The 49075-nt window shown below is 61.0% G+C and carries 43 protein-coding genes and 3 pseudogenes; 24 read left to right on the top strand and 22 right to left on the bottom strand.

Going from position 1 to position 49075, the window contains the following annotated elements; translation table 11 throughout:
- From sucC to GGQ88_RS09460, 6 genes and pseudogenes are all read left to right on the top strand, one after another.
- Window positions 1-207 (top strand): annotated as a pseudogene (gene sucC, locus GGQ88_RS09480) (succinate--CoA ligase subunit beta); the annotation flags it as partial.
- A gap of 1 nt (window position 208) precedes the next feature.
- A complete protein-coding gene (gene sucD, locus GGQ88_RS09475; RefSeq protein ID WP_183612893.1) occupies window positions 209-1093 on the top strand; it encodes a succinate--CoA ligase subunit alpha in 885 nt (294 codons plus the stop codon).
- Between the two features lie 61 nt (window positions 1094-1154).
- Entirely contained in the window at window positions 1155-1940 is a 786-nt protein-coding gene (gloB, locus tag GGQ88_RS09470) for a hydroxyacylglutathione hydrolase (protein WP_221214583.1), read from the top strand.
- A gap of 98 nt (window positions 1941-2038) precedes the next feature.
- Window positions 2039-3214 (top strand): epoxide hydrolase family protein, encoded by a 1176-nt coding sequence (locus GGQ88_RS09465; protein ID WP_246385712.1) that lies wholly within the window; start codon window positions 2039-2041, stop codon window positions 3212-3214.
- Window positions 3215-3316: 102 nt separating this feature from the next.
- The gene (locus GGQ88_RS21540) at window positions 3317-3445 is read left to right on the top strand and encodes a hypothetical protein (RefSeq protein ID WP_281372436.1); all 129 of its coding nucleotides are present in this window, start codon (window positions 3317-3319) and stop codon (window positions 3443-3445) included.
- Between the two features lie 2065 nt (window positions 3446-5510).
- Window positions 5511-8471: a TonB-dependent receptor domain-containing protein gene (locus tag GGQ88_RS09460; RefSeq protein ID WP_183612892.1), complete on the top strand. Its 2961-nt coding sequence runs from the start codon at window positions 5511-5513 to the stop codon at window positions 8469-8471.
- Between the two features lie 189 nt (window positions 8472-8660).
- Here GGQ88_RS09460 and GGQ88_RS09455 read toward each other — a convergent pair whose 3' ends face one another.
- From GGQ88_RS09455 to GGQ88_RS09425, 7 genes are all read right to left on the bottom strand, one after another.
- Window positions 8661-9713: an NAD(P)H-dependent flavin oxidoreductase gene (locus GGQ88_RS09455; protein ID WP_183612891.1), complete on the bottom strand. Its 1053-nt coding sequence runs from the start codon at window positions 9711-9713 to the stop codon at window positions 8661-8663.
- A 508-nt stretch (window positions 9714-10221) separates the two neighbouring features.
- On the bottom strand, window positions 10222-11553 hold the full coding sequence (locus GGQ88_RS09450; protein WP_183612890.1) for a PQQ-dependent sugar dehydrogenase: 1332 nt from the start codon (window positions 11551-11553) through the stop codon (window positions 10222-10224).
- A complete protein-coding gene (locus GGQ88_RS09445) occupies window positions 11550-11987 on the bottom strand; it encodes a DUF2231 domain-containing protein (protein ID WP_183612889.1) in 438 nt (145 codons plus the stop codon). The genes GGQ88_RS09450 and GGQ88_RS09445 overlap by 4 nt, the downstream gene beginning before the upstream one ends.
- A 68-nt stretch (window positions 11988-12055) precedes the next feature.
- Entirely contained in the window at window positions 12056-12337 is a 282-nt protein-coding gene (locus tag GGQ88_RS09440; protein WP_183612888.1) for a hypothetical protein, read from the bottom strand.
- Between the two features lie 3 nt (window positions 12338-12340).
- Window positions 12341-14881 (bottom strand): cbb3-type cytochrome c oxidase subunit I, encoded by a 2541-nt coding sequence (locus GGQ88_RS09435; protein ID WP_183612887.1) that lies wholly within the window; start codon window positions 14879-14881, stop codon window positions 12341-12343.
- Window positions 14878-15915 (bottom strand): cytochrome c oxidase subunit II, encoded by a 1038-nt coding sequence (locus tag GGQ88_RS09430; protein WP_221214582.1) that lies wholly within the window; start codon window positions 15913-15915, stop codon window positions 14878-14880. The genes GGQ88_RS09435 and GGQ88_RS09430 overlap by 4 nt, the downstream gene beginning before the upstream one ends.
- Window positions 15908-16243: a c-type cytochrome gene (locus GGQ88_RS09425; RefSeq protein WP_183612885.1), complete on the bottom strand. Its 336-nt coding sequence runs from the start codon at window positions 16241-16243 to the stop codon at window positions 15908-15910. Before GGQ88_RS09425 ends, GGQ88_RS09430 begins: the two co-directional genes overlap by 8 nt.
- 75 nt (window positions 16244-16318) lie before the next feature.
- Between GGQ88_RS09425 and GGQ88_RS21780 the strand changes: the two are divergent.
- Window positions 16319-16879: pseudogene (locus GGQ88_RS21780) on the top strand (c-type cytochrome); the annotation flags it as partial.
- Window positions 16880-16892: 13 nt separating this feature from the next.
- On the opposite strand, the gene GGQ88_RS09415 reads toward GGQ88_RS21780, so the two are convergent.
- Together GGQ88_RS09415 and GGQ88_RS09410 are read right to left on the bottom strand one after the other, a co-directional pair.
- Complete coding sequence (locus GGQ88_RS09415) at window positions 16893-17564, bottom strand: cytochrome b (RefSeq protein WP_246385706.1); 672 nt, start codon at window positions 17562-17564, stop codon at window positions 16893-16895.
- Window positions 17561-18286: a cytochrome c oxidase assembly protein gene (locus tag GGQ88_RS09410; RefSeq protein ID WP_183612883.1), complete on the bottom strand. Its 726-nt coding sequence runs from the start codon at window positions 18284-18286 to the stop codon at window positions 17561-17563. The genes GGQ88_RS09415 and GGQ88_RS09410 overlap by 4 nt, the downstream gene beginning before the upstream one ends.
- Before the next feature lie 340 nt (window positions 18287-18626).
- Here GGQ88_RS09410 and GGQ88_RS21775 point away from each other — a divergent pair.
- A pseudogene (locus GGQ88_RS21775) lies at window positions 18627-18750 on the top strand (IS3 family transposase); the annotation flags it as partial.
- Between the two features lie 290 nt (window positions 18751-19040).
- On the opposite strand, the gene GGQ88_RS09405 reads toward GGQ88_RS21775, so the two are convergent.
- From GGQ88_RS09405 to GGQ88_RS09385, 5 genes are all read right to left on the bottom strand, one after another.
- Window positions 19041-19184, bottom strand: coding sequence for a hypothetical protein (locus GGQ88_RS09405; protein WP_183612882.1), 144 nt, complete (start codon window positions 19182-19184; stop codon window positions 19041-19043).
- A gap of 24 nt (window positions 19185-19208) precedes the next feature.
- Window positions 19209-19481, bottom strand: coding sequence for a PqqD family peptide modification chaperone (locus GGQ88_RS09400; RefSeq protein ID WP_183612881.1), 273 nt, complete (start codon window positions 19479-19481; stop codon window positions 19209-19211).
- Window positions 19478-20362 (bottom strand): hypothetical protein, encoded by an 885-nt coding sequence (locus tag GGQ88_RS09395; RefSeq protein ID WP_183612880.1) that lies wholly within the window; start codon window positions 20360-20362, stop codon window positions 19478-19480. Before GGQ88_RS09395 ends, GGQ88_RS09400 begins: the two co-directional genes overlap by 4 nt.
- A gap of 106 nt (window positions 20363-20468) precedes the next feature.
- Window positions 20469-21482 (bottom strand): 50S ribosomal protein L11 methyltransferase, encoded by a 1014-nt coding sequence (locus GGQ88_RS09390; RefSeq protein ID WP_183612879.1) that lies wholly within the window; start codon window positions 21480-21482, stop codon window positions 20469-20471.
- Between the two features lie 910 nt (window positions 21483-22392).
- Window positions 22393-24294: an asparagine synthetase B family protein gene (locus GGQ88_RS09385; RefSeq protein WP_183612878.1), complete on the bottom strand. Its 1902-nt coding sequence runs from the start codon at window positions 24292-24294 to the stop codon at window positions 22393-22395.
- A 66-nt stretch (window positions 24295-24360) separates the two neighbouring features.
- Here GGQ88_RS09385 and GGQ88_RS09380 point away from each other — a divergent pair, with 66 nt between their 5' ends.
- The 8 genes from GGQ88_RS09380 (at window position 24361) to GGQ88_RS09345 (ending at window position 32445) form a co-directional block, all read left to right on the top strand.
- Window positions 24361-24930, top strand: a complete 570-nt coding sequence (locus GGQ88_RS09380; RefSeq protein ID WP_183612877.1) for a lasso peptide biosynthesis B2 protein — start codon at window positions 24361-24363, stop codon at window positions 24928-24930.
- A complete protein-coding gene (locus tag GGQ88_RS09375) occupies window positions 24900-26612 on the top strand; it encodes an ABC transporter ATP-binding protein (RefSeq protein WP_343057152.1) in 1713 nt (570 codons plus the stop codon). The genes GGQ88_RS09380 and GGQ88_RS09375 overlap by 31 nt, the downstream gene beginning before the upstream one ends.
- 105 nt (window positions 26613-26717) lie before the next feature.
- Window positions 26718-27920, top strand: a complete 1203-nt coding sequence (locus GGQ88_RS09370) for a nucleotidyltransferase domain-containing protein (RefSeq protein WP_183612875.1) — start codon at window positions 26718-26720, stop codon at window positions 27918-27920.
- Between the two features lie 932 nt (window positions 27921-28852).
- Window positions 28853-29773, top strand: a complete 921-nt coding sequence (locus GGQ88_RS09365) for an NAD(P)/FAD-dependent oxidoreductase (RefSeq protein WP_183612874.1) — start codon at window positions 28853-28855, stop codon at window positions 29771-29773.
- 46 nt (window positions 29774-29819) lie between these two features.
- The gene (gene rsgA / locus GGQ88_RS09360) at window positions 29820-30842 is read left to right on the top strand and encodes a ribosome small subunit-dependent GTPase A (RefSeq protein ID WP_183612873.1); all 1023 of its coding nucleotides are present in this window, start codon (window positions 29820-29822) and stop codon (window positions 30840-30842) included.
- A 3-nt stretch (window positions 30843-30845) separates the two neighbouring features.
- Window positions 30846-31001: a hypothetical protein gene (locus tag GGQ88_RS09355; RefSeq protein WP_183612872.1), complete on the top strand. Its 156-nt coding sequence runs from the start codon at window positions 30846-30848 to the stop codon at window positions 30999-31001.
- A 49-nt stretch (window positions 31002-31050) separates the two neighbouring features.
- Window positions 31051-31944 carry an iron-containing redox enzyme family protein gene (locus tag GGQ88_RS09350; protein WP_183612871.1) on the top strand — a complete coding sequence of 298 codons (894 nt, stop codon included), beginning with the start codon at window positions 31051-31053 and terminating at the stop codon, window positions 31942-31944.
- Between the two features lie 39 nt (window positions 31945-31983).
- Window positions 31984-32445 (top strand): YaiI/YqxD family protein, encoded by a 462-nt coding sequence (locus GGQ88_RS09345; protein ID WP_183612870.1) that lies wholly within the window; start codon window positions 31984-31986, stop codon window positions 32443-32445.
- On the opposite strand, the gene GGQ88_RS09340 is transcribed toward GGQ88_RS09345, so the two are convergent.
- Entirely contained in the window at window positions 32438-32812 is a 375-nt protein-coding gene (locus tag GGQ88_RS09340; protein ID WP_246385703.1) for a hypothetical protein, read from the bottom strand. The two genes, GGQ88_RS09345 and GGQ88_RS09340, sit on opposite strands and share 8 nt — an antisense overlap.
- 274 nt (window positions 32813-33086) lie before the next feature.
- Between GGQ88_RS09340 and GGQ88_RS09335 the strand changes: the two genes are divergently transcribed.
- From GGQ88_RS09335 to GGQ88_RS09320, 4 genes are all read left to right on the top strand, one after another.
- Window positions 33087-34637 (top strand): hypothetical protein, encoded by a 1551-nt coding sequence (locus tag GGQ88_RS09335; protein ID WP_183612869.1) that lies wholly within the window; start codon window positions 33087-33089, stop codon window positions 34635-34637.
- A 94-nt stretch (window positions 34638-34731) separates the two neighbouring features.
- Window positions 34732-37443, top strand: a complete 2712-nt coding sequence (locus GGQ88_RS09330) for a TonB-dependent receptor domain-containing protein (RefSeq protein WP_183612868.1) — start codon at window positions 34732-34734, stop codon at window positions 37441-37443.
- A gap of 99 nt (window positions 37444-37542) precedes the next feature.
- A complete protein-coding gene (locus GGQ88_RS09325) occupies window positions 37543-37890 on the top strand; it encodes an ArsR/SmtB family transcription factor (protein WP_183612867.1) in 348 nt (115 codons plus the stop codon).
- The gene (locus GGQ88_RS09320; RefSeq protein WP_183612866.1) at window positions 37887-38369 is read left to right on the top strand and encodes an SRPBCC domain-containing protein; all 483 of its coding nucleotides are present in this window, start codon (window positions 37887-37889) and stop codon (window positions 38367-38369) included. Before GGQ88_RS09325 ends, GGQ88_RS09320 begins: the two co-directional genes overlap by 4 nt.
- Here the strand turns inward: GGQ88_RS09320 and asd are convergent.
- The 3 genes from asd to pobA all read right to left on the bottom strand — a co-directional run bounded on the left by asd (window position 38366) and on the right by pobA (window position 41250).
- Window positions 38366-39217: an archaetidylserine decarboxylase gene (gene asd / locus GGQ88_RS09315; protein WP_183612865.1), complete on the bottom strand. Its 852-nt coding sequence runs from the start codon at window positions 39215-39217 to the stop codon at window positions 38366-38368. The two genes, GGQ88_RS09320 and asd, sit on opposite strands and share 4 nt — an antisense overlap.
- A 40-nt stretch (window positions 39218-39257) precedes the next feature.
- A complete protein-coding gene (locus tag GGQ88_RS09310) occupies window positions 39258-39932 on the bottom strand; it encodes a response regulator transcription factor (protein ID WP_183612864.1) in 675 nt (224 codons plus the stop codon).
- Window positions 39933-40080: 148 nt separating this feature from the next.
- On the bottom strand, window positions 40081-41250 hold the full coding sequence (gene pobA / locus GGQ88_RS09305; protein WP_183612863.1) for a 4-hydroxybenzoate 3-monooxygenase: 1170 nt from the start codon (window positions 41248-41250) through the stop codon (window positions 40081-40083).
- Window positions 41251-41364: 114 nt separating this feature from the next.
- Here pobA and GGQ88_RS09300 point away from each other — a divergent pair, with 114 nt between their 5' ends.
- Window positions 41365-42213: a helix-turn-helix domain-containing protein gene (locus GGQ88_RS09300; protein ID WP_183612862.1), complete on the top strand. Its 849-nt coding sequence runs from the start codon at window positions 41365-41367 to the stop codon at window positions 42211-42213.
- Here the strand turns inward: GGQ88_RS09300 and GGQ88_RS09295 are convergent.
- On the bottom strand, window positions 42206-42751 hold the full coding sequence (locus tag GGQ88_RS09295; RefSeq protein ID WP_183612861.1) for a pseudouridine synthase: 546 nt from the start codon (window positions 42749-42751) through the stop codon (window positions 42206-42208). The two genes, GGQ88_RS09300 and GGQ88_RS09295, sit on opposite strands and share 8 nt — an antisense overlap.
- 5 nt (window positions 42752-42756) lie before the next feature.
- Window positions 42757-43908: a cupin domain-containing protein gene (locus GGQ88_RS09290; RefSeq protein ID WP_183612860.1), complete on the bottom strand. Its 1152-nt coding sequence runs from the start codon at window positions 43906-43908 to the stop codon at window positions 42757-42759.
- A gap of 105 nt (window positions 43909-44013) precedes the next feature.
- Between GGQ88_RS09290 and GGQ88_RS09285 the strand changes: the two genes are divergently transcribed.
- The 3 genes from GGQ88_RS09285 to GGQ88_RS09275 are packed head-to-tail and all read left to right on the top strand — an operon-like array spanning window position 44014 to window position 46282.
- Window positions 44014-45147 carry a cobalamin-independent methionine synthase II family protein gene (locus tag GGQ88_RS09285; protein WP_183612859.1) on the top strand — a complete coding sequence of 378 codons (1134 nt, stop codon included), beginning with the start codon at window positions 44014-44016 and terminating at the stop codon, window positions 45145-45147.
- A complete protein-coding gene (locus tag GGQ88_RS09280; protein WP_183612858.1) occupies window positions 45144-45536 on the top strand; it encodes a nuclear transport factor 2 family protein in 393 nt (130 codons plus the stop codon). The genes GGQ88_RS09285 and GGQ88_RS09280 overlap by 4 nt, the downstream gene beginning before the upstream one ends.
- Window positions 45533-46282 carry an IclR family transcriptional regulator domain-containing protein gene (locus GGQ88_RS09275; RefSeq protein WP_183612857.1) on the top strand — a complete coding sequence of 250 codons (750 nt, stop codon included), beginning with the start codon at window positions 45533-45535 and terminating at the stop codon, window positions 46280-46282. Before GGQ88_RS09280 ends, GGQ88_RS09275 begins: the two co-directional genes overlap by 4 nt.
- 35 nt (window positions 46283-46317) lie before the next feature.
- Here GGQ88_RS09275 and GGQ88_RS09270 read toward each other — a convergent pair whose 3' ends face one another.
- Together GGQ88_RS09270 and desA are read right to left on the bottom strand one after the other, a co-directional pair.
- The gene (locus GGQ88_RS09270; protein ID WP_183612856.1) at window positions 46318-47157 is read right to left on the bottom strand and encodes a beta-etherase; all 840 of its coding nucleotides are present in this window, start codon (window positions 47155-47157) and stop codon (window positions 46318-46320) included.
- Between the two features lie 276 nt (window positions 47158-47433).
- Window positions 47434-48822: a syringate O-demethylase gene (gene desA, locus GGQ88_RS09265; protein ID WP_183612855.1), complete on the bottom strand. Its 1389-nt coding sequence runs from the start codon at window positions 48820-48822 to the stop codon at window positions 47434-47436.
- Window positions 48823-49075: the final 253 nt, after the last annotated feature.

Below are 49075 nucleotides of genomic sequence, written 5' to 3'. Positions count from 1 at the left end.
ATCATGAAGTGCGACATCATCGCTGAGGGCATCGTCGCCGCAGCCAAGGAAGTGAACCTGCAGGTTCCCCTCGTCGTCCGCCTCGAAGGCACCAATGTCCAGCAGGGCAAGGACATCCTGGCCAACTCCGGCCTGCCGATCGTCGCCGCCAACGACCTGGGCGATGCCGCCAAGAAGATCGTTTCAGAAGTCAGAAAGGTAGCCTGAAATGTCCATTCTCATCGACAAGAATACCAAGGTCATCACGCAGGGCATGACCGGCGCGACCGGCACGTTCCATACCGAACAGGCGCTGGCATACGGCACGCAGATGGTCGGCGGCGTGACCCCCGGCAAGGGCGGCACGACGCATATCGGCCTGCCCAACTTCAACACCGTGCACGAAGCCAAGGCTGCGACCGGCGCGACCGCATCGTGCATCTACGTTCCGCCGCCGTTCGCCGCCGACTCGATCCTTGAGGCGATCGACGCCGAGATGGAACTGATCGTGGCGATCACCGAGGGTATTCCGGTGCTCGACATGGTCAAGGTCAAGCGCGCGCTGGTCGGCTCCAAGAGCCGTCTGATCGGTCCGAACTGCCCCGGCGTACTGACGCCGAACCAGTGCAAGATCGGCATCATGCCGGGTTCGATCTTCAAGGAAGGCACCGTGGGCGTGGTCTCGCGCTCCGGCACGCTGACTTATGAAGCGGTGTTCCAGACGACCAACATCGGCCTTGGCCAGACGACGGCTGTCGGCATCGGTGGTGACCCGGTCAACGGCACCAACTTCATCGACATCCTCGAGCTGTTCCTGGCTGATGACGCGACCAAGTCGATCATCATGATCGGCGAAATCGGTGGCGACGCCGAAGAGCAGGCTGCGCAGTTCCTGATCGACGAAGCCAAGCGCGGGCGCAAGAAGCCGATGGCGGGCTTTATCGCAGGCCGCACCGCGCCTCCGGGCCGCCGCATGGGCCACGCCGGCGCGATCGTTTCGGGCGGCAAGGGCGACGCGGACAGCAAGATCGCGGCGATGGAAGCCGCCGGCATCAAGGTCTCGTCCTCGCCTTCGCTGCTGGGCGAAACGCTGGCCGAAGTGCTCAAGGGTTGAGCTTTCAAGGGTTCCTGAGAGATTCACGCGCGCGTCTCCTGTCAACCAGAGGACTGTGACATTGAAAACGGCATTTCAAAGTCAGGGCGGCATTCAGATCCACCAGTTTGAATGTCTGAGCGACAACTACGGGTTCCTGGCTCGCGATGAGGCAAGTGGCGAGGTTGTTTGCATCGATACGCCGGATGCGGACGCCTGCCTTGGCGAGGCACGGCGTCTGGGGTGGACCATAACCCAAGTCTGGAACACACACTGGCACCCCGACCATGCAGGAGGCAACTACGCTATCAAGGCGGCGACAGATTGCAGAATTTATGCGCCCCTGCTTGAATTAGATCGGATCGAATGCGTTGATTACCCCGTCTCAGCAGGCAGCCCGCTCTTGGTGGGAGACAATCTGGTCGATATCATTGATGTCGGGGGTCACACCTTGGGGCACCTTGCATTTCATATTCCGGCAGCGAAAGCAGTCTTCGTCGGAGATGCGCTGTTTCCACTCGGCTGTGGCCGGATGTTCGAAGGTGATCCGGACCAATTCTGGGCAAGTCTCAAGCGTTTGCGCCAACTACCCCCTGAATCGCTGATGTATAGCTCACACGAATACACGTTATCGAATGCGCTTTTTGCCATACACGTCGACCCTGACAATGCCGAACTGTGCCGTTACGTGCATGATGTGCAGACATTGCGTGAACGTGGATCGTGGACCGTTCCAGCGGTGCTATGTCGCGAACTTGTCTGCAATCCTTTCTTGAGAGCCGACGATCCGATAATCTCTGCGCATTGGGGGGCAGGCAATGATGTTGCTGCGTTCGCCGCTCTGCGCAAGGCAAAGGATATCTTCTGAATTCGGTGTGGTGTCTCTGTGCTAAGTTTCATAGCAGCTCACGCTTTCTACCAATCGGCACGAACTGATAATAGTGCGCTTTGGTCGTCGTGTAGTAATTGAGCGCACAATGTCCCAAAAAAATGGAGAGAGAAACGTTGATAAGGCCGTTCAATCTGTCTATTGCGGATGAAGATCTCGAAGTGCTGCGATATCGGCTATCCCAGACACGCTGGCCCGAAAAAGAAACCGTCGAGGACTGGTCGCAAGGCGTTCCACTCGACCGAGCCAAGGCATTGTGTTCCTATTGGCATGCCTCATATGACTGGCGTCGTTGTGAGCGCGTGCTCAATGGCGTTGGGCAGTTCAAAACCGAAATCGACGGGCTGGACATTCACTTCCTGCATATAAAATCGCCCGAAGCGAATGCTCTGCCCTTGCTACTGACTCATGGTTGGCCGGGCTCGATCATTGAATTCTTGAATGTGATCGGGCCGCTGACCAATCCTTGCGCATATGAAGGTCAAGCTCAAGACGCCTTCGATCTGGTGATCCCTTCAATTCCTGGCTACGGGTTTTCAGACAAACCAAGCGATCAGAATTGGGGTGTGCGCCATATTGCCGAGGCTTGGATCAAGTTGATGCGACGATTAGGTTATGCCCGTTTCGTGGCGCAAGGCGGCGATTGGGGGGCTGCGATTACCACCGAGTTGGCGATACAGCAGCCACCTGAATGCGTCGCCATTCACCTCAATATGCCAATTGCCTTTCCACCGCCACCCGACACGCCCGGCCTTACTCCGGCGGAACGTCAGGCGGCACAGGATCACGTAGACTTCGTGACGACTGGCACTGGCTATTCCTTGCTGCAAGGCACCTGTCCGCAAACAATCGGCTATGCGCTGACGGATTCGCCGATCGGGCAGGCCATGTGGATATATGAGAAATTGAAGGCTTGGGCTGATTGCCCCAATGCGCCAGAGACCAGTTTTGGCTGGGATACAGTGCTGGACAACATTATGCTGTACTGGCTTACGCAGACAGGTGCTTCATCCGCCCGGCTCTATTGGCGTAGCGCGGCAACCGCCTTCACAGATCAGCGCAAAGTCACCATGCCAACCGGCTGCAGCATTTTCCCGAAGGAAATTTTGCGGCCCTCGCGCAGAATGGTGGCGGAACGCTACACCAACCTTGTCTATTGGAATGAATTGCAAAACGGAGGGCATTTCGCAGCGATGGAGCAACCCGGGGTATTTAGCGAGGAAATGCGTCAATTCTTCCGGCCGTTTCGCTGAGTATGGTGTCCCGGGGAGTGGTGTTAGCTGCGGGTTGAGGTAGTCACCGTGATTTCAGGATAGGTTTGGGTTGCAAGACTCATGTCTGACGGAAGGAATTAAATGACCGACCCGATGATGCACCTAGGCTCGTTATGGGAACAGGGTCAGGATGCCGATTTTTTGCGTGACATGATCTCATTTGCCGCTGAACGGGCGGTAACGGCAGTGACCCAGGGGGCTTGTTTTTAGCGCATCCGGGGCAAAAAATGCCGGAAAATCCTCAATTCGCAGTTCCAGTCAGAATCCACCCGCTTACAACCGTTCGCGCGGATAACTATACGTGTATGAATTTTCACGCTTGGCGACCGGGATCAACGTGATACTTGGATCATGTTAGACCCAGATTGTCTCGGCGGACAAGATTGAGCAATTGGCTCAGCGCAACCGTCTTCAAAACGGCTTCGCGAAGCCTGACCGCACCGGAAAGGTATTTCAACCTTGACCATTCTTGCCTGATAGGCTGCGAAAGGTTTGGCCTTCACGCAGTCGTTTGTCCCGAGGCCGCCGCAAGATGTGTAACACTGCGGCCGTTCTAAAAGCTTGGCGCGCAGCTTTAGCCTTCAGGAGCGGAATTCGCTTCACTTTGTGGCCGGCGGCATGCTTGAACCACCAGCCGACATAGAGCTGGACGCTGTCCTGCCCCGAAGAACTCCCCTATGACATCCGATGTCGAAAAGCCCACAGATTGCAGAGTCGACCATCAAAGCAATCCCGTCGCACCGCCGGTGCGGCCCGCCGCAAAGATCCCATTTTGGAGGTATCAATGGGGGTATTCTGCGCCGTCATAGACAAGAAATTGTTGAAAAACAGCTAGGTGTGGGATGGAAAAGGATCCCTCCTCCTCTACCATCCCCTAGCGGAAAGCGCCACGGAGATACTGTTGGCCGGTTCCAGGTGGCTTCAACGGATCACTTAGTTATAAATCGTTTGAGCGGGCTGCACGCTGTCGATGCGCTAGGCCATCGGAGGTGATCGAGAATCAAGACGATGATCCGCAATTCGCTTATCATTCACGCGCAGAACCTTTTAAGAAAGAGGAAGAAAGCCTCGATCTGCCGCACCTTATATCCGACAGCCAGATCAGATTACACGTGGCAGTACCGCCTCGCGCCGCCGTTGAGATTTACTAACCAAGCATGCCGCAGGCACGTCGATAGTTTCGGGGCCAGACTATCACATACTTGATGTGGGGAAATGTGTGGGGAAAGTTTAAGCTGCTCATAGAAATAATGTTATAGATCAGCACAATAGCGGTGAACTGTGGATCCCACCCGCTCCGCCAAGTCCCCTACTTGAAGCCTCCATAGACGCCGGAAAACCCTGATATCGTGCGTTTTGCGCTGTATAGTGTTTTGATCTCAATTCTTCCATGCGCCTCCAGAGTAGGGTGAGGGCATCGATGCTCAGTGCCATGGCGGTCGGTAACGCCAAGGCAAGGTGAGTTTGCCCTCGTAGTGGCAGTTGAGGACCAGTGACCGCCGACAGACCAGTGGCCGGGATTGGTGACGACAGACCGCACGGCTGCTTCCGGCGATCCACCACAGAACGGGTGCCGCCACAAAGCCGATCAGGCACGTCGCAGCTACTCGCCGATCCGCGGCGCTTCGCTCTTGAAGGTGTCCCGAAATCCAACCCGATGCTCGCGATCTTGGTCAGTGCGACATCGAGATCTGAGATACGCGAAACCCGGACGAAGGACCAATAAGGCAATGCTTTCTCTTGCCAATGTTCGCACCGCCGGAGACGCTGCAAGGTACTTGCCGCGGACAATTTACACGGGCACACGCGGATCGGTCCGGCGAGTGATCGAGTGACATGCCGCTTCGGCTACTCCGCTCTCAGTTTGGCGGCCGTTATTGACCGGGGTTGCGGACTTTCAGGAACGGCAGGTTCCGGGCCACAGATTGGCTGAAGCCGACCATTGTTCATCGGCTCACATGTCGGCTCACCACCGTTCGGGGCTGCGGACGATCCCGAGAGTTTCGTCTGGAGAGCACAAGAGCGGTTAGCTGCCCTTTGGCTGACCGCACCAGTGAGTAGTCCGTTCTTTCTCTCGCCAACTTGGCGTCCTGCGGCGCTTAATCCAAGTCAGCCGTGCCACAGAAACCGTGCCTTATAGTGTGGCACGGAAACATCTTAATGAAACTTAATCTGACAAACGCGTCGCAACTCACCTCAGGGCGATTGACCTGTGAGGTGAGATTAAGGATTCTCTGCGCCAACGCAAAGAATGCGAACAGGTCAGGGACTTATTATGAAGATCAGATCCGTCACTCGTACCGCCATGCTGTTGTCGGCCAGCACGCTTGCAGTGGTGGCGCTTCCCGCATCTGCACAGGAGGCGCAGACGACCGAGCCGCAGACCGCCGAAACGAGCTCAGAGTCCGAAGCCGTGATCATTGTCACCGGCAGCCGCATCCAGCAGCGCAGCGATTATAACCTTGCTAACCCACTGGTGACTGTGACGCCCGAAGCGATCGAGCAGGCGGGCAACACCCAGCTCGTCGATACGCTCGCGCAGAACCCGGCGTTGATCAACTCGCTGACAGGCTCGCGCACGTCAGGCTCGAATGCCGATTTCGGCGCAGTTGGCGTGCAACTGCTCGATTTGCGCGGGCTGGGCGAGAACCGCACGCTGACACTGGTCAATGGTCGCCGTCATGTGTCGAGCCTTGCCGGCACTGCAGCCGTAGATATCAACACGATCCCGACGGACCTGATCGACGGCATCGATGTTCTGACTGGCGGTGCATCGGCCATCTATGGTGCCGATGGCGTGTCGGGCGTGGTCAACTTCAGGCTCAAGCGCAATTTCGAAGGGCTGATTGCGAGCGGGCAGATGGGCATTTCCAGCCGGGGCGATGCCGGGCAACGGCAGGGTTCGGTTACTGTTGGCCGCAATTTCTCCGACGGACGTGGTAATGTCGCGCTGTCATACGAATTCCTCGAAACTGACCGCGTTAGCGGAGACCGCCGCGATTATGTCGGCAATCCGCTGAAGAGCTTCGGCCTCGTTCGCGATCCGACGGATATTCCCGACAATCCTAACAAGCCCGACCGCGTACCGACCAATGACCTGCGTTATGCGGACAGTTCCATCGACGGTGCGATCGACTTAGATTTCGACGGTATTCCCGACTATACCGGGTCGGGAACAGTCTATCGCCGGGGCCGTCTGCTGCCTTCATCGGGTGGCCTGACGCAAGGCGGTGACTCCACACCGCTGGCTGGCTATCAGGGTGACCTCCAAGCCTACAACCGCGTTCACAACGTCAACCTGCTGGCGCATTACGATTTCAGCGATGCAGTTTCGGTGTTCTTCGAAGGCAAGTACGTCCGCAACAAGACGTCCACGCTGGCGCAGCCGTCGTTCGATTTCTTCACGTACCTGACGCCTGAGAATCCGTATCTGGAGCGGCGCTTCGCAGGCATCGCCGACACGTCGAATGGCGCGTTGATCTCGCGCGACAACTTCGATCTCGGCGTGCGCGGGGAAGACAACGACCGTGAGACGGTCCGCCTTGTCGGCGGTTTCGAAGGGCGGATTTCGGATCATGCCCGTTATGAGCTGTCCTACGTCTACGGTCAGACCAAGTCGAAGATCCTGCTGACAAACTACCGTATCGCCGATCGCTACTTTGCGGCGGTCGATGCGGTGACCGATCCGGGGACAGGCAACGTGGTTTGCCGCTCGAACCTTGACCCTTCGGCCAATATCGATCCTAACAACTATGACGCGCCACCGACCACATTCACGCCGGGGGCGAACAGCGGGTGTCTGCCGCTCAACCTGCTAGGCAACGGCGTGCGCAGCCAGGCCGCGCTCGACTGGGTCAATGCCGACATCCTGAACCGAGCGACGATCCGGCAGCATGTTGTTTCAGGTTCTATCTCGGGCGATTTTGGCCAGTTCTTCGAATTGCCGGGCGGGCCGGTGGGCTTTGCCATCGGCGGCGAATATCGCAAGGAATCCAGCGCGTTCCTGCCTGACCAACTGCTCCAGCAGGGCGCACTGGCGGACTTTTCGTTGCAACTGCCTGAACAGGGCTCGTTCGATGTGAAGGAGGCCTTTGCTGAACTGTCCGTGCCGGTGCTGCGCGATATGCCGTTTGCGCACAATCTTTCGTTCGGCGCGGCGGTCCGCCTGTCGGATTATTCGACGGTGGGCAAGACAACCACCTGGAAGATCGACGGCACTTATGCGCCGATTTCGGACATCACCTTCCGCGGAACTCTGTCCGAAGCGGTGCGTGCGCCGAACATCACCGAGCTGTTCGCGCCGCGCAATGGCGGGTTCTCGCTCATCAGCGATCCGTGCGATCCGATCAACATCAGTGAAGGGACTTCATCCCGCTCTGGCAACTGTACCGCGCAACTGACGGCAGCGGGATTGACCCCGGCGGAGATCGCTGCGTTCAATCCCGAGAACGATCCCCAGGCAACAGTCAGCCTCCCAGGTTTCTCGGGCGGTAATCGCAACCTGCGGGAGGAAACCGCACGCACATGGACGGCGGGCGTCGTGCTGCGTCCGAGTTTCATTCCCGGCCTGATCGCGTCGTTTGACTGGTACGACATCAAGCTCAAGAACGCGGTCAACACGCCGACTGCCCAGGAACTGGCCGAGCTTTGCGTCGACCAGCCGAGCATCGACAACGTATTCTGCGATAATGTCACGCGTGCACCGGGCACGGGCTACATCTCGAGCTATTTCGTCCAGCCGCAGAACGTGGCGAATTTTCGCACGGCTGGAGCGGACTTCAAGCTGAACTACACCTTCCGCACCGATAATGCGGGAACTTTCAGCCTCGGCGTCGCGGGCGGCTATCTCGACCGGCTCGAATTCATACCGACGCCGGGCGCAACGGTCGATGTTGACCGGCTGGAAGCCTATAACCCGAAGTGGAACGCGACCGGCGACATCACTTGGAAGATGGACGACCTGACGATCAACTACGGCATCAGCTGGTTCAGCAAGACCCGCCGCTACACGGTGGAAACGCTCGCTGCAAACCCGGACATCGCCGCACCTGAGTACCTGTGGTACAAGGAAAAATGGCAGCATGACGTCTATGTTGCATTCGACGTGAGCGACAAGTTCCGCTTCTACGTCGGCGGTAACAACATTTTCGACCAGCAGCCGGACATTGCGTCGAGCAACTATCCCATCAGTTATGTGGGACGTTATCTCTACGCCGGTGCCAAGATCACGATGTAATCGCTGTAAGGTTGGGAGAAGAGAAGGGCGGGCTCTCCGCATTGGAGGGTCGGCCCTTTCCCTTGGACGATTCTAGGGACGGCCCCCTTCGTCCGCGAGACTATGGGTGAAGCTCGGCTTCCGACGATCGCGCACGTCTTTGGAAATGACCGGAGTCGCGGCGGCCCTTGCCACGGTCTGCAGCATCTCTCAGTTCACGAGACGCAATTCTTCCGCCAGAAGCGCGACGAGCTCTGCAGCAGGCAGGGGGCGTGACAGCGGCGCGCCCTGTCCTGCCCATTGCGCGCCAAATCCGGTTTCGCCGGCCGCCTTCGCCGCGGCGATCAACGCCTTGCCCGCGTCGTAGGTCATCGGATAGCCGGGATGAGGCAGGCCGACACTCTCGCCCCATTGGGTGAAGCGGTTCGGCAAACCACGAGCAGGTCGTCCCGAAATGGCGGACGTCATGACCGTGCTCATGGCGGCAGGACCGGCCAGCGCCTCGCGGTATGCCGCATCGGCGCTGCTTTCTGGACAGGCGACAAAGGCTGTGCCCAACTGGGCAGCGATGGCGCCGAGATCGAGCGCGGCCCTGATGCCGTGGCCATCCATGATTCCGCCCGCCGCGATGACCGGCAGGCCACCGCGTTGCGCCAGCAATCGGGTAAGCGCCAATGTGCCAAGGCGAGTATCGAGAGCCTCGGGATCGAACACCCCGCGATGCCCACCCGCTTCCCAGCCCTGAGCAACGACCGCATCGATTCCTGCAGCCTTGGCGGCCCACGCCTCTTCGGGACTGGTAACGGTGGCCAGCAGCGCGCAGCCGGCGCCTTTAAGCGCTGCGATCCGACCGGCATCCGGTAAACCGAAGTGGAAGCTCACAACAGCGGGCGCGGTCTCCACAAGGAGCGCCAGCATCTCGTCGTCCTCAAGCAAGCCCTTATAGATCGGACGAAGTGCTGCCGGAGGCTGCGCACCATATTTGCGAAACAGCGGCTTCATTGCCGTAAGCCAAGCAGCCTCTCGCGCGGCATCCTGCGCCATTGGCTGATGGACAAATACGTTGACGTTGAACGGGCGATTGCTCAGGGTTCGCAGGTTGGCAATCATCTCCCGCGCACCGACGGCGTCTGTAGCAGCAACGCTGATCGAACCGAGCGCGCCAGCTTTACTGACGGCAGCGGCCAGTTCAGGAGTGGACACACCCGCCATTGGTGCCTGCACGACAGGTAGCGGTATCCCGAGTCTTTCTAGCAGCGACATCCATTCACCATAGCAAAAGGATCGAAAAGTGCGATGCATGTGACAGCGTGGCTGAAGCGGATGCGAAAGCCTGCGTGAACCAACGGCAGGTATCCACTGCGGACACCCAAGGCCGGAACGTCCGCTAGGCGGGTGGCATTTTCCGCGATTCGGATTGCCATCAAAGGGGCAACATCTGGCGAAAACCGGTAAGCACCGCTAGTGATCCGTCTGATCTAATGTCAAAAAGTCGCAATCCGCGCGCGCGCCCGTCACCGGCATACCTGCCGGGATTATAGGTTCACGCGGGTCATAGACGCAGAAATCGCAGACTTGGAACGCCGAATGATCGCAGCCGCGGAAGAGGGTTTCGAGGAGGCTTGCCGAACACGTGATCACATCAACCTGGGACGGGGCGGAGCGAAGCTGCCAAATCGGTGCCAGTGCAGATCGTTGCGTCGCTGGCACTGGCACTGGCAGGCGATAGAACGGCAGCAATGTGGCAAGAGGTGAATTCCGCTTTCCGGCGTCAGAGCACCGGGTTTTCGGGGTTGCTGGTGCGCGTGGGCTGGCCGGTTCTGGTGATCCGCCACACGGTGTTCGCGACGTCGTCAGCGACCAATAGTGCGCCGCGCGGAGCGTCGTAGAACACGCCGACCGGGCGGCCGCGGGCCTTGCCATCGGCGAGAAAGCCGGTGACGAAATCGACCGGCTTGCCCGCGGGGCGTCCACCTTTGAACGGCACGAAAACGACCTTGTAACCTGATCGGTCGCTGCGGTTCCAACTGCCATGCTCGCCCACGAAAGCACCTTCGGCGAACGCGCCGCCCATACCACCGTTGCTTGCAAAGGTGAGGCCGAGCGCGGCAACGTGGCTGCCGAGCGCGTAGTCGGGCTTGATCGCCTTGGCGACCATATCGGGCTTTTGCGGATGCACGCGCGGATCGACGGTTTGGCCATAGTAGCTATAGGGCCAGCCATAGAACCCGCCCTCGCGAACCGATGTGAGGTAATCGGGCACCAGTTCTGGGCCGAGTTCGTCACGCTCGTTGGCGACGGCCCAGAGTTGCCGCTGCCAAGGATCGAAAGCCAGCGCGGTGGGGTTGCGGATGCCCGAGGCAAAGACGCGGTTGGTGCCCGTCGCGGGATCGATCTCCCAGATGACGGCGCGATCTTCCTCTGCATCCATCCCGCGTTCGCCGATGTTGCTGTTCGATCCGATGCCGACATAGAGCTTGGAGCCGTCGGCACTGGCGGCCAGCGACTTCGTCCAGTGATGATTGATGACTGCGGGAAGCGCGGTAACCTTCTGGCCCGGGGCAGCGATGTTGGTCGCGCCGTCTGCATAAGGGAAGCGCAGCAGATCGCCTTGGTTGGCAACGTAAATCGCGCCGTTGACGAAGGCGAGGCCATAGGGGGCGTCCAGTCCCGAGATGAACGTCGTCTGCAGATCGGTCTGGCCGTCGCCATTCGCGTCGCGAAGGAGGGTGATCCGGTCGCCGCCTGTCACCGGGCTCTTGCCCTGCGCCTTGATCAGGCCCGCGATCAGGTCCTTCGGGCGCAGCGTGGGCGCGTGGCCGCCCGATCCTTCAGCCACCAATATGTCGCCATTGGGCAGGACGAGCATCTGGCGCGGGATCTTGAGGTCCTTGGCGATGGCCGTGATGGTGTAGCCTGCGGGTACTGTGGGCAGGTCATTGCCCCACGCTTCCGGAGGAGCAATGGCGATCGCAGGCAGCAGCGCGCTGGCCTGCTCGGGGAGCGTTGGCGACTGACCCGTCTGGTCGACGCCCTTCGAACTCGGCGAACAGGCTGCGACGAAGGCCAGGCACGGTAGCGCGGCGATGGTCAGGCGCTTCATGGGCGAACCTCCCGGACGATGGTTCTGGAATGGACGAGGAACGCTGCGACGATCGCCAGGATTGTGCAGGCAATCGACAGGATCAAACCCGTCGTGCCGACCGAAGCCCACCCGTCCTTGGAATGCTGCAGGGCGTTGATGATGCCAAGCACGAACATGACCGCAACGACGATCAGGGTCGCCTTGCCGCGCCCGCGCGCATGGCGCGCGCGGCCGAACAGGAGCGAGGCAATCGTCCATGCCAGGAGCAGACCTGCGAAAAGGTCGGCCCCGGCGATCAACCACTGCGAAAAGTTGGTCCATTGGACCACGGACGTCTGCAGGTAGGTGATGTCGCTGATCAGCGCGGAAGGGTAGAGCGCCACCGGGAACGCCAGGAGGATGGCGTGCAACGGGCTTGCGGGGGCTGCGGCGTGAACGCCGGATTCTGGCATGGTCGGGCTCCGGCATTTGACCTGTGTTGCAGTTCAAACCCTTTGGCGCGCGATTGGGTCCGGACAGTTCAGCCGATAACTGCGGGCATGGCTCCGAAAAGCACCGCTGCCGCCGCAAGCGCGCAGGCAAGCGGTAGGACCGCGCCGCTTGATTCGGGCGACCGCCTGCGCCAGACAAGCACGAGCGCAGCCATGGCGAGCACTGTGGCGATAAGCGCGATCCAACGCGCGGGCGACGCGTCGGGAAAGATGCTGCTCGCGCCCCACAGCACGCCGAAATGCGCCATCCAGATCGTGAAGGCGAGCGCCGCACCTCTCCAGTCGACCGGCTCGGTAAACGCATCGTGCATCGCTCAGGCTCCCGTGAAGAGCCGTGGGAGCAGCCCAGTGACAAGTCCCTGCACCGCAACGTACCCGATGAAGCGGGTGACCACGTCTAGCGTAACGTTGACAGGCCCCGAAAGCAGACCGCGTCCGCTGCGATAGCCCAGATAGAGCGCCATGATGACTGCGATCCCCGCCGTGGCCGATTGGAACGCGATCAACGCAAAGACGGTCGCGCCCTGACCGGTCGCCGCTGGATCCAGTCCGGCTGCGCGCCAGCCCGTCCAGTCGATTGAGGACGAGGCGACGAGGGCCGCTGCGCTCGCCGCTGCCAGCAGCCATGGTCCCTGGCCCGGAAATACGCCCGGCTCGGAACGCGACAGCATGCGTCGCGACGACCAAGCGAGGGCGAAGGCGGTGGCTGCAAGCGTTGCGACCAGCGCCGTTTCTCCCAGCGGAGGCGGCGCAATCCAGACCTCGGGATGAATGCCGTAGAGGTAGAGATAGGAGAACATCGTCATCAATGCGATCATGCCCATGACCACCATCAGCGTGTTGAGCGCCCACCAGCTATGGCTCGAGGGGCCGGTGACCGCGATGGGCAGAATGATGCCGCCGCCCACGTCAGCCTCGCGAAGCCTGTGCGGCCGATCGGTTTCCCACAGCCAGCGCAGGACGCACACCACTGCTACAATTCCACAAGCCAGCGAGAACGAATAGGCCTGCACGGTGAGCGCAAGGAAATGGAGCGCAGTTCCCACTGCCGCCGCCAACGGCCAGGGCGAAGGGCCGGGCATTATCTGGAGATACTGCGGTTCGGCGTTGAGCAGGCTGGTGATCAAGGTCTCGCGCAGGCCCGTCGCGCTGCCGGGCAGGAAGTAGCGGCCTTCCTCGACGTCTTTCGCAAGGTTCGGATCGTCCCACAGCGGATCGCGGCTGCGCACCAGCGGGATCGAGCGCGTCGAATAGAGGCCTGTGGGTAGCCATTCGAGCGTGCCACCGCCGTAGAGGTTGCCTGCGCCCTCGTCCGGCTCGAAGCGGAACTTGCGGACCAGATCGACCGAGAAGATCAGCACGCCTGCCGCGATCACGAAGGCACCCACCGTCGAGATCAAATTCAGCAGCTCGAGCCCTCGTTCAGGAAGGTAGGTGTAGATGCGCCGTGGCATGCCCATCAGGCCGGCAAGGTGCATGGGCATGAAGGTCAGGTGGATGCCTGTGAACATCAGCCAGAATGCCCAGCGCCCCCAACGCTCGCTCAACGGTTTGGCGCTTGTCATGCCGAACCAGTGGTAGAACGCGCCGAACATCGGCAGCACCATCCCGCCGATCAGTACGTAGTGGAGGTGCGCGACGATGAAATAGGTGTCATGGGCTTGCCAGTCGAACGGCACCATGCCGACCATCACCCCCGTTAGCCCGCCCATCACGAAGACCAGCAAGCCGCCGACGACGAACAGTGCCGGTACCGACCAACGGATGCGTCCGCTGGCCAGCGTCGCGATCCAGCAGAACACCTGGATGCCCGCAGGCAGGCTCACCGCCATGCTCGCAGCGCTGAAATAGCCGGTCGATACGCGCGGCATTCCGGTGGCGAACATATGGTGCGCCCAGACGCCGAAGCTGATGAAGCCCGTGGCGATAATCGCCAGCACGTTCAGCCGGTATCCGACAAGTTCGGTGCGGGCGATGGTTGAAACCATCATGCTCATTAGGCCCGCCGCTGGCAGGAAGATGATGTAGACTTCGGGATGTCCGAAGAACCAGAACAGATGCTGCCAGAGCAAGGGGTCGCCCCCGCGCGTGGGATCGAAGAACGGCCAGTTGAAGGCGCGCTCGAACTCGAGCAGCAAAGTGCCTAGGATCACGCTGGGAAAGGCGATCACGATCATCACCGCAAAGACCAGCATGGCCCAGGCGAAGACGGGCATGCGGTCGAGCGTCATGCCGGGCGCGCGGGTCCGCAGCACGCCGACGATGATCTCGATAGCGCCTGCGATGGCGGAAATCTCGATGAAGCCGATGCCCAGCAGCCAGAAATCGGTGTTGATGCCGGGGCTGTAGGCAAGGCTGGTGAGCGGCGGATACATGAACCAGCCGCCGTCCGGAGCAAGACCGACGAAGAGCGAACAGAAGAACAGCAACCCGCCCACGAAGTACGCCCAGAATGCATAGGCCGAGAGGCGCGGGAAGGGCAGGTCTCGCGCGGCAAGCATTTGTGGCAGCAGCAGCACGCCGATCGCCTCGACCATGGGTACCGCAAACAGGAACATCATCACCGTGCCGTGCATGGTGAAGAACTGGTTGTAGGTTTCCTGTGGCAGGAAATCCTGCATCGGTGCGGCAAGCTGGATGCGCATGCCCAGCGACAGCACGCCCGCGAGCACGAAGAACAGGAACGCGGTGCCGATGTAATAAATGCCGATGTAATTGTTGTTGACCGCAGTCAGCAGCTGCCAGCCTTTTGGCGCACACCAGATGCGCTTGAGCTCCTCGAGCTCGCCTTCAGGTCGCGGCCCTTTGGTCGGGAAACGCTCGTAGAGCGCGTGATCGAAGCCGGTCTCGCTCATCGTGGTGTCTCGAGCCAGAGGGCAATGGCGGCCACGTCTTCTGCCGAAAGATTGTCGTAGCTGGGCATTCGGTTGCCCGGCTTGATCGATTGCGCATCGGCGATCCACCCTTGCAGCGTGCCCCGATTGTTGGGCAGGATCCCCCCACTGAGTGTCAACCGGCCGGCCAGATGGGTGAGATCGGGGCCGCTGAGGCCGTTCGCCGGGGTGCCGGCAATGCGGTGGCAGGCGGCGCAACCATTGGCGAGGAACAGGGCCTGCCCATCACGCGCGCCGACTTGCGGCGCGGCATCAACTGCGGTCGGCGTGCGGCGCGTGACCGCTGGCACGGTTCCGGGTACGTCCTGCGCCACGGCAGGCCCTGCGCCCACCTTGGTCCCGGAAAGCCAGCGTTCGAATTCCGCTACCGGGTGTGCCACGGCGACAAAGCCCATCAGCGCATGCGGCCCGCCGCAATATTCGGCGCAGATGCCGCCGAACCGCCCCGGCCTGTCGGCCTGGACCTTGAGCAGGTTGGTGCGTCCCGGGATCATGTCCTCCTTGCCCGACAGGTTCGGCACCCAGAAACTGTGGATGACGTCGGCACTTTTCAGTTCGAGCACAACCGGCTGCCCGACAGGCAGGTGCAACTCATTTGCATCGCGCCGCACGACACGGCCAGCGGCGTCGAGATATTCGATGTCCCACCACCACATGTGCGCAGTCACGCGGATGCGCGGCTCACGCCCGGTGATCGGATCGGTGAGCGAGGCCGTGAGTGAAAGACCCCAGACGAGCAGCCCTGTCAGCACGACAGCCGGGAAGGCGATGCCCATGATCCAGACCGTATGCTCGCCGCCCAGCCGCGCTTTCCACCGAGGCGGCCCCGCCACAGCCACGAAAAGCGCCGCAGCGACGATCGCGGTCACGATCGCTCCCATCGCAAACAGCGCCCATGCCAGCACCGTTACGCTCTCGGCATAGGGCCCCGCAGGATCGAGTACCGGCGGCGGCCAACCCCACCATGCGTCGAATACGGTCGAAGCGTCAGTCATCGGCGATTCCATAGAGATAGGCGGCCACATCGCGGGCCTCGCTACGCGACAGCGGCATGGCGGGCATCGGGCTTCCGGGTTTGGTGGCAGGAGCGTTGCGCACGAATGCGGCAAGGTTGGCAGGCGTGTTGGGCAGGGTGCCTGCAATCGGTCCTCGACCGTCGAACGTCAGCAGCGAGGGCCCGGCAAGACCACGCGGCCATCCTATACCGGGAAAGGCGTGGCAGGCGGTGCAGCCGGCTTCGGCAACCAGACGGCTCCCACGTTCGATCGCAGCCTCGTCGAGATCGTGGCGTGTCTGAGGTGGTTGCTTGCAAGCGGTAGTCATCACAGCAAGCGCAGTGGCCAGTAACAGAGTGATGTGCGGGGAACCGCCACCAAGGCGAAGCGATTGGGATGGGACATGACCAGATGGACCCATCCCGTTCTCGCGTTTCTGGCCCTTTCGGCCTGCACTTCGCCAACCACGCCCGCTGATCCCTTCGAAGCCAGTGGCGAGTTGATCGCGTTCAGTGGCGGCGAAGCCGGGGCTGGCGGTGCCTGTTCCACCTGCCACGGCAACAGGGGCGAGGGAGACGGACATCTTGCACCGCGGCTTGCCGGGCTCGACCGCGGATATGCAGCGCGGCAACTGGAGAATTTCGCGTCGGGCGCGCGGCGGCATCCGCAGATGGAATGGATCGCCCGCCGACTGAGCGTCGACGTGCGGCAGAAGGTTGCCGCCTATTATGCGGCCCTGCCTGTCGCCACACTCGGGACCAGCGAATTGACGGTTTCGTGCAAGGGCGCGCGACTCTACCATGAGGGCGCGCCGCGACTGGGTATTGCATCCTGCGTCAGTTGCCACGGGGCAGATGGTCGCGGCAACGCCGGCAATCCTGCGCTTGCTGGGCAGAGCGCAGCATACCTTGCGCACCAGCTTGACGCTTGGGCCACAGGCGAACGGTACGGCGACCCTGATGGAACGATGACCGCCATCAGCCGCGCGCTTCATCCGGCCGATCGGCAAGCGGTGGCGGACTATGCTGCGGCCCTTCTGGATGATGGTGGTGATCGGTCATCTCCGGCAACATGCCTTCGAACACGTCGTCCCGGTCAACCAGATGGTGCTTGATTGCGGCCAGCATATGCGCGGGGACCAGCACGCTCAGAAGGATGACGCCCGCCAGATGCACGTCCATCGCCAGATCGAGCACGCGGAACTGCCAGGCTCGGGACAGGTCGTGGAATGGCAACGCCGGGATTGGCACCAGCCCGGCAAGATAAAGCGGTTCGGCAGGCCGGATAGCTGACCACATTGCCCAACCCGAAAGCGGCAGGACGGTGAACAGCGCGTAGAAGATGCCATGCGTCAAGTGTGCGATCTTTGCCGAGAAGCCCGGCCTGTCCGCATCGTTTACCGGGCCCGGTACGATGGTGCGCCACAGCAGGCGCAGCAGGCCGAGCAGCAGAAGCGTCAACCCGGTCTGGGCATGGGTGGCATAGGCAGCCAGCTTGTCCGGCCCGACCAGGTACCGTTGCATCCACCAGCCCGTCCCAAGCTGGAAGATGACGACCGCGGCCATGATCCAGTGGAAGGCGACGCCGACCGGCGTATAGCGTCCGCGCGACCGATAGCGGTCCGCCCACGTTTGCAACTCACCCATCATGCGACGGCTGGCCGGGGGCTTGGTGTCAAGGCGCGAAAGATCAGAGCCGATGCAATTGCGAGATAAGCACCGCTGCCCAAAACCCAGATGACAAGGCCTGCGATCTGCTGGTCCTCGATCGGTGAAAGGCCCCAGACTTGTGTGCTGAACCAGTGCGGTGCGTAGAATGGACGACCTGCGAAGACCAGGAGCGCGCCGAGCAATCCCATCTGTATCGTTGTTGCCAATGTGCTGGCCGCTGCGACGAGGGATGCGGCCCGACCCAAAGCGAGCCACCATGCCATCGCGCTCAGCGTGATCGAGGCCTGCATCGCCCAGAATACAGCGTCATTCGACAACGCGAGTTCATACAAAGGATTGAAGTGCCAAGCCCAGAACACCCCGGCCTGCACGACAGTGGTGGGCACGAGGCCAGGCCGGAAGGTCGATGCGCGCTCTCCGATTGCCGCGACGAGCAGTGGCGCAAGCGCGAGCGTGAGCAGCAGGTGATGAACGGCGCGGATCGAAAACAGGGCCGAACCCAAGGCGCAGAGCGGTGAGATGAAGATAACCGCAAAGAGTGCTGTTGCGCACGATTGGCTACGAAGGGTCGCAGGGTGCTTCCACCATCCCAGCCCCAAAAGAGCAATCGCGACGATGATAAGCACGGGATCGAAGTTCCACCGCGCAAGCCAGTGCCCCGGATCCGGCGCACTTCCGCAGTATGGTAGCCAAACCGGCATGCTTGTGTCCGTATCAATGATCCCTGATTGTCTCGGGTCGGCACTGCCTGAGGGGCACACCGCTAATTACGAAACTTTCGGCGAGATCTATTCTGAGTTAGGATGTCAAACGCGCCAACGCTCCAGATTGTGCCCGGCGCTGTTGTTTGCGCTAAATTGCACAGAGTCTGCTAGGAAAGCGCGCGTGCGTGCGTGTGCAATTTTTCGTCAATCATGGCAGGCGTCTCCCAGAGATTGGGAATCTATTCCCCAAGGTTTGAAACTCTTTTGCACGCGCTTCCATGCGGTATGTGGAAACTGCATGGAAAATAACTCTCACGGATCCTGAAAGCCTGGGGGAGCCCGGTGGGATGTCTTCGATTACATCGAGATGTTCTCTAACCCAGTGCGTACAGGTCAGGAACGGGATGGTGTCACCCGCCCAGTTCGAACAGCAGCAGTTTGTGAAAGTGGAAGGCGACTAGAATTCTAGGGGCTTCTCACGCATAACAAATTTTCGGCCGGGCAGGCGGCCACGCTCAAGGAGCCCAGCGTCTACTCGGATGGCGGCGGACTTCACCTGCGTGTTCGTGAATCGGGTCGGTCATGGATATTTATCGGCACATTCAGAAAGTTGTGGAGCGTGCCTGCCATTAGCGTGCCGGATTGGCGCCGGACGCCCTGCTGGCGGACAAAGGTTACGATGCCGATTCCGTCGGCGCTGACCTTGCAAGCCGGGGCAATCGCTGCGTGAAGCTTGAGCAGACCTCGCCCTTTACAAGCAATGCATCTGCAACGAGCCCATGTTTGGGCGCTTGAAAATCAACCGAACCATGCCACCAGATACGATCAACTTGCCGAAGCCCTCATCGGCATCGTCCATGTTGCCAAAGCCAGATACAGGCTCGAATTCGTCCAAGTCGGCTAGGCCGGGTGGGCAGATTTATGGAACGGCAATTAGCCCCTGTTGAGCTAGCTGACCAAGCAGATCCGTCAGATCTGCATCGAGTTCCTCAGCTTCGACTTCGAATAACTCGAGCAGTCGATCACGTGCCGTCGTTACCGACATGCCATCTTCGAGAAATTGCCAAAACCGGCCTCCTACAGTGCTCAAACCAAAGTATGTGCCACTAGCCAGATCGAGCAACATGGTCTCGTCACCCACTTCGCGGGCGACTACGTCTTCGGACAGCGTAATCGGATCGGTCAGATTCACGTCAGGCACCTCTTGCTTGATAAATCCAATATCGACCTCGCGTGGGCGGCTATCGCCGTCGTTAGACTGCCGAGCTGACTGAAATCCCGAGGGTAATCCAGCGCAATCAAGGGGCAGGCTTCCGCGACTGCGGCCATGATGCCGAAGTAATTGAGGACTCTCGCCTTGTCTCTGGAATCGAGAAGGAAGGAATGCTGCAAGAGCGCATCAATTGCCGCAGCTTGCGAGAGCTGTACGAACGTCGGTTGACTTGCTGTAGGTTCAATCAGGACGAACACAGCCACCAACGGCATTTCTCTTCCAGTGAAAGGTATCAGGTCGCTGGAAGGTACTCGCGCCTTATAGACATCATCGTCCGGATTTATGTCGGCGAGCGTCTTTCCAAGAACTGCATTTTCACTGTCAGGCAAAAGCCGGATGGATGGCAGATAAGGTTTGACGGAAAAGCCAACGTTCTTCTGTTCGAGCAGAAGTCCGTCGTCGGTCAGAAAGGGAAAGCCTGCGCGGGCCATTGCTGCGGCCAGCGTTGATTTTCCTCGCCCGCTCTGTCCGAGAAAGGCAAAGGCACCTCCATCAATTACCACTGCGCTGGCATGAAGCACAGGCATCCCGTCATAGGTCCACAGCAGCGGCAGGATCTGGTTGGAGAACAGATTTTCGCTGTAGTCTTCGGGCACATCCGGAACGGGAAAATACAGAACTTCCCGCGTGGTCAGATTGATCGAAAAATCACCACAATCGTTGAACCGGACATAAAAACCATCTGGAATGCGGTGGAAGGACGATGACACGTCACCTTCGTAGGTTCGCCATACATCGTAGGGTTCGTCGGGTAAGTCCTCTTGCTCACGAGCCGGCCTCCACACCATCGTATACGTCATGTTGCGTACCGGGCGAGCTCGTCTCGGACAAAGCGCGAAATCTCCTGCCTGCTTGGCAGAAGCTCGGGATGATCGCGCAAGATAGCTTGTTCGATTTCCGCGCCTGTCATGCCGTCATCGGACAGCTGAGAAGTATTTGCAGGGCCTGGCCTTGACGGTTGAGCGTTCGTGCCGAATTGTCGGGCTTCATGCGTGCGCTGGTTGCCATCGGCATGCTGGCCCAATTGGAATACTTTTGCACTTTCCCGGTGGCAGGATCGCGCACCGACCATGCCAAAATGGAGTTCTGGTGGCCCACTCTGACCGACACCTCAACCGCGTCGCCCGCTTCGACCATAAGCGGCTGATCAAAGCCCAGAAACACCTGATATCGGCTGATCTTGTCTCTTGCGAGAGGGGAATTGGTCATGGTTTCCCCGCCCCCGAGATCGCAATCGAACCAGCCCCCTATCCCATCCAATTGCCCCGTCTCATCAATAGACAGGACGGCTTTGAAAACCAGCGCATCCGGCGCGTCGGCACCCAGTTCGACGGTGCCAGCAAGCACAGGGTTCGTTGCGATTTCATCGGGCTTGTACGTTACGGCGTGCTTGGTGCCGACAGCATAGTCTCGCAGCCAGTGGTACTGGCTCGGCACATAACTCGTTTCCCAAGCGTCAAGCAAACCCCGACATGCATCGGAACGCACGCCAGCGAGGAACAGCCTGAGCCGCTCCGGAATCATACGCCCACCAGGCTTGAGCATGCGCCGACGGGCATCGCTCATTAACTCGACAATGCCGTAGTCGACGCCGAAATATCCGACGTGATCGCAGATCAGAACATCCACTCTTTCGGGCAACTCTGCCCGAAAGGTCTGCTCCCCGACACATTGGTAATTGTCAGCTAGACCGGCGATTCTGGCTGTCTCAGACGCGATATGGATCGCGTCTGAGCCATCAATCCCCCAAACCTTGCCCGCGCCAGCATTCAGGCACATCAGTCCAAGAATGCCAAATCCGCACCCAAGGTCAACCACAGCGTCGCCGGGTTTGATTACTTTGCTGATCGCGCGCGTGTACCGAGACAGGCGGCGCTCATCAACCAGATAACTTCGGTGCTCAGAAAGAGTATCAGACAAAACTCAGTCCAACAAAGTGTAGCTGATCTGGTCGAAATCAGACGCCTGTCATGTTGGTCTGACCCATCATGTCCGACCCAGTAGCAGACATACCGCCAGTCAATTCACGGACCGAACCATAAACCATCAAGGTTGGGCGAGCATATGCTGCGCGGGCCAAAACTGCGCGAGTGTTCTTGCTCATATCAGCCATGTGAATTCTCCGTAGTTAAGATTGATGAGTTGATCTTGATCCGTCGCTGTCGCTGATATTTTTCAAGAATCAACCTATCTGACGGAGGTAATTAGCTCACGCGTCGCCCGTGAGCAACCTCTTTCTGCATTGCAGCATTAGTATAGTAAAAGTAATTGGAGTTTATAATTCTCATTAGTTTCTTAAAATAACTTCATTGTCGCAGTTATTTACCTACGATATACTACATGGATAACCAACGGTATATCGATATATCACCAAAGTGATTACTCCACTCTCGCCGTCCCATATTTTATTCTTAAGAGCCATATGGATGGTGTGGGCAACGAGTGCATTCAACCGGAATGCAATGCGGTTGGTCGATGGGGAAGGGCAATGCTAAGCTGGAATCCCAGCACAAGGCGAAGCTGTGCTGGCGGATTTCATCCGTTTAGATGACTAGCCGTCGTCTGGCCTGCCTGCCGTATCACCATCGGGCGCGAGGATCAGGACTTTTGACGGCGCCTTCGCGGCACCGGGATTTAGTGTCGCTGGCACGTCCTTGACCACAGGCCCATCACTGCGTCGGATCGCCTAGAGCCGCAGGCAATCGGCTGTAATGGAACCACTGTTCCCGCGCCCATGCGCCGATCTTCAAGTCAACCGGGCGTTGAGCGATTTGCCACAAATTTTGGAGGCGCGATTAATCGGTTTCTATGCTGAGTGCCTGGCGCGACGCTAAGGTCTGCTGCCCCCAGCAACCCCACTTTTCAACAGATACCATCCGTAGATGCGCCAAAGCTCCCAGACTCCGCTGCCGGTTTCCACATAGTTCTCATAAAGATTTCGTAAGCCGTCCTCACAGATTTCCGGCGGCGCCTTTGCTGGAATTTCGTCGCGAAAGAGGCCTGCCAAAGGCTGGAGATGACGATCGAAAGTAAAGCCGAATTCTGCCTTATCGCGACGCTGCAAGACAGACTGAGGCAGGTCGTTTTGCAGCGCGCCGAGATGAATGAATTTGCGGCATCCGTCACGGTATCTCGTCTGCTCGGGCAACCCGAAGATGAACTCGAGATACCTTTTGCTATACATTGGCGTGCGCAGCTCGACCCCCAGACGGGCGGTTAGCCGGGCGGACACATCGCGCATGTAGTCAAACCCCGGGTCGAACAGATCGCGCGTCAATTTGCGGCGCACCGGATGGCGTATTTTCCAGAACTCATCGCGCTGGCGAGACTGGTCTCGCATTGAGTTGAGCCGATCACGGACCTCCTTCGACGCCCAGTGCGGTCCTGCGCCCAAGTGGTCGCCCCAAGGTTCCTGTGCACGCCTGAAGCGCCACACGGCCCAATCGAGGGCAAGAGGTGCCAACGGCCTGAGCCCGAACCGGAAAAAGCGGCGCGCAGCGCCCTTGTAACCGCGGCTTTGTCGCATCAGCAGAAGTTCGCGCCCAAGACGGCGCCAATTTCCGTTGACCAGCATTTCATGCAGCACAAGCGGCGAGCCCCCGACAAACTCGTCACCACCCTCGCCATCGAGCAGGACCCGGCATCCCTTGTGCTTCACAAGCTCGACTTCATTGATCATGGACTGGCTATTGGGCATGAACGGCATGTCGCGATCCTGCGCGACGTTGGCCTTGAACCAAGGCAAATCCGAAACGGCGCATTCCGCTTCGAAGATCGGCACGCCAAGAAACCGCCCAACATCGCGCGCGTATTCGATTTCGTCCGATATCTCGCCCGGGATACCATATAGGGTAAAGCCAAGCGCATCGGGCGAAAGCAGTCCGCCCTGTTCTTTCAGCCGCCGGGCCAGTGCGAAGATGGCCGAAGAATCATGCCCTCCGCTCACTTCGCAGCCGATCGGCACCTGACTGCGCGACGCACGCCGCACGCTGTCGAGCAGCACGTCGCGATAATGGTCAAAGTACTCTGCATCCCTGCTATAGCGAATCGTAGTTTCCGCTGGCGGCATCCAATAACGTCGCCGCACCGTCCCTCTTCCATCGATCCGTAAGGTGGACGCCAGCGGCAGGCGTGACACGCCTGTCCAGACCGTTTGCTCCAGCGAATGAAATTCACTGACAAGCCGCTCGGCCATAACATCCGGGTTCAGTGTCTGAACAAAATCACCCGCTGCAAGCACGGCAGCTATATCGGACGCGACCAACAACCGATGGCCGTCCCAGTGATAATGCAAAGGACGCATACCTGCATGGTCCTTGGCGCAGAATACTCGCCGAGTGCGCCCATCGTAGAGGACGAACGCGAACTCTCCTTCGATCCGCGTGGCGCAATCATCGCCCCACGTCTCATAGGCATGGAGGATCAGTTCGGCATCCGAGCTGTCACGCAGTCTCGCTTTACGCGCCAGCAGATCGGCGCGCAATTCGCCGGGGTTGGCGAGCCAGCCATCCATGACGATGGCAAGTTCACCATCACTGCTGACCAATGGCTGATCTGCCTCAAGCGACTCTGCGGTTGTATGAAACGTGCAGTGGCCAAGTGCGAAAGTCTTGCCGGTCTTGTGTCGAATGCCATCGTGAGCCCGGAAGTCCATCGCCGCGGTCATGCGATAAATTACTGCTGTATCAACAGGTTGGTTGTCGAAACGAACGATAGCCGCAAATCCGCTCAAATTCGCACTCCAGTCAGTTCTGTAATCTAAACGGGATTGCTTCGCTGCACTTGCGCACCTACCAGCATGGCTGCAATCAAGCGAACGGCAATGACCTCTTCACCGCCCTTACCAAATACTTCGTCCGAAGTCGTGCAGGAGCTGCTTTTCCAGCGGCCGGTGCAGGACAAGGTCTCGTTCGGGCAAGTGGTTCGCGAATTGCCCAAATTGCTGCGGCTGGGTCCTGCCGGCATGGTGGATATGTGCATCGCCGTCTGGGAACTTGCGCTAGCCCATCGCACATTGCGCCGACATTCGGTCAATACGCTGGGTCTTTTACAGTACAACCAGGTGCAGGGACAGCCAGAGACATCGCTTACAGCGTTCAACCTCCACCGCATCTCGCGTGTGCGCTATGCGTTCGAAGTGATGGCGCCGCGCGTTCCGTGGCGGTCGGATTGTCTGGTGCAGTGCATTGCTGCCCGTCGCTGGCTGGCACGGCACTCCATCGCTTCCCGCATAGCCGTCGGCATAAGACGCAGCGACGACCATGCATTGCTTGCCCATGCGTGGCTGTGCGCTGGAGAAATTGTCGTCACCGGGGGTGACGTGTCTGATTTCCATGAATTTCGGGCGAGCAAAAGGACAGTGACCTGAGCCGCGTTGTCCGTGTCCTGTACAGCCATGTCAAACGCCGGCAAGCGCTGGCGCTGGTCGCACTGACCATCGGTTCGGCCGCGACCGAAGGCATTGGCCTAGTGTTACTCGTGCCGATTGTAGCCGTACTCAGCAACACGAGCGCCCTTCCATCCTCGCTTGGCAATTTCGCCAGCCTGCTTGGCGGAAAAGACTCTCTGGGACCGCTTCTGCTGGCATTCGTGGTCCTCATAGGCTTGCGCGCGCTGCTCAATTTCTACCGCGCGATGGCAGCGCTCACTGTGCAGCGTAACCTCATCGATGGGCTGCGCATTCGCGCCTGGCATGCTCTGTTGCATTGCGACTGGCGGGTGCTTTCCGGCATGCGCCAGAGCGACAATGCCAGCCTGTTGATCACCACGCTCGACCGCGTCGGGGTTGGCATTGATCGTTCAGTGTCCGGCGGAGTTGCCGTGATCACGCTGTTGGGAGTTGGCGCAGCGGCAGTCGCCATTTCGCCCGTAATGACGGTCTGCGCGCTGATCGGCGGCGGGGCCGTGCTCTATTCCTTCCGCCGCCTGCGATTGCGAGCGCGCATGTTGGGTGGGGAACTCAACGACGTCTATGAACGCATTTACGCAGAGCTCGGTGAGGGGCTGGCAGCACTGCGGATCATCAAAAGCTTCGGCGCTGAAAGGGCTACCGAACAGCGACTAAGGCGTGAACTTGCGTCACTACATTCGGCTGAGCGTACGTATACGCGAGAAAATGGGCTGGGTCAGGTCGCCTTGCAGGTCGGCAGTGCGGGGCTGCTGGCGCTGGTGGTGTGGCTGGCACTGCAGTTCTGGAAGGCCGATCTTGTTGTCCTCCTGCCGATGATTGCCCTGTTTGCGCGTGGATTCCCGCTTCTAATGGCAATACAGGGCTGCCTTCAGGATATTGCTTACGCACGGCCGTCGATCGATTCCGCACTATCTCTGATCGAGCGAGCCGAAGCAGCGCGCGAGCCGGACTTGCCCGCAGATGCCACCGTTCCATCGGCCCACCATTCCATCGGCTTGCGCGACGTCAGCTTGACCTATGCGGGACGTCAGGTGCCCGCGCTTGATGCGGTCAACATAAACCTCCCCGTCCAACAGATCACCGCCTTGCTCGGCCCATCGGGCGCGGGCAAAAGTACGCTGGCCGATGTGATCGGCGGCTTGCTGAGGCCCGATTCAGGGGTGCTGTTGATCGACGGGGAGCCGGTCGACTTCAGCTTGCGTCGGGCATGGCGCACGCGCGTCACCTACGTTCAACAGGTACCCATCCTGTTCACGGGAACGGTGCGCGACAATTTGCTGTGGGCACAGCCCCACGCGGACGACACTGAGCTATATGCCGCCCTGAGGGAGGCCTCGGCACACTTCATCGAACGTATGCCTGATGGGCTCGATACCTTGGTGGGTGAGAATGGACATCAGTTCTCAGGGGGGGAGCGCCAGCGCCTGATCCTTGCGCGGGCGATGATGCGCGTCCCGCAGTTGTTGATTTTGGATGAAGCTGCCAATGCACTGGATCCCGAGAACGATCGCGCGATTGCCCAAGCCGTTCTACGCCTGCGTGGTCGATGCGCCATTCTCGTCATCGCCCATGGTGGTGCTTTGGAAAGCATAGCGGATCAGACCGTGCGCTTGGAACTCGGGCGAATTGACAGAGGCTGAGGTCATATTTAGTGCGATGAACACGTTACGTCGCATCGACTATGGAATTCGTCCCGGTTCTGCTCAGTTTCGGGGCAGCCCAATACCAGGAACCCACCGAGCCGTATGCCGCCCGAGACACTGATCTTGCGCATCAGCGCGTGTCCTGACCGTGATTTTGGGGTCGAGCTTGACGCACTTGACGTTGCCGGATGGCAAACGCTGGTCTCGCTGTCCAGGGACATGCGCGTTCTGCCACTGGTTGATAGGGCGATCACAAGGGCGGGCCGGCAAGGGCTAGTGCCAGCAGATTGTGCTGCACTGATCGAAGATCAGCGCCGTTTTCAGGCCATGTCTTCATTCGGCAATCAGATCGCACTGACGCAGGTGATTGATATCCTGGCCCGGCATGCAATTCATCCGGTTGCGCTCAAAGGGGTGCGGCTGGCTCACATCGATTATCCCGATGCCCGCCTTCGCCCCATGCGCGACATCGACCTTCTGGTCTCCCCTGAAGTCGCCGAACGCGCCCAACAACTTCTCGTTGATACAGGGGATTATGAGGTTGCCGAATGGACCAACCTCTATGGCATGGACTACGGTCATCAATTGCCCGACCTGCTCGACAAGCGAAGTGGTGTAACTCTTGAAGTCCATCATCGCCTGAATGCACGCGGCTGGGTGCAGGAGCCATTGCTCGTGCGAATGGTACACGATGACGCACAAGAACTGGTCTTGTCAGGCAAGACTGTCCGCGTGCCGTCGGCCCACGCAAATTTTTTGCATCTGGTCGAACATGCAACGTTGCATCACTTCTTCGATAACGGCCCGCTTACCCTTGCGGATCTCCACTTTGCGGTGGCAGGGGGCAAGGTCGATTGGTCGCTGTTGGTGAAGCAGGCGGCCGAAATGCGTGTCATGCGCTCGTTGCAATTGGTTGCCGCCCTTGCACGACGCCATGGCGCGACATGGGTGCCGGATATCATCGACACCTCTGGCTCAGCCCTTTCCGGCCACGTCGACATCGCCGAGCAAGCTATTCTACGGGATGAATATGAGGCTGATCGGTTTGCCTTCATGCGTCGTCTCAGCCTTCGCAAGGGCCAATTGCCCGGTTTGTTAACGGCTATACGCGCTGCTTTCACCCCCAGCCCAGTAAGCCTGGGCAGCATGATGGGAATGCGGCAAACGAATCCGCTGCGCTGGCTGGCGTATCCGGCCTGGCTCATCGCGCGTGCAGCCAAGTATCAGGCGGCACGCCGCCTCGGCACGACATCGGCCAGCACAGCCCGGGAATTGGCCATGCTCAACTGGCTGCATAGTCACTGATTTTCGGATCTGCGCACTGTAAGGCGACATTGAGCCGGGCTGTTGCGCTGCGCGTGGACGAATAGCGCAAATCCAAGCGGCGAATCGTGAGAAGTCAGTCTGGAGCGCCAATTTCATGCGTCGCGCTTTACGTAGCGCTCGCGGGACAGAATTTCTTCGATTATTAGGGGTATCGCAAGAGTTAACTGAGTTGTATTTTAGAATTTACAATAATAAATGAATATAAGGATGCTAAAATAACAATAATAGTGAAGTGTGTCGTTGATTCTTTTGCATTTCCACTCTGGAGCGAGGCTTGGGACGGACATCAGGCGTGTTAACAGAAGGAATAGTATTAACCATCTGGTGCGCGATGCTCAGGATGCTAGTTATTGGAGATGGACGAAGCGCATAATGACGGCGACAAGCCAGGCAAATCAACGAAGGTTTGGCATCCGCCGATGCTGGTGGAGCTAATACCGGGTTCGCCGGAATATAGGGCTGCTAGGTTAAAGCTTGGCCTTCCTGAAGGTGCATTGGGCAAGTCCCCCAAAGCATAGTAGGACAGCTCACATGGGCAATTTCTGAGCTAATCTGCCTCCATCATAGGAGTAGCCCCCGAGGGCGGGCGCCTCTATCGAAACAAGCTGTAGCGTTGGCTTCTTCAATGCCTATTACCTGCCGCTAGACCCGCAGGTTACTTCGTATAAGTCTGCCTTTACTGTGCAGCCACCGTGCCAAGCTCGGCACGATTACCTCCGTTATCATGATGGTTCTGGATAGCAGATGGTGCGCTAATGGAGTTTGAATTACTCCGAGTTGCGGATGTTCGGCCAAAAGAAGATCGCCTCTATCCCGATGGCAGCAGATGGCGAGCGGAGCCGACGGGGCTTATTTCGTGATCGGCGCGGGCAGATCGAGGAACCTTTGGCCCGCGCAGGGCTTGCGCATTGATGGCACAACCTCTCGATTGTCTCGTGATCGGCGCAGGTCCCGCTGGGCTGACCGCTGCCATCTATCTTTCGCGGTTTCATCTGCGGATCGCGGTGGTCGATGCCGGAAAGAGCCGCGCCGCTATGATCCCGCGCACGCACAACCATGCAGGCTATCCGGGCGGAGTTGCCGGGACCGAGCTGCTGGCGAGGATGCGCCAGCAGGCGGGTGAGTTCGGCGTGGAGGTCGAGCAGGCGCTGGTCGAAAAGCTGGTGCGCGAGGGCGAAGTGTTCGTCGCCGAGATCGATGGTCGGCGGGTTGAGGCGCGTTCGGTGCTGCTGGCGAGCGGGGTGGTCAACAATCGCCCGCCGGTCGCGCCCGAGATTCATGACGTGGCGCTGGAGCGGGGGTTGCTGCGCTATTGTCCGATCTGCGACGGCTACGAGGTGACCGACAAGCGCGTGGGTGTGATCGGGTCGGGCAATCACGGCTGTGCCGAGGCGTTGTTTCTGCGCACGTACACGCGCGATGTCAGTCTGATCGCGCCCGATGGTGAGCATGCACTGTCGGACAAGGATCAGCAGGCCTTGCGTGATGCTGGCGTGACCTTGGTCAACGGGCCGTGCCACCCTCTGCGGATCGATGGCGGGCAGATCATCGTGTCGACGGCGCAGGGCGAGTGCGGCTACGATAGCGTCTACCCGGCGCTGGGGTCGGTGATCCGGTCCGAACTGGCGGTCGCGCTGGGGGCGGAGGCGAGCGAGGAGGGCTGTCTGGTGATCGACGCGCACCAGCGGACCAGCATTGCCGGGCTTTATGCGGCGGGCGACGTCACCAAGGGGCTTGACCAGATCAGTAGTGCAATGGGGCAGGCGGCGGTGGCGGCGACGGCCATCCGCAACGATCTGGCGAAGGATGCACTGCTGTTGCGCGAGCGTTGAAAAGGCGGCGTATCCAAGCGAGGCTTTGCGCTGTATGGGCCGCGTGATGAATTCGACCGGCGCTTCATTGACCGAACTTGGCTGGCGGCCGTTTTTCGGCGCGCAGGTGGCGGATACCGAACTGGCGACGTTGCAGCCGGTACGCGTGATGGCAGTGCATCGCGGCGAAGTCGCGGTGGCGGGCGAGAATATCGACGCGCAGGTTTCCTCGTTTATGCCGGACTCCACGGGCGAGGAGGATCGCCCGACGGTTGGCGACTGGCTGTTGATCGATCGCGAAAGTCATGCGCCGGTGCGCTTGCTTGAGCGGGCGAGCTTGTTCAAGCGGCGGGCTCCGGGGGACGACCGGCGGTTGCAGCTGGTCGCGGCGAATGTCGATACGCTGTTCATTGTCGCGTCGTGCAACCAGGACTTCAGCGTGCCGCGGCTTGAGCGCTATCTTGTGCTTGCGCGCGAGGTGAACGTGCGGCCGGTGGTGGTGCTGACCAAGATCGATCTGGCCGAGCGGCTCGAAAGTTTTATCGAGCGTGCGGGGGCCTTGCAGCCGGGATTGCAGGTCGAACCGGTCAACGCGAAGGACCCGGCGAGCGTCGCGCGGCTTGCGGCGTGCTGCGGGCCGGGCGAGACGGTGGCTCTGCTGGGGTCGTCGGGCGTGGGTAAATCGACGCTGGTCAATACGATGCGCGGGTCCGACGAGATCCTGACGCAGGCGGTGCGCGAGCAGGACGGCAAGGGGCGGCACACCACCACGGTGCGGCAGATGCACCGGCTGGACGGCGGCGGCTGGCTGATGGACACGCCGGGGATGCGCGAGTTCCAGTTGTCCGACGCCGCGACCGGGCTTGCTGAAGTGTTCGACGATATCGTGGCGCTGACGCTCGAATGCCGCTTCACCAATTGCAGCCATGAGCGCGAGCCTGGGTGCGCGATCCAGGCGGCGATAAAGGCGGGGAGTTTGACTCCGGCGCGACTCGGTCGCTGGCAGAAGCTGACCACCGAGGACGAGACCAACACCGGCACGTTGGCCGAGCGCAAGACGCGCGCCAAACTGCCCGGAAAAAGGAAATAGCAAATGGCCGATCTCTATCTCAAGGCGCTGGAAGCTGAGCGCAAGAGCCTGTGGGCTGCGTGCCGCTTGAAGGGCTTGCCCAAGGGGACACCAGAGCGTGACCGGATCGCGGAACTGGATGAACTGCTGGCCGCGCACAAGGCGAAGAAGACAGGCTGATATTGCGGTTCGGAAAGGAACCGGGGGTGAGGCATGTCGTTGAAAGGCCATGCAAACAACTCTGTTATCAAGAACGCGGACGGCACCGCAGTTCCAGAACGACGCCCTCCAGCAGGGTCTGGCCCACTGGAACCGTGAGCGCCTCTCACCGCAATTTCCTGCGGAGAACTGGTCCGAGCACTTCGAAACCGAGGCGCATTTTCGCTGGCTGGAGGCCTCGTTCCTAGAAGAACTGCGGGCCGAAGTCGCCGATCGTGCGCGCGAAGCACCACAGTCGGTCGAGGGGTTCGGCGAGTGGTTCGAGGATCTGAAGGACACCGGGCCGGGCCAAGGCGATGCACTGTTCCCATGGCTTGCCGAGCATGCGTCGCGAGATCAGCTTCGATGGTTCTTCGAGCAGGAAGCGGCCGGCGAGGCCGGGTTCGACGATCTGGTTGCCTATACGCAGGTCAAGTTGCCGGTCACCGCCAAGCTGGAACTGGCGCGCAATTACTGGGACGAAATGGGGCGCGGCAATCGCAAGGGGATGCACGGGCCGATGCTGGCCTCGCTGGCAGACACGCTCGAAGTTGCGCCGACGATCGAGAACACCGTCTGGGAGAGCCTCGCGCTGGCCAACGCGATGACCGCGATGGCGACTAACCGCGGATTTGCGTGGCATTCTGTCGGCGCGTTAGGTGTGATCGAATTGACCGCCCCAGGACGTTCGGCGAACGTTGCGCGCGGGCTGCGGCGGATCGGCCTGAACGACCGCGAGCGGCGCTATTTCGATCTGCACGCCGTGCTCGACGTGAAGCACAGCGAGGACTGGAACCGCGAGGCGCTCCGCCCCCTGATCGAGGAAGACCCGCGTCGCGCATTGGCGATGGCCGAGGGTGCGCTGATGCGACTTGTGTGTGGTGAACGGTGCTTCGACCGTTATCGCGCGCATCTGTGGGGGTGAGCGGACTGGCATTCGGGCCGCGCCGCGCTAAGGAGCGGCATGGTTCAGATTCTCGTCGATGCCGATGCTTGCCCGGTCAAGGATGAAATATACGACATCGCCTTGCGCCATCAGGTGCCGGTCATCGTGGTCAGCAACAGCCCGATCCGCGTTCCGGCGAGTTCACTGATCACGCGCAAGGTGGTGAGCGACGCATTCGATGCCGCAGACGACTGGATTGTCGAGCATGCGACGGCGCGATCAGTCGTGATAACGGGCGATATCCTGCTGGCCGACCGCTGCCTGAAGCTGGGGTCGAGCGTAATCTCTTCGAACGGCAAACCGTTTACGGCCGCATCCATCGGTAATGCGGTGGCGGTGCGGGCGATCATGGCTGATCTGCGCGCGGGCGGCGACCGCATCGGCGGGCCAGCGCCTTTCGGAAAGGCCGACCGGTCCCGCTTCAAATCGAGTCTGGACGAGGCTTTGGTAAAGTTGCGACGCCTGCCGCCGCTTACCTGAGCGCGAGGACGTCTTCGCGACCGATCCCTGCAATCGCCATGTTGGCGGCGCTACGGGAATCGACCCAGCGACCATTTGCAAGTTCGACGTCATAGCGCTGGTCGCTGGTCGCAGCGGCACGGTACATGCGCTGCGCTTCGTCCTTGCGGCCAACCATCTTATAGGCGGTGCCAAGGTTGATCAGGGCAAGCGGATCGCCTGCGCGGGCAAGGCCACCCCGTTCGATCCGGGCGATTGCCGCCTCGGGACGACCCGCGACGAGTTCACCGTATCCAACTTCGCTCCCTTGCACGGTTGGGGCGGGAACTGTGACCATGGCGGGTGCCTGCGACATCAGGGCTGCGGCGAGAAATAGGCTCGTGCTCATAACGCTCTCCGATTCGAATCTGACGTTCGTGTGTTCGTATGAGGAGAAGTTACTCCGGTTCGTGTGATCTGCAACGAAACTGCAACATTGTCATAAAACTGCAAACTTGTGTCCCGCAGTTTTCCGCCGGTTCGTCGCAATCGTCAAATAACCGTCAGACAATCTGACATAAAACTGTCAGGAAACCGCAAAGAGGCTGTCATGTAAGCAGCCTAGATCACCCCTCGAAGACGGCGGGAATGGCTCCTGCCTCGAATCCAGGGGGATACCTCACGTGAAGAATTTCCACGGCCTGTTCCTTGTCGGCTGCAGCGCCATTGCGCTCGCTGGCTGCGGCCCGACCGACATCGCTTCGCCCGGCACCGGCGGCAACGTCGTGATCAATCAGCCCACGCCCACGCCCACGCCGACGCCGACGCCAACTTCGGCACCGACCGTCGTCGCGGCTTCCGGCTGCCCGACCATCGCAGACCCTGCGGGTCTGACGGATGCCGGTACGGTAACCTCGTCGCAGGGTTCGTGGCGCGTTTGCACGCTGCCTTCGCGGATCACGCGTTCTTCGACGCTGCCCAAGATCGCAGGCCTGCTCTATTCGATGAACGGCCGTGTCGATGTCGGCACCGATGCTGGCTTCAGCAGCACCAGCACGGGTGTCACGCTCACGATCGATCCGGGCGTGGTCCTGTTCGGTAACACCGGCACGTCCTGGCTCGCGGTTAACCGCGGCAACAAGATCAACGCGGTCGGCACTGTCGCCGCGCCAATCATCTTCACCAGCCGGGACAATGTGCTCGGCCTGAACGGTGAAACGTCGCAGGGCCAGTGGGGCGGCGTCGTGCTGATGGGCCGTGCGCCGATCACCGACTGCACCACCGGTTCGGTCGCCAGCGGCGGCACGGCCAGCACTTGCGAGCGCCAGACAGAAGGCGCGGCTGACCCTGCGCTGTTCGGCGGCACCAATTCGGCTGATAGCAGTGGCACGATGAAGTACGTGCAGATCCGCTACTCGGGCTTCGTGCTGGGTTCGAACTCCGAACTGCAGGCACTGACCCTTGAAGGCATCGGCTCGGGCACGGACATCGAATATATCCAGAGCTACAACAGCTCGGACGATGGTGCTGAATTCTTCGGCGGCACGGTCAACATGAAGCACTACATCTCGGTCGGTGCGGACGATGACAGTCTCGACATGGACACCGGCGTTCAGGCGAACCTCCAGTACCTTCTGCTGATCCAGCGGGCAGGTCAGGGCGATGCGCTGATGGAGCTCGACAGCAACGGCAATGAAACGCAGAACCCGCGTCAGGTTTCGAGGATTTCGAACTTTACCGGTGTGCAGCTTCAGGCCAGCAGCAACAACGAAGCAAATGATCAGGCTGCACTGCTGTTCCGTGGCAACTCGGACATCTCGCTGTACAACGGCGTGATCAACACCCCGAACAACGAATGCATCCGCATGAACGGTTCGGGCACCACGCCTTCGACCCTCACCGCGCGTTCGGTGGTGATGACCTGCAACTCCACCAAGTATCTCGGCACCGGCAGCTACAATGCCACGCAGGTTGCCGGTTTCTTCGGTGCAGGCGCGAACGGCAACTCGGACTCGCTGACTTCGACCCTGACCGGTGTCTTCGTCAACGGCGCCAACGAAACCGCGGTAACTGCATTCAACGCCAGCACGGTGTCATCGTTCTTTGCCGCTACGACCTACATCGGTGCGGTCAAGGACAGCAGCGACACCTGGTATGCCGGATGGACCTGCAACAGCGGTGCCGCCAACTTCGGCGCTACCAGCACGTCGTGCACCCTGCTGCCGATCACCTGATCGGCCGCCCTTTCACGCAACGGGGGGTGGCCGCAACCGGCCGCCCCCTTTTGTGCAACAGATGACATTACATCCCCAGGGGGGAACAAGGATCATGACCATGTTGCGGCTCGCATCCACGCTGCTGCTTTCCACTGCGTTGCTGACGCCGGCGCAAGCCTGGGCGCAGGACGCCGCCCAGTCCGCAGCGCCCGATGCGGCGCCCGCGATCGCGCAAGGTGCTCCTGCACAGACTGCGGAGGAGGCAGCTACTGCCACCGCGCCCGACAGCGCCGCGCCACAGGAAGAAGCGACCGAAATCTCGATCCCCGGTGGCGAGATCGTCGTCACTGGCAACCGTGATCGCAACATCCAGCGCGCCGCTCCGCAGGTGGTCTCGATCCTGGGTGCTGCCGAAATCGCGCGTACGGGCGAGGGCAACATTGCCGGCGCCCTGGGCCGCGTCACCGGCCTCAGCGTCGTCGGCAACGGTTACGTCTATGTGCGTGGCCTTGGCGATCGCTATTCACTGGCGCTGCTCAACGGATCGCCGCTGCCTAGCCCCGAGCCGCTGAAGCGTGTGGTCCCGCTCGACTTGTTTCCTGCCAGTATCATCGCATCGTCGCTGGTGCAGAAGTCGTACTCGGTGAACTATCCCGGCGAATTCGGCGGCGGCGTGATCAACTTGACCACGCGTTCTACCCCAGACGAGCCGTTCATCAGCATCGGCGGCGGCATCAGCGTAGATACCGAGACGACGAACCAGCTGGGCTATACGTTCTACGGTTCGAGCACCGACTGGACCGGCTTTGACAATGGCCAGCGTGACCTGACCGGCGCGCTGCAGAGCTTCTTCGCGAGCGGCGCGCGCCTCAGCTCGGGCACCGTCGACTCGGCTGAAGTGGCCAAGGGCATCGTCAATACCCGCAACGGCCTGACCCAGCGCATTCCGAACATGCCGCCGAACTTTACCGGTACGCTGTCGGCGGGCAAGACATTCGACCTGGGCGGCGCTACGCTGGGCGTGATCGCTACGGCGGGCTACAACAACAAGTGGACCACGCGCGACGCGCTGACCCAGACCTCGGTCGACAGCGACCTTGCCGACCTGCAGTCCGATTTCCGCCGCGTTACGACCGACAACCGCATCGTCGTCAACGGCATGCTTGGGCTGGGGCTTGAGTTCGGCCGCAACAAGATCCGCTGGACCAACCTGTATATCCGGGACTCGCTGAAGCACACGCGTGTCAGCCTGGGGCAGCGCAACCAGACCACGGTCGATTACCAGCAGCAGGACACCGCGTGGTACGAACGCCAGCTGATCGACACCCAGATCGTCGCGGAGCTCAAGCCGTTCGATGGCGTCAGCGTCGATCTGCGCGGCGGCTATGCCAATTCGCAGCGTGAGGCTCCGTATGAGCTGAGCTTCGAATACGTACGCACCAATGTCGCGTCCGATCCACTGGGCCAGTATTTTGTCAACAACCTCGACGGCAATGCCGGGCGCGCGACGGTCAGCTTTTCCGACCTCAACGAAGACCTGTGGTCGGGCGGCGCGGACATCTCGTACAAGATCATTCCGACAGTCACCGCGACCGTGGGCTATGCCTATACCGATACCCGCCGCACCAGTTCGCGCCGCGACTTCCAGTTCCGCGCGGTCGATCTGCCCGACGGTGTGAACCTGTTCCGCCCCGATTACCTGCTCAGCAATGCGGTGATCGAGGCGTTCAACATCAATCTGATCGACACCAACGAAGGTAATCCTGCGTTCCTCGCCACGCTGCGCAACCATGCGGGCTACGGCAAGATCGACGCGCAGCTGACCGACACCCTGCAGCTTGATGCGGGCGTTCGTTATGAGACCGCCAAACTGGTCGTTTCGCCGATCGCAGTGTTTGCCGATGGCCTCACCGGCGCTTCGCCGACGAGCCTGAACAACAACTACTGGCTGCCGGCCGCGACGCTGACATGGCAGTTCCGCGATGACATGCAACTGCGCGTCAATGCGTCCAAGACGATCGCGCGCCCGCAGTTCCGCGAGCTGATCTATCAATTCTACTTCGATCCCGACACCAACCGCCAGTATCGCGGCAACCCGAATCTGGTCGACAGCCGCCTCACCAACGCCGAAGCGCGCTACGAATGGTACTTCGCCCGCGACCAGCGGCTCTCGTTGTCGGGCTTCTTCAAGCGCATCGACAATCCGATCGAAAGCTTCGTCGCTTTGGAAAGCGATAACTTCATCACCAGCTTTGCCAACGCACCAACCGCCGACCTGTACGGTGCGGAGTTCGAAGCACAGAAGTACATCGAACTTGACAGCATGGGCGGGGACTTCTGGGCAGCGCGTCGCATCGCGGTGGTGGCGAACTACACGTACACCAAGTCGAAGCTGAAGGTGAAGGAAGGCGACCAGACCTCGTACTTCCAGGCCGCATCGAGCCGTGCGCTGGACTACTTCCGCAATGGCTCGCCGCTCACCGGTCAGTCCGAGCACATCGCCAACGTGCAACTGGGGCTGGAGGACACCGACGGGCTTTCGCAGCAGACGCTTCTGCTGAGCTACGCCAGCAAGCGCGTGACCAGCCGCGGGCTTCTCAACACCGGCCAGCCCGACATCTTTGCCGACCCGGGTTTCCGTCTGGATTTCGTGGCGCGGCAGGGCTTCAAACTGTTCGCCAAGGAGCTCGAGCTGAAGTTCGAAGCGCGCAACCTGACGGGGCGCAAGAACATCGAATATCAACAGCTTGGCGACAAGCGAGTCGAGGTGAACAGCTTCGATGTTGGCCGGACACTGGCGTTGTCCGCCTCGCTCAAGTTCTGACTTTCCTTTCCCTCAACCACCCCTCTGGAGGCGGCCCTGTTATGGGGTCGCCTCTTTTTTGTTGTGTCTCGCTGCGGTCTATGTCAAACACTGAACTATATGGTTCAGTATAGCCCCGAACGCCTTGATGCTGCCTTTTCTGCGTTGTCGGACGCAACGCGGCGGGGGGTCGTTTTGCAGCTTGGGCAAGGGGACGCTTCGATCAGCGATCTGGCCGACAAGTTCCACATGACGCTCACGGGCATGAAGAAGCATGTCGGTGTGCTGGAGCAGGCGGGCTTCGTGGCGACGCAGAAGGTCGGGCGGGTGCGCAAGTGTCGGCTGGGCGCGCGGCGCATGGATGAGGAACTTGCGTGGATCGCGCAGTATCGTGCGCTGTGGGAGGCGCGGTTCGATGCCCTTGACGGGGTGATCGAGCAGTTGAAACAAGAGGAGACAAGTCGATGAGCCAGGATTCAGGAAAGCGCTCCGTTAGCGTCGAGCGCATATCAGACCGTGAGTTTGCGATCACGCGCAGCTTCGATGCCCCTGCCGCGCTGGTGTTCGAGGCTTGGTCGAAGCCTGAGCTGTTCCGGCAGTGGTGGACGCCGAAGTCCTTCGGGATGACCATTGTCTCGTGCGAAATGGATGTGCGGACAGGCGGGACCTATCGGCTCGAGATTGGGCATCCCTCGATGGACCAGCCCATGGCGTTTTTCGGGCGCTATCTTGAGGTCGTGCCCAGCGCGCTGATGGTCTGGACGAACGACGAGAACGGGGAAGGGCCGGTTACCCGCGTGACGTTTGCCGAAGCTGCGGGGCGGACGACGGTCGTTTATTCTAACGTGTTTGCGACCGCGCAGGCAATGGAGGATGAACTGGCCTCGGGCGCATGCGATGGCATGGGTGAGACGTTCACGCAGCTTGATACGGTTCTGGCGGGTTAGGCGGGGCGGGTGCCCATCGCTTCGCCGAGGCGCACGGCTCGTTCAGGGGCCCAATCGGGGTTGAACGCGATCGTGTCGGGCTGGAACAGCATGACGATCGTCGAGCCGAGCAAGAATCGGCCCATTTCTTCACCCTGTTTCAGGGTGACGTCGCCGGGGGCGTAAGTCCATTCGGAGAGCTTGCCGGTGCGTTTGGCGTTGACCACGCCGTGCCACACAGTGGCCATACTGCCGACGATGGTCGCGCCGACGAGCACCATGACGAACGGGCCGTGGGCTGAGGATTCGAACACGCAGACCACGCGTTCGTTGCGCGCAAACAGGCCGGGCACGCCGCGCGCGGTGACCGGGTTGACCGAGAACAGCGCACCGGGGACGTGGATCATCCGCGTCAGCGTGCCGTCGCACGGCATGTGCAGGCGGTGATAATCGCGCGGTGAGAGGTAGAGGTTGGCAAAGCTGCCATGGCGGAAGTGGGCGGCAAGCGTGGCGTCGCCGCCTACCAGTTCGGTTGTGGTGAAGCGGTGGCCCTTGGCCTGGACGATGTGGTGATCGTCGATCGCGCCGAACTGGCTGATCGCGCCGTCTACCGGGCAGATGAAATCGGCCTGCGCGAGCGGGCGCGCGCCGGCTTTCAAGGGTCGGGTGAAGAAGTCGTTGAAGCTGGCATAGTGCGCGATGTCGGGGTTTTCGGCCTCGGCCATATCGACGTTGTAGCGGCCGACGAACCAGCGGATCAGGCGCGTGGTGAGCGAGCCACCGCGCGCTCCGGCAATGCGTCCGGCGAATGCCGTCAGGCTCTGCTTGGGCAGGATGTGTTGCAGGAGGACTTTGAGACGGTCGGACATTCAGAGGATCTCGCGTAGCTTGCGCCACGCGGGTATCACATCACGGGCGGTCGAGCACATACCCCAATGAACGCACGGTGCGCAGCGGCGATCCCGCGCCGACATCGCGCAAGGCGCGACGCAACCGGCTGACCCAGGCATCTACGGTGCGTTCGTCGATCGGTTGATCGTGCTTGCCGAGTGCGGTGATCAGTTGCTGGCGGCTGAAGACATGGCCCGGCTGCTCCATCAGGTAGCGCAGCAGGCGCAGTTCGTTGGGCATCAGGATCAGCGCGCGTTCGCGCCAGCGGGCCTGCAGTGCGGCGAGATCGAGCGAGAGGTCGCCGAGCTTGAGCATGCGGGCGGGAGCATCGTGCTCAGGGAGTTGTACCGAGAGAACTCGATCGAGCAGCGCGCCGCGATCGAGCGGACCCATAATGTAGTCGTCAGCGCCTGCTCTGAGTGCACGGCGCTTGGTCTCGGCGTCATCTTCCTCGAGGATCATGGTGATGTGCGCGTTCTGGCCGAGTGCGTCAGCACAGCGCAGGCGGCGGCACAGTTCAAGGCCGGACATATCGGGCAGAACCCAATCGACGAAGGCCCATGGCTGGCCCTCCATGAGCGGCAGCGGGCCCTGCGATTTCCAGCGATGAAATACGACCCGCAGATCGGAATGGGTGAACGTCTCGCGCCCTCCGTCCAACTCCCCCGTCAGCAGGATATCGATGTGCCGCATTTGATGAAAAGCCCCTGTCAAACAGGGGCTTTGTGTCGCGTCAATGTGACGGGCGCATGACGATGTTACAGGGTCAGCGGTGGTCGAGACGGTGAATGCCCACCCTCAGGCCCTCCCTTAGGTGGGAGGGGTTGGGTGGGCTGCTACCTTATACCGGAAGCCCGACGTAGTTTTCCGCTATGCTCATCTGCGCAGCCGTGCTGCTGGCGATGTAGTCGAGTTCGGCGACCTGCATGGCGCGTTCGAACGGGCCGTCGTCGGGAAAGCGGTGCATCAGCTTGGTCAGGGTCCAGGAGAAGCGTTCGGACTTCCACACGCGGGCCAGCGCCTTGGCGGAATAGCCAGCGATCGCATCGTTGTCGGCCCGCTTGAAGTAGTGCGTCAGTGCATGGGCCGCGTAGTGGACGTCGCTGGCGGCAAGGTTCAGGCCCTTGGCACCCGTTGGCGGCACGATATGCGCGGCGTCGCCGCAGAGCAGCAGGCTGCCATGCCGCATCGGCTCGAACACATACGAGCGCAGCGGTGCAATCGACTTTTCGATCGATGGGCCGCGCGTCATGTTTGCCGCAGCGTCAGGGCCGAGGCGTATTGCCAACTCATCCCAGATGCGATCGTCGGACCAGTCCTCGATCTTCTCGGTCAGCGGCACGTCGATGTAGTAGCGGCTGCGGGTGTGGCTGCGCATCGAGGCGAGCGCAAAGCCGCGCTGGTGGTTTGCGTAGATCAGTTCGTGATTGCACGGCGGTACGTCGGCGAGGATGCCAAGCCAGCCGAAGGGGTAAACGCGCTCGTACTCGCGCGCGACGCTGGCAGGGATCGCCTTTCGCGAAGGACCGTGAAAGCCGTCACATCCAGCGATGAAGCGCGCGTCGATGCGCTGGGGGGCTCCGTCGAGAGTGTAAGTGACATAGGGCGCGTCGGTTTCGATGTCGAACACGGCGACATCTTCCGCGCCATAGATGACCGGCAGACCGCGCGCGGGGGCGGCGTCCATCAGGTCCTTGGTGATTTCGGTCTGGCCGTAGACGACGACTGTCTGGCCCGTGAGGTTGGCGACGTCGATGCGGATCAGGCGCTCGCCATCGGCCAGATTGAAGCCTTCCTCGACGAGGCCTTCGGCGCGCAGCCGTTCGTCGAGGCCGAGGCGGGCCATCAGGTCGACGGTGATCTGTTCGAGCACGCCTGCGCGGATGCGGCCGAGCACGTAATCAGGCGTCTGGCGTTCGATGACGACGCAGTCGACGCCTTCGGCCTTGAGCAGATGGCCGAGGAGAAGGCCTGCAGGGCCGGCTCCGATGATCGCAACCTGGGTTTTCATGGCAAATTCTCCCGCAAGCGCCGCTGCTGATCGGGGCGTCTTCCATGAGAGATTGACACAGGTAGCAGAGCGGAGGAATGCAAGCCTTGGACAAACTTCTGGTACTTTCGAGACATGGACGAAGCCATTCCCAGCTACGCACTCTACGGCGAAGGCGGCGCGCGTGGCTTGGCAAGTTTCGCGCATATCGAGACGATCGCCGAGCGTAGCGCGCTTCACGACTGGGAGATCGGGGTTCACCGGCATGATCATTTCGTGCAGGTTCTGCTGGTAGAAGAGGGACATGCCGAGGTCACTCTTGATGGTGTGGGTGAGGGGCTTGAGGGGCCGGGTCGGGTGATCGTGCCCGCCGCTGCGGTGCACGGATTCAGGTTCAGCGAAGGGACCCGCGGGTTTGTCCTCACATTATCGACAGACTTTTCCACAAGGGCGACGGGCCCGGCCGATGTGCTGATCAGGGCTTTGGCGCGGGGTGGGTTGGCTTCGCTGTCCGCGGCCGCCGCGACGCGCGCGTTCTGGCTAGCGCGCGAATTGCTGGCTTTGCAGGCGCAGTGGCAGGCGCACGATCCGCTGTTCCTTGCACTTGCGGAAGCGTTGATCCGCACGCTTGCGGGTGAGAGTGCGACAGATGATGCCGTGGCACGGGCGGACAAACGGCTCGACCGGTTCAGGCAGCTGGTGGAACTGCATTACCGCCAGCAGCGCGGCCTGGATTTTTACGCCGATGCGCTGGGAATGACGCGGCGGACGTTGTCGCGGCTGACCACGGCGCAGCTCGGGTGTACGCCGATGGCAATGATCCACGGGCGGGTGGCGTTGGAGGCGCACAGGCTGTTGCGCTATACCAACGCGACGGCAGCGCAGGTTGCGGGCGAATTGGGGTTTGACGACCCGTCTTATTTTTCGCGCTTTTATCAGAGAATTACCGGGCGGCGGCCGGGTGAGGAGCGGCGGGTCAGCTAGCCGCTTCGCGCCACTCTCCTTGCGCCAACCCGTCAAGCGACCAGTCGCCGATGCGCCAGCGCACGAGGCGCAAGGTGGGCAGGCCGACGGCGGCGGTCATGCGGCGCACCTGGCGATTGCGGCCCTCGCGGATGGTCAGCTTGAGCCAGCAATCAGGCACGATCTTGCGGAAGCGGACGGGCGGATCGCGCGGCCACAGCGCCGGATCATCGATGCGCTCGACCTCGGCTGGGAGAGTCATGCCGTCCTTCAGGCGAACCCCGATGCGTAACGGGCTAAGCGTCGCGTCGTCGGGATCGCCTTCAACCTGCACGAGGTAGGTTTTTGGCATTTTGAAGCGCGGATCGGCGATCTGTGCCTGCAGACGACCGTCATCGGTGAGCAGCAACAGGCCCTCGCTGTCGAGATCGAGGCGGCCTGCGGGATAGACGCCGGGCATTTTGATGAAATCGGCCAGTGTCGGTCGCACCGGACCGCCAGGCTCATTGGTGAACTGGCACATGACACCAAACGGCTTGTTGAACTCGATCAAGGCCATCGCGGTCAATCCTCGGCGTCGAAGGCAAGGCTGCCCTGGTTGATGAGCGTAGTTATCAGCGCGACAGCCTCGGCCGATCCGGCGAGCAAACCAGCGGTCTGCTCCATCGCGCCTGCACAAAGGTGCTCAGCAAAGTCGGCGGTCTCGGCGGTGCAGTCATATGCCTCGCCATCGACGAACAGCGTAATGGCACCGTCGGGCCGGCGGATGAACGAGAAGCGACTGGCTGGGTTGCGCGATAGTTCTGCGCCATCGGCAATCAGGTCCCCCACCGCGTCCTGCGTCAATTGCTCTTCGGGTCGCCAGTCCATGTCCGGGTACTTGGGAATACTGACGTGGCGACCGACCCAGCGCGTGAAGGCTTCGCGATCGGCGAGAGCTTCGGTGACCATCGCGTGCATGCGTTCAATGGCGTCGGCACGGATCTCGCCGGGGTTGAGTTGCGTCGTGAGGTCAGGATCGGCGTAGCGATCCTCGTCCGCGGCGGCATCGACCAGCGCATCGCACCAGCCTTCGATCAATTCGGCGCGAGAGGGTGCGCGGAAGCCAATCGAGTAGGTCATGCAGTCGTCGCTGGTCGCGACGCCATCGTGCGCGAAGCCGGGGGGCACGTAGAGAATGTCGCCGGGTTCGAGATCCCATTCGTCCGTGACGTCGAAACTGGCGATCAGGCGCAGGTCTTCGTGCGGGAGCAGCGGTGTGGCGGAATCGCAAAGCTGGCCGACGCGCCAGCGGCGGGTGCCGAGGCCCTGGATCAGGAACACGTCATACTGATCGAAATGCGGGCCGACGCCTCCGCCGGTGACGGCATAGCTGACCATCACGTCGTCGATGCGCCAGTCGGGCACGAAGCGGAACGGGGCGATCAGCGCGGCCACGTCGGGAACGTGATGATCGACGGCCTGCACCAGCAGAGTCCAGGGGTCCTTGCCGAGCTCGCCGAAGCGTTCTTCCGGGAGCGGGCCGCTTTCCATCGCCAGCCGGATGCCATCGCGCGAGATCAGACGCGATTCGACGCCTTCTTCGCAGGCGAGGCCCGCGAGTTCATCCGGGGCGAGCGGGTTGTGCCATTTGCCCCACGGGTTGCGGATCAGTAGCGGGCGTTTCTGCCAGTGATCGCGCAAAAAGGCGTCGGTGTCGAAATGGGCAAATTTCATGACGGTCTCCATGGGCGGGGGAGGGGCGAGTGTCAAAGTTGCTTGTTTGCAGCGCCAAAACGATTATGAATTTTTCACAGATATGAACTGTGAGAGGCTGTAGCGATGGCGACGATCAAGACCACCCATGTTGGAAGCCTTCCGCGCGGGGACGAACTGACCCCATTGCTGCTCGCACGCGACAAGGGTGAGCCTTATGACGCCGAGGCTTTCGACACCGCAGTTGCGGCTGCGGTCGATGAAGCCGTCCGCCATCAGGTCGAAGCCGGGGTGTCGGTCGTCTCGGACGGCGAACTGGGCAAGGTCGGCTATTCGACATACATGATCGAACGCCTGTCGGGCTTTGGCGGGCATATCGATCGCCGACCTGCCGCCGATCTGGCCGAAGTGCCCGATCTGGCCCGCAAGCTTTCGGGCATCATGGGCAGCCAGGAGTTCGTGCGTGCCTCGTGCATCGGTCCGGTGCGCAAGGTGACGCTCCAGCCGTTGCATGACGATATTCGCCGCTTCAAATCTGCGCTGGCCAACCATGCCGCGCCGGGAACCGAGGCGTTCATGAATGCGGCGTCGCCGGGGCTGATCACCGCATTCCAGGTCAATCGCCATTATCCGAGCCATGAGGCCTACCTTGCCGACCTCGCCGATGCGATGCGCGAGGAATACGAGACGATCGTAGCGGAGGGTTTCTACCTCCAGCTCGATTGCCCGGATCTGGCGATGAGCCGTCACACCGGTTATCAGGACGCGACCGAAGCCGAGTTCCTCAAGATCGCCGAGGCCAACGTCGAGGCATTGAATGCGGCGACGGCGAATATTCCGCCCGAAAAGATGCGCATGCACATCTGCTGGGGGAACTACGAAGGGCCGCACGATCACGACATTCCACTGGAACGGGTGATCGACATCGTGCTCAAGGCGCGACCTGCCACGGTCCTGTTCGAAGCGGCCAACCCCCGCCACGAACACGAATGGAAGGTGTGGCAGGACGCCAAACTGCCCGAACACAAGGTCCTTGCGCCGGGGCTGATCGACACCTGTTCGAACTACATCGAACATCCCGAACTGATCGCCCAGCGCATCGAACGCTTTGCCGCGATCGTCGGTCCGGACCGCGTTCTAGCCAGCACCGACTGCGGCTTCGGCACGTTTGCGGGCTATGGTAAGCTCGATCCGATCGTGACCTGGCGCAAGCTGCAGTCGTTGCGCGAAGGTGCGGACATCGCAGGTGCTCGACTGTGAAGAACAAGGATCGCCGCGCAGCCGAAGCGGACTGCGCCCGCTTGATCGCGCTCTACGCCAATCTTAACGACGAAGCGCGATGGGAGGAGGTTGCGGCGCTTTATGCGCATGATGGCGTGATGTTCCGCCCGACCGCGCCGGACGCGGGGGTTGTTGGGCGCGAAGCGATTCTGGCCGCTTTCAAGGCCCGTCCGGCAAGGGTAACGCGGCATGTCTGTTCGAATGTGGTGATCGACGTGGAGAGCGACGACACCGCGCACGGCACCAGCGCGATGCTGCTGTTTACCGGCGAGGCCGCGCCGCTGGTCGGATCGTTCCATGACCGTTTCGTGCGGACGGCGGATGGCTGGCGTTTTGCCGAGCGGCGCGGTAGCTTGTTGTTCACGTGAACGCAGCTCCACCCTCTAATCCAGTCAAGTCGGCGATGCGGACGCTCGATGTGATCGAGTACGTCGTCGCCAACCGGCAGGGCGCCGTGGCGCAGGAGATTGCAGGCGCGCTCGCCATTCCGGTCAGCAGTCTTTCGTACCTTCTGGCGACGCTGGTCGAGCGGGGATATCTGGCACGATCGGGGCGCCGCTATCTGCCGGGGCCGGGGCTGGAGCGGCTGCGGGCGCCTCAATCCGCGCTGACGCTGGAAGATCGCGTAACGCCGCTGGTGCGCGCGCTGCGTGCCGAACTCAACGAGACGTCATCGTTCATGGTGCGGCAGGGCTGGCAGGTCGAGGCACTGGTGACAGAGGCCAGCGATCAGGCGCTGCGCTATGCCGTCGATCCGGGCACGCGACGACCGTTGCATGCCTTGGCTGCAGGCAAGGTGCTGCTTTCGGCGATGGCTGAGGACGAACTGGCGACGTATTTTGCGGACGTGCCACGCGAGCGTCTGACCCTGACGACGCGGGTAGATGAGAGCGACTTGCGGGCCGACATCGAGCGGATCCGCGCTGAGGGTGTTACCGTCGCGCGCGAGGAGGCAACGCCGGGGATCTGCGGGATTGCCGCTCCGGTTGTAATCGATGGCGTGACAGTCGGCGCAATCAGCGTTGCGGTGCCCGCAGTACGCTTCGATGCAGCGCTTGAGATGCGCACGCGGGCGCTCGTCATGCGTGCTGCGGCGGCTCTACAGGGCGAATAGCGGCGGCGGAGCGATCCGCCGCCGGTTCACCGGCATCAGGCTTTCATACCGGCAGTGATGCGCTGTGTTTCGGCGCGGGTCGATTCCGGGCCGGTGTTACGCTTGTAGATGCCGCCCTGGCCCGCCGCGCGGTTGAACAGGTCGGGATCGCCTTCGCGCTGCTCGAGCCCGAACAGCGGGAACAGGCCGGGGTGACGCCCCAAGCCGTCAAACAGATCGAGGCAACGTTCGATCCAATTGCGCAAGGGATCGTCATTGGCCAGAACCGGGGTCTTGCACACCGAGGCGGTGAACAGGATGCCGCCCATGATGCGGTAATCGGCGTAGTTGGGCGTGGACCCGCCGAGCCACTGGTGCTGGCCGAGCGCGGCGCGCAGCGGTTCGAGTGCGGCGGAAATCTTGGGCAGTCGGTCCTCGCGTCCGGCCTGAACGTCCTCCAGCTTGCGGCCGAGCATCTTCTCGCGGCTGTGGGTAACGTATTCGTGGTCCTGCGGCAGCGAGAGGTCGCGGTAGTCCTGGCAGAAGCAGAACATCCACGGGCCGACCGCTGCGTTCCAGAACCAGTTGTCGAGCGCCTTTACGGTCGCGGCGACGCTTTCATGCGGGATCAGTGCGGGCCGATCAGGATATTTTGCGTCGAGGTATTCAATGATGCCCCAGCTATCGAGCACGGTTTCGCCGTCGTCGACGATCGCGGGCAGGCGTTCGGTCTTGCCACCCGTACGCTCGAGAATGCCGGTGAAGCCGCCGGGCACAACGTCCAGATCGAAGCCTTTGTGCTTGAGCGCATATTTGGTGGCCCAGACGAACGGGCTGATGGTTGCGCCGGTGCTGAGCGCGAGATCGTAGAAGGTAATGGTGTTGTTCTGGGCCATGGCATCCTCGATTTTCGTTGGATACAGTCTGCCATATATTGTTAGCAACACAAACTAAATATGCGACCAACCGACCTAAATTTATCGTCGCCCGGGGCTTGATCCGGGGTGAGGCTTTTCCTTCTGATTGTGGCGCGGCGGGTGGGAAAGCAAAGCCTCAGCCCGGATCAAGTCGGGGCCGACGGACCTTTGCGAGCTTGCAAAATTCAGACGCAAAAAAGCGCCGGTCCTGTCGGGAAGGACCGGCGCTCTCGGCATGAGGTGGCGTTCGAGGAATTACTTCTTCGTGCGCCAGCCTTCTGCGTAGTTGTCACGCGCCGCAGCGACATAAGGCACGGCCGATACGACGGCCTTGATCTCGGTCTGGACGTGCGGTTCGACGGTCGGCTTGCTGGTGCCGCCGTTCGGCTCACCCCAGAGCAGGCTGACTTCGGTGCCCGGCGTTTCGAAGCCTGGTTCCATCATCGCGAGGGTGAGGAACTTGCCTTCGTTGGCGGTGTAGCCGATCCAGGTGGATAGGCCGACTTGTCTGCCGTCCACCAGAACCTGGTCGAACGGGTGCATCGAATAGACCGCGCTGGGGTATTCCATGAACTTGGCGCGATCACCATTGGACAGCGCCGAGGACTGGACGCGCATGACATCTTCGTTGTCGAGCGCGAGCGTCACCTTGGTGCGGTGCTTGCCTTCTGCGGCCATCCTCGCGAGCGCGCTGCGGCCGATGAAGTCATGGTCGAACTTGACGAACGGCCCGTAACCCAGATCCCAAGGCGTGGTGTAGTAGCCCTCGATGGTTTCGGGCACATAGCTGCCGCCGACCGAGCACTTGGCTTCGTACGAATTGTCGGTGAGCCATGCGCGGTAGGGCGCGAGCGCTTCGCCAGTATAGATCGCGGGGAAGGGGGAGGGGATCCAGCCCGATTCCAGCGTGTTCGACGAATAGGCGCGGCCGCCGACCAGCGCCATCTGGAACGCCTTGCCGGCCTCGACCAGCGCGGCGTGAACCGCGCCATAATCTTCCCACGGTCCCATCAGTTCGAAGCCGGGCTGCCCCGCCATGCCGTGACGCAGCGCGCGCACTTCCTTGCCGCCGATGGTCAGGCGGGTCATGTGGAAGAACTTGAGCTCGGGCGGGGTCTTGCCGGTGGCCTTCTCGATGATCTTCATCGCGTTCGGCCCTTGGATCTGAAAGCGATAGCTGTTGCGCCTGCCGTCGCTGCGCATCGCCCAGCGCTCGTCGCGCTCGACGGTCACGTTCCAGTTGCCGCTAGCCGCGTGGAATTCGACCCACTCGATCGTCGGCGCGCGGCCGACGAGGTTGAAGTGGTTCTCATCGAGATAGAACAGGATCACGTCGCCGATGACATAGCCGTCGGGCGTAACCGGCACGAACTGCTTGGCACGATCGGGCTGGAAGTTCTTGAAGCTGTTGATGCCCAGATGCTCGAGCATCAGATAAGCGTCCGGACCCTTAACCGCCAGATCGACCATGTGGTACGACTGGTTGTACAGTACTGCGGTATGGCCCCATGCCCACTGCTCAGCGCGCCAGTTCGAGAATTCCGACGGTACGCCCGGATAGACGTTCGGCCCGACCTGCTGGTTGCGGACAAAGTCGACGAGGTTGCCGGCGCTCTGGATGACCTGCTCAAGCGTTTGGGACATGTATTGACTCTCCACTGCGATTTCGTTGCCCACGCTGTGCCATAACTTCACATGGATGAAAAGTTCGGAATGGTGAATTATGGAGGAAATCGTATGTGTTGCATACGAGATGCGCCACGCCACACCTCCGTTCGTGGGGGGGGGGGGGGGGGCCCCCCGCCGCCATTTAGAATCAGCGGGCGCCACCCCACGAGGTGTGGGGGCAGAAAAACAAAGAGCGCGACCGGGAGGGGCACCCCCGGGTAACGGACCG

This window comes from Novosphingobium hassiacum (genome assembly GCF_014196055.1).
In the GTDB taxonomy this organism is placed as follows: Bacteria; Pseudomonadota; Alphaproteobacteria; order Sphingomonadales; family Sphingomonadaceae; genus Novosphingobium; species Novosphingobium hassiacum.
The sequence above is the reverse complement of the archived record's forward strand: the minus strand, read 5'-3'. Positions and strand labels throughout refer to the sequence as shown.

Coding starts and splice junctions, on each gene's coding strand:
- GGQ88_RS09455 (WP_183612891.1), bottom strand. CDS start 9,713: ATGTCGCTGCTAGAAAGACTCGGGATACCGCTACCTGTCGTGCAGGCA.
- GGQ88_RS09370 (WP_183612875.1), top strand. CDS start 26,718: ATGCCGCCCGAGACACTGATCTTGCGCATCAGCGCGTGTCCTGACCGT.
- GGQ88_RS09300 (WP_183612862.1), top strand. CDS start 41,365: ATGGACGAAGCCATTCCCAGCTACGCACTCTACGGCGAAGGCGGCGCG.
- GGQ88_RS09295 (WP_183612861.1), bottom strand. CDS start 42,751: ATGGCCTTGATCGAGTTCAACAAGCCGTTTGGTGTCATGTGCCAGTTC.
- GGQ88_RS09365 (WP_183612874.1), top strand. CDS start 28,853: ATGGCACAACCTCTCGATTGTCTCGTGATCGGCGCAGGTCCCGCTGGG.
- GGQ88_RS09355 (WP_183612872.1), top strand. CDS start 30,846: ATGGCCGATCTCTATCTCAAGGCGCTGGAAGCTGAGCGCAAGAGCCTG.
- GGQ88_RS09380 (WP_183612877.1), top strand. CDS start 24,361: ATGGCTGCAATCAAGCGAACGGCAATGACCTCTTCACCGCCCTTACCA.
- GGQ88_RS09345 (WP_183612870.1), top strand. CDS start 31,984: ATGGTTCAGATTCTCGTCGATGCCGATGCTTGCCCGGTCAAGGATGAA.
- rsgA (WP_183612873.1), top strand. CDS start 29,820: ATGAATTCGACCGGCGCTTCATTGACCGAACTTGGCTGGCGGCCGTTT.
- GGQ88_RS09350 (WP_183612871.1), top strand. CDS start 31,051: ATGCAAACAACTCTGTTATCAAGAACGCGGACGGCACCGCAGTTCCAG.
- GGQ88_RS21540 (WP_281372436.1), top strand. CDS start 3,317: ATGACCGACCCGATGATGCACCTAGGCTCGTTATGGGAACAGGGTCAG.
- GGQ88_RS09310 (WP_183612864.1), bottom strand. CDS start 39,932: ATGCGGCACATCGATATCCTGCTGACGGGGGAGTTGGACGGAGGGCGC.
- asd (WP_183612865.1), bottom strand. CDS start 39,217: ATGTCCGACCGTCTCAAAGTCCTCCTGCAACACATCCTGCCCAAGCAG.
- GGQ88_RS09435 (WP_183612887.1), bottom strand. CDS start 14,881: ATGAGCGAGACCGGCTTCGATCACGCGCTCTACGAGCGTTTCCCGACC.
- GGQ88_RS09440 (WP_183612888.1), bottom strand. CDS start 12,337: ATGCACGATGCGTTTACCGAGCCGGTCGACTGGAGAGGTGCGGCGCTC.
- GGQ88_RS09270 (WP_183612856.1), bottom strand. CDS start 47,157: ATGGCCCAGAACAACACCATTACCTTCTACGATCTCGCGCTCAGCACC.
- GGQ88_RS09340 (WP_246385703.1), bottom strand. CDS start 32,812: ATGAGCACGAGCCTATTTCTCGCCGCAGCCCTGATGTCGCAGGCACCC.
- GGQ88_RS09285 (WP_183612859.1), top strand. CDS start 44,014: ATGGCGACGATCAAGACCACCCATGTTGGAAGCCTTCCGCGCGGGGAC.
- GGQ88_RS09460 (WP_183612892.1), top strand. CDS start 5,511: ATGAAGATCAGATCCGTCACTCGTACCGCCATGCTGTTGTCGGCCAGC.
- GGQ88_RS09410 (WP_183612883.1), bottom strand. CDS start 18,286: ATGCCGGTTTGGCTACCATACTGCGGAAGTGCGCCGGATCCGGGGCAC.
- desA (WP_183612855.1), bottom strand. CDS start 48,822: ATGTCCCAAACGCTTGAGCAGGTCATCCAGAGCGCCGGCAACCTCGTC.
- GGQ88_RS09330 (WP_183612868.1), top strand. CDS start 34,732: ATGACCATGTTGCGGCTCGCATCCACGCTGCTGCTTTCCACTGCGTTG.
- GGQ88_RS09290 (WP_183612860.1), bottom strand. CDS start 43,908: ATGAAATTTGCCCATTTCGACACCGACGCCTTTTTGCGCGATCACTGG.
- GGQ88_RS09445 (WP_183612889.1), bottom strand. CDS start 11,987: ATGCCAGAATCCGGCGTTCACGCCGCAGCCCCCGCAAGCCCGTTGCAC.
- GGQ88_RS09320 (WP_183612866.1), top strand. CDS start 37,887: ATGAGCCAGGATTCAGGAAAGCGCTCCGTTAGCGTCGAGCGCATATCA.
- GGQ88_RS09425 (WP_183612885.1), bottom strand. CDS start 16,243: ATGACTACCGCTTGCAAGCAACCACCTCAGACACGCCACGATCTCGAC.
- GGQ88_RS09430 (WP_221214582.1), bottom strand. CDS start 15,915: ATGACTGACGCTTCGACCGTATTCGACGCATGGTGGGGTTGGCCGCCG.
- pobA (WP_183612863.1), bottom strand. CDS start 41,250: ATGAAAACCCAGGTTGCGATCATCGGAGCCGGCCCTGCAGGCCTTCTC.
- GGQ88_RS09415 (WP_246385706.1), bottom strand. CDS start 17,564: ATGATGGGTGAGTTGCAAACGTGGGCGGACCGCTATCGGTCGCGCGGA.
- GGQ88_RS09395 (WP_183612880.1), bottom strand. CDS start 20,362: ATGACGTATACGATGGTGTGGAGGCCGGCTCGTGAGCAAGAGGACTTA.
- GGQ88_RS09325 (WP_183612867.1), top strand. CDS start 37,543: ATGGTTCAGTATAGCCCCGAACGCCTTGATGCTGCCTTTTCTGCGTTG.
- sucD (WP_183612893.1), top strand. CDS start 209: ATGTCCATTCTCATCGACAAGAATACCAAGGTCATCACGCAGGGCATG.
- GGQ88_RS09450 (WP_183612890.1), bottom strand. CDS start 11,553: ATGAAGCGCCTGACCATCGCCGCGCTACCGTGCCTGGCCTTCGTCGCA.